We start from the raw sequence: 57,671 nt of genomic DNA, 5'->3' as shown, positions 1-57,671 counted from the left end.
GGCGGTACAGATACTCCCCCAGCATCAGCAGCCCTATCAAAAGGTAAATGCCAATGCCGTGAAACCAGGTCCAGACCTGCTCGGATGCCAGCCAGGTCAAGGCGAAAGACAGCAAGGCCAGTAAAACAAAGAAAACCGTCCAGATCTGGGTCAAGCGGCGGGTATACGCCAAAAGGTGGGGCGGAATGTCTTTAAATTGCAACCGCACCATGCGTTCAATCAAGGGAGGGAGGGAACGCAAGGTCCGGCCGAATACCCACGCCAGTAGTAAAAAAGTAACGCCGGGCACGGTCTTGGTAACGACCGGCCCCAGCCACAACACCCCAATCACCAGCGCCACGGACAATCCCGCCCACAACCATCTTTCCGCCCTGGAACGGACACGCAAAGCCCGCCACCCCAAAATTCCGGCAAGCAACCAGGGCAAAAAACCATGCCATCCCCGTTCGGCCAGGGATTGCATCAGAAAAGGGTAGGCCAACAGTAAAACCACGGCGAGGGAGGCGAAGATTGCCTGGCGCATGGTTATTTGCTGCGATTGCTGGCGACGAACTCGGCCAGGGATTTGAGGCAAGCAAAAATCTGGGGATTGCGTTCATCGTTGGAAACGATTTTGATCCCGTAATTGCGGTCCAGCATGACCCCGATTTCCAGGGCGTCGATGGAATCGAGCCCCAACCCTTCTCCAAACAAAGGCGCTTCGGGATCGATTTCCTCGGGTGAAATATCTTCCAGATGCAAGCCTTTGATCAAAAGCATTTTCAATTCTTCGATTAGCGCATCGACATTACTTTCCGTCATTTTCCGGCTCACAAACTATTAATTGATGACGGCGACGACCTTGCCGTTTTTGAAGCGCACGATGAAAGTGTCATATCGCGATGCCCAATACCGCCATTCATCCATATCCAAACTGGGCGTGCCTGTTATCGGCGGATAACCGATGGCCGCGATTACCGCCTCTTTGCGCATTCCCTTGGTAACTTTTCCAACCATAATGTTTTTCCTTTCCAAGCGGGTGAACTTCTTCATATTGACCGGCGTTTTGGCCAGAATTTTGTGAAACGCCTGTTCGGGCGTATCGCCGGTGTGTTTTTGGACATTCTCGATTTGAATTTCAGGCCCTGAAGGCAACACTTTAATGACAAATCCCTTGCGCCCAAAACTGACCAGCTGAACCTTGGCGTTGATGGGTAACAAAAAGCCCCGCCGGTAATTGGTGGTACGATGGCGGTTCTTTTCGAACATCAGGGAAAATTGGGTGTAGTAAGTATCGCCAACGGTAATCCCCGGCGGCAAGGCGGCTTCCTTACCTTGAAAAGCCTTGGGACAACCGGCCAATAAAACCACCATCGACAACATCAGCGTCAACAATAAGCTCCATTTGAAGAAATAAAGCCGCTTTAACATCGTAGCCCTCCCTTGAGTCTTTAATTAGATGACAGTTTGAGGGGCTAAGGTTAGCATAATCATTTCTCTACCTGAATCTTGTTAAATGCCTGCTCCAGGATATCTTGACTCAAGACCCGTTAACGGTCTATATTTAGTCATGTTATTAAGGGGCCTTGGATATGAAGCTATCGCGACAAATCAAACCAATCAGCTACCTTAAGGCACATGCCGCTGAAATTGTGCGTAACCAGGCTAGGCAAGAAGATCCTTTGATTATCACCCAAAATGGTGAAGCCAAGGTGGTAATACAAGGCATCGACAGTTATGAGCAAACACAAGAAATGTTGGCTTTGCTAAAAATGCTTGCGCTGGGCAGGCGGCAGATAGAAGAGGGAAAGGTGCAGCCTGTCTCTGAAGTTATAAATCGGCTTCGCGGCAAATAATAAATCCTTTAATGTCTTTTCCAGTGCTGCTAACAGATGATGCAGTTTATGACCTTCAGGATATTTACAATTACATCGGGCGGCAGGATAGTCCCAGCAAAGCTGACAAAGTGCTGGCGCTGTTCCAAGACGCCTTTGCAAGTCTTTCCGATAACCCACAGCGAGGCGCTTATCCAAGCGAGCTGCTATCCTTGGGTATCAAAGAATATCGGGAAATATTCTTTAAGCCTTACAGGATTATTTACCAAATTTCCCATAAAAACTTATACATTCTTGTGATTGCTGATGGCCGCCGGGATCTGCAAGCTTTGCTGCAGCGGCGTTTGTTGCAACCCTAGTTGCAGCGTCTGGCGAATACTGTTCTGACAGACTTTATAATCGGCGGGAAAAGCGTAAAACACCCTACTGGGCAGCAATCAAACCAAAATAGGTTAAGCGTTGCTTGCAAAGCAACGCGGATAGAGGGCAAGTCACTCAAGTAAAGGAAAAGGCTTAACTTCAGGAAAGCTAAGCCTTTAATCTGATTTGGCTCCCCCGGACGGACTCGAACCGCCGACCCGGTGGTTAACAGCCACCTGCTCTACCAGCTGAGCTACAGGGGAATGGAAACCTGCTTACTGGCGCGCCCGGAAGGATTCGAACCTCCGACCACCTGGTTCGTAGCCAGGTACTCTATCCAGCTGAGCTACGGGCGCTCAAGAGTAAGTTGCATTAATATACGCAACCGTTGTTTTTTCGTCAAGAAATTATCAACAAAGTTCTTCGTCTAATAGTTTGGCAAAAAAGCACCCCGGCGCTTACAATTGAAGGTTTTAATTGATGTACGAAAATAAATATGCCTGTTAAACCCTTAGCCAAAAGCCAACCTGCTGAATCCATCACCGATTTACCACCCTTGGGGTTGTCTCCCAAAGACATCAAAGTCGATTATAAACGCCACTTCAACTATTCCCTGGGCCGGGACAAAAACTGCAAGTCCGCCCATTACGCCTACACTTCCTTGGCGCTGACCGTCCGGGACCGCCTGATGGAACGCTGGAAAAATACCCGCTATGCCGTGGACGAAAGCCGCTGCAAGCAAGCTTACTACTTGTCCATGGAGTTTTTGCTGGGGCGGGCGCTGGGAAATGCCATGTTGAACTTGGGCATCACCGATTCGGTGACGGAAGGCTTGTACGATCTGGGCATCTACTTGGAAGAATTGATAGAAATCGAGCCTGATGCTGGTCTCGGCAACGGTGGCTTGGGTCGGCTTGCCGCCTGTTTTCTCGATAGCTGCGCCAGTCTGCAATTACCGGTGATGGGTTACGGCCTGCGCTACGAATACGGCATGTTCCGACAGCTTATTGAAAATGGCTTCCAGGTGGAGGAGCCGGACCACTGGCTGCGCAATGGCAATGCCTGGGAACTGGAACGCCCGGAATTGACGGTCCGGGTTCGCTTCGGCGGTCGCACCGAGAAGGTCGCTTCCGACGATGGCAGCACACGGATTCGCTGGGTGGATACGCACGATATCCTCGCGGTGCCTTTCGATATGCCGGTCCCTGGGTTTAAAAATGACACGGTCAATACCCTCCGCTTGTGGAAATCCACGGCTACCGATGAATTCGACCTGGACGAATTCAACGAAGGGGATTACCCGGAAGCGGTGGCCGCCAAAAATAAGGCGGAACAGATTTCCCTGGTACTCTATCCCAATGATGCCAGCGAAAACGGTAAGGAACTGCGCTTGCGGCAGCAGTATTTTCTGGCTTCGGCGAGTCTGCAGGATGTTCTGCGGCGCTGGGTCTGGACCCGCGGTCACGATTTTTCCAGATTTGCCGAGCAAAATTGTTTCCAACTCAACGACACCCACCCCAGCATCGCGGTTGCCGAATTGATGCGGCTGTTGATGGACGAACACGGCTTGACATGGGACGAAGCCTGGAACATCACCTCCCGCACCATGGCCTATACCAACCATACTTTGTTACCCGAGGCATTGGAAAAATGGCCGGTGCGGCTGTTCGAACAATTATTGCCGCGGATTCTGGAAATCATCTACGAAATCAACGCCCGCTTTCTTGCCGAAGTAGATCAACGCTGGCCTGGCGACATGGACCGGCTGGCGCGCATGTCCTTGATTGAAGAAGGCGGCGAAAAGCAAGTCAGAATGGCGTATCTGGCCATTGTCGGGAGCTTTTCCGTCAATGGCGTGGCAGAACTGCATTCCAGGCTCCTCAGGGAAGGGCTATTTCGTGATTTCTATGATCTGTGGCCTCACAAATTCAACAACAAAACCAACGGCATCACCCCCCGCCGTTGGCTCGCCTGGAGCAACCCGGGCTTGAGCGAATTGATTACCGCCACCATCGGCGAAGGCTGGGTCACTGATACGATGCAATTACAACAATTGGCGCCCCTGGCAAGCGACGGCCAATTCCAAGAGCGCTGGCAGAAAGTCCGGCAACATAATAAGCAGCGCTTGATTGACTTTGTCGCTGAGGAAACGGGGGTGATTTTGCCTGCCAATTTCATGCTCGATGTCCAGGTCAAAAGAATCCACGAATACAAGCGCCAGCTCCTCAACGCTCTCCATGTTGTCCATCTATACGACCGCATCAAGCGGGGCGATATTGAAAACTGGACCCCACGGGCGGTGATTATCGGCGGCAAGGCCGCCCCGGGTTACCAAATGGCGAAAAAAATCATCAAACTCATCAACAACATCGCCCAGGTAGTCAATAGTGATTCGGCCACCGAAGGCTTGTTACGCTTGGTGTTTCTGCCCAACTACCGGGTATCCGCCATGGAAGTGATCTGCGCCGGCACTGATCTGTCCGAACAGATTTCCACTGCCGGCAAGGAAGCTTCCGGCACCGGTAATATGAAATTCATGATGAACGGCGCCTTGACCATCGGCACCTTGGACGGCGCCAATATCGAAATCCTGGAGGAAGTAGGGGAAGACAATTTCTTCTTGTTCGGCCTGACCGCCGAACAGGTGGAACAAACCCGCCGAGATTATCACCCCGAAGCTTTTATTAATAATGACGAAGATTTCAAGCGGGTGATGGCACTATTAAAAAACGGCCACTTCAACCGTTTTGAACCAGGGATTTTCGACGATGTGATTGGCTCAATTGAAAGCCCCTTCGATCCGTGGATGACCGCGGCGGATTTCCGCAGCTATATCGAAGCCCAACGAAAAGCGGCGGCAATGTACCTCGACCAACCCCGGTGGCTGCAATCGAGCATTCTCAACACCGCCAAAAGCGGCCGCTTTTCTTCCGACCGCACCATTGCCGAATACAACCGGGATATCTGGAGGCTGACGCCCCAGGGTTGATTTTTCAACCTAAATTTTGCAAGTGATTCAAGCACCGAGGGTGTCAGGCAAGACGGCAAGCCCATTTTCGCGCAGGCGTAGCAGCGCTACTTCGAGCATAAAATTGGTGCAGACAACGTAGCATAAAGGCTTGACTTGACAACCGAATGCCGAAGCATTTGCAGAATTTAGGTTTGAATTAAGGGAACAGACAGCCTCTTTTGCTGAGATAAAAATGCCCGCCATCCGGCGGGCATTTTAACTACTAGCCAGTAACGGCTTACTTTGCCGCTTCTTCAGCACTTTCCATTCGGGCCTTGGCGCTTTCCGCCGCGCTTTCGACGCCTTGCTTCACTTTATCCATGGTGCTTTGCATGCCCTCTTTCATGGCTCCCATGGTGGATTCAGCGCCTTTTTTAACCCCTTCCACGGCTTCGGAAGTACTTTCTTTCACACCCTCGACAACGTCAGCGGCGCCTTCTTTAACCCCTTCCACGGCTTGTTGCGCACCTTCAGTGATGCTTTCCATCGGCTGCTGCGCGCCTTGCTTAGCTTCTTCCTCGCCCTGTTTCGAACAGCCAGCCAGCATTAATGCCGTGGCGGCCACGCCCAGAGTCATAGCCCGGAAAATCATTTTTCTGCCCATCTTGAAACCTCCTTAAGATGAATTCCATTGGTAATATTAAAAGCTCACCCTCTGGTGAACTACGTATCCAACGCTTGCTTGAGAAAACCCAACTCTTCCGTGTTCCAGTTCCCTGGAAGAGCAGGCGCCCCCAAGAGACTGTACGCGTTGGATTACATTTACCATTGTCGTTAATGTCATGCCATAAATCAATCGCCACAGCGTAGATGAAAGATTGCAATCATGACGACAAACAAAGCGCACTCTGTAAAAAAAACGATTTATAGCGGGGATTATGCTTGCTAACCCGGGCCGTCTAGCGCTCAAGCAGAGACAAAACGAAATAATAGACGGCCGCATGCCGCATTAACCCCTGCTGAAAAGGTTTGAACTTCACAAGGTTTGAAAGGAATCAACAAATAGTCGCTTAACCACTTCAACCCTTGATGGTTTGAGGCATAAATCGAACGGCAACAGGAAACCCCATGACTATTTGCTATTTGTTGAAGACTTTTCCCAAAGTTTCCGAAACTTTTGTCTTACAAGAAATTCTCGCCTTGGAGCGCGATGGATACAGCCTGGCAATCGCCTCGCTGCAAAAACCCACCGACCCAAGATGCCACGATGAAATCAAACAATTGACAGCGCCTGTTTATTATCTGGAGCAAGGACCTTGGCAAAGTTTCAAATTCCTGCTTAAAGCAGTGGTGGAGAATCCCCGGGGAATATTCAAGAGCATCCAACTATTGCGCGCCCATGACGGCAAGCTTTCCGAGCGCTGGCGGTTATTGCGTCAGGCACTCCAGTTGGCAAACTGGATAAAACACAAAAATATCATCCATATCCACGCCCATTTTGCCAATGATCCAGCATCGGTTGCGGAGCTGGTTCAGGCGCTGACAGGTATTGGCTTCAGTATTTCCGCCCACGCCAAGGATATTTATTTATCCTCGCCTTCGCAGTTGCAGAGGAAAGTCGCCGCCGCCCGCTTTGTGGTGACCTGCACTGAATACAATCGCAACTATCTGCGCCAAATTACCGTCTCACCCACGCCGATCATCCGGGTTTACCATGGTTTCGACAGCCAGCGGTTTCAACGGCTTTCGGAAAAAGTCTCTGAAGTCGATTTACCTTTAGAGCCTCTGATCCTGAGCGTGGGACGGCTCAGGGAAAAGAAAGGCTTCGATACCTTGATCGACAGTTGCGCGCTTCTCGGGCAAAGAGGCTTTCGTTTCCGCTGTGCCATCGTCGGCTACGGCCCCGAACAGCAATTGTTGGAAAGACGGATTGCCGCCCTTGGCTTAGGGGAAACTGTCAGGTTACGCGGTCAGATGATTCACCAGGAACTCATCCACCTGTACCGGCAAGCCAGTATCTTCGCCTTGCCTTGCAAAATAAGCGCCGACGGCGACCGGGACGGGATTCCCAACGTGTTGATGGAAGCCATGGCCATGGGCATCCCGGTGGTGACCACGCCGGTTTCCGGCATTCCGGAACTGGTGGAAGACGGCGTCAACGGCCTGCTGGTGGCGCCGGACCAGCCCCGCCAACTGGCCAATGCCTTGCAAAGCTTGTTGCTGGACGAAAAGTTACGACGAAAACTGGCCACCGCCGGCAAAGCGCGCATAAACACCGACTTCGCTCTGGCGCCCAATCTCGCCATTCTGAAAAATCTGTTCGATTTGGTTTTGGCAGGCAAGGCCGTCACGCCGCCATACCCGCAACCGCTGCAAGGAGCTTATCATGCAAGGTGAAATTGCCTATATTTTAAAAGGCTTCCCCCGGCTGTCGGAAACCTTCATCAGTAACGAAATACGCTTGTTGGAAGATATGGGCTTGCACTTGCGCCTGTTTTCCATCAAGCAAGGCGATACTGACAAAATCCATCAAACGGTTGAGGAAATCCGCGCCCCTTTGACCGTCCTGCCAGCCATGACTTCCCTGTCCAACACCGCGCTTCTACCGTGGCTGAAAGAAAATCTGCCCAATTATCACCGCGCCCATCTCAAACTGCTCCGGCGTCGGCCCTTGGCTTACACCGCCACCTTGGCGACAGCGCTTTGGTGGAGCCTCCGTTACCGCAAATCTCCCTGGGGCGGTCCGCGCAAGGTATTTATCAAGGAATTTCTCCAAGCCGGCGTTATCGCCTTGAAGGTGGTCGAGACTGATGCTATCCGCCTCTTGCATTCCCATTTTTGCCATGGCGCCACCACAGTTGCCTTGTTTGCCAGCCGTTTGAGCGGCAAGCCCTTCAGCTTTACCGCCCACGCCAAAGATATCTATCAAACCGAATTGAATCCAGGTAACTTGCTCCAAATCAAGATACGCCAGGCCCGCTTTGTGACGACTTGTACCGGGGCGAATTTGAAACATTTAAAGGCGTTGGCGGGCCATCAAAACGTTCACCTTGTCTACCACGGCCTGGATACGCGCCAATTCCATCCCCCCTTGTCGCCCAGCAAGAAAAAAGACATTGTCAAAATTCTTGCGGTGGGTCGGTTTGTGGAGAAAAAGGGGTTTCATTATTTGGTTAAGGCCTGCCAGCAATTGAAACGGCAAGGCTTTGAATTTCATTGCCGGATCCTGGGAGAGCGCAGCGAGAGTTACGAGAAAATTCAAGCGTTGATTGCTCAGTGGCAATTACACGATATCGTTACGCTAGAAGGCCCCATGCCTCACGAAGCGCTGGCCGGCATCTACCGTGAGGTGGATATCTTTGCCCTGCCCTGCCAAGTGCTCGGCAACGGCGACCGTGATGGCATCCCCAATGTATTGATGGAAGCGATGGCCAGCGGATTGGCCGTGGTTTCCAGTGAGATTTCCGGCATTCCAGAATTGATTGAGGACGGCCAAGACGGTTTGCTGGTGCCTGAAAAAGACATTGAAGCGCTGACAGAAGCACTCAAGACTTTGATTGCCGATACTGGCAAACGTTATCGCTTGGGCAGAAACGCCCGCAATAAAATATGCCGGCGGTTCGATGCCAGGCACACCAACCAGCACCTGAAAGCCTTGTTCTGTCAATGCCTGACGGAAGAAAAGACGGTGCCTTTTTCTCCTTCTCCATCAGCCTAGCCCTGTGTCAATCCGTACTATTGTTGACACGCTATTTCAAGATTGGAAGAAAGGGTCAGGGTGGCGACGACTTTGACCCCGCTGCCGAGATGGCAAGGGCGAATATACCCCACGGCCCCTGGCGTGGAGGTAACATATTGGCGCATGGCCTTTTCCGAAGCGACGACATAGGGGGGTAAAATGCCCTTAAAATATTGAATATTCCAGTAATTTTCCAATTCTTCCGGCGAGCGCTTGAAAATAGCCTGGGAAAAAGCCTGGCGCAGCGGGTGATTGACGGGGAGATTCAAGGGCGCCCAAGGGATGCCATGGGGACCGATGAGAACTTTACGGCTGTATATCCGGGCCAATTGGGGCAAGGATAAAGTGCCAACATCGGTATCGCTAGAGACAATCACCAACAGTTTTTCAGCCTGACTTAAAGCAGGAAAGACCAGCGCCAATATCAGAAAAGCCAATAAAAGCAAACGCATGATCAAAATAGCATGGCGACTGACATCAAAAATCCATCCGGCGCGAGCCGCCGATTCCCGCGTCCGAAGCGATATTCCACTTTGAACACTAACGGCGTGGCGGGCCGCCAAGCCAAACCGCCGATGCCGATATGGGCCGTGCCCTGTTGCCTGCCGCTTTCCAATAGGTGCGTGCCTTGCAAGTATTCATACCGGCCCACGGCAAAGATACGGTGACCCAAGGGAATGGCGCCTTGTAAATAGAGCCCGGTTTCGCCCCGGCGGCCGGATTCTGGGCGCCGGTAGGCAAATTCGGAGCTTATTTCAAACCGGTGCCAATTCCAAAACATATCCAGGCCGAACAAATCGGCCGCAGGCTGGAAACTTGGGCGCTCCATTTTGAAATGGAGAAAGGACGCGCCCATTTGTAACTGGGGAGAAAATTCATAGTTGAGGCGGAGGCCGAACGCGGTTTTAAAGGTAACCATCGTCTTTTTGGGATCCAGGGCATTGCTGGCATCGAAATAAAGATCGATATCCAGATCGCGTCCTTTAAGCGTGTAAGTCGTGGAAAGCATGGCGCCACTGGCATGGGGGGCAAAGAAATGTTCCGTCACGCTTGGCCTGGATGTGGTCCACACCAGGGGGGAAGCATGGATGACATTCCAGCGTCCAACCGGCGTCAGAAACTTTCCCAGCCGCAAGCGCCAGGAACCGGTGATAAAGTAGTCCAGGTATAAGCGCTCGACACTGAAAAAACGTTCATTGCTATGTAATGAACGGCTGTCAATGGTAAATAAATCTTCCAATTCCAGCTCGGAAAACAACCGCAAACGTGGATGGGGCGCCCAGGTGAAAAATAAGCTAAGATCATCCAGCTCTGCTTGCTTGCGCCGGCCTTGGAGGGCTTTGAAAGTAAAATTGAAATAGCCACCGAGCAAAATCTTTTGGGCTGGCAGATACAACCCCCGCCCCCAGCGATAGTGGGGCCTTTGAGAATGATTTTTGGCTGCGGCAAATACTGGATTTGCCAGCAAAATCAGCAAAAAAAACAAGCGAAGGGTAAAAATCATCCCTGACAAGGCTTCAAATTTAAAAACAAGATTATACCTGCCGTGACTATTCGCAGAAGTTTATTGTTTTCTTATTTGAGTATCAGTCTGTTGGTGGCTGTGGCGCTGACTTCCCTGGCATTTCTCTACATGCGGCAAGTCTTGCTCACTAATATCGAAAATCAGCTTCAACTCAGAGCCATCAGAATCATGGAACAGATCGACGCCACGCTTTTCGAAAGAATGGCCAATGTCGCCACCTGGAGCCGTCTTTCGGTGATGCAGGAACTGCGCGTCCGGGACATTGACAAGCGGTTGTCGCAATTCCTGCGGGATTTGCACCAAGGTTATCCCGGTGTTTATGGCGTGCTGTTTGCTACAAATGAACAAGGCGAGATTCTGGCAGCCAGCAATCCCACGTTGATCGGTGGTCACATGAAAGCAATACCAGCGTGGCACCGCGTGCAAATCGCAGGAAAAACCATTTCACTGTTGCCGCTGAAGCTGCCGGCCGCTCACTGTTATTTTTCGGTTCAGCTGGAAGATCCCGGGTCCGGCGACCGCTTGGGTAAACTCTATGCCGCTTTCGCCTGGAAAGAAATTTTACGGCTGTTGGATTTTCCTGACCACGAGTCTTTGATTCAGGGCACCGCCCTGCTTGTGGACGATGATAAACGCATCATCGCCGCCTCTGGTGAGCCATCATCGCAGCAGTGGATTGGCCAGCAACTGAATTCCCGGTGGTTATCCCATGCGTCGATGCTTACCTCCAAGAGCCAAACGGATATCATGAGTGGACCAGAGATGCTGACTGGTGTGGCGGCTTCCCAGGGATATCACGCCTTTCCCGGGTTTGGCTGGCAAGTCGTGCTATTGGCTTCGGCTGATCAGGCCATGGCGCCTCTGTGGCGGTTGTGGTGGAATCTTTTATTGTTTTTATTATTGGCGTTGATTGGCAGCTTGATTCTTTCCTACTGGCTGGCCAGCCGGATTGCCCAGCCTCTGAGTGCCCTTACCCTATTTGCCCGGCATTACATGCAAGGAAAACAATCCGAGCCACCGGCGGCCGAAGGCAGCGTTGAAACCCAAGAGCTTAGCCGTGCCTTTGAACAAATGATTCGTCATTTGGAGCAATCCCGCAAGGATTTAGTGCGGGCGTCCAAATTGGCCGTCATTGGCGAAATGGCCGCCAGCATGGCCCACGAGGTCAGGACACCTTTGGGAATCTTGCAATCCGCGGCTGAAATGCTGCAACGGGAACCTGGCTTGAGTCCCCCGGGACATGAAATGACCGAGTTTATTTTGAGCGAAACCGATCGTCTCAAATCCTTGGTATCAACCTTACTTGACTGCGCCCGCCCCCGCCCGCCACAATTTTGCCCAGCCAGCGCCAATCTGATATTGACGCGCGTCCTGGATTTGCTGCAAGGAAAATTAAGCTATATCCAAGCGGATGTGAAGCAAGAACTTCATGAAGACAGGACGATTGAATGCGATCCCGATCAACTGGTTCAAGTATTTTTTAATTTACTGATCAATGCGGTGCAACATATTCCCCAGAAAGGGCGGATTGTCATTCACACCGAGAGCCGAGGGGAATTTTGGCATGTCTGGATATGCGACAATGGACCAGGCATCCCCCGGGAATGGCGGGAGCAGCTCTTCGATCCCTTTTTTACACGCCGGGAGGGAGGAATCGGGTTGGGCTTGACCGTCGTCCAACAAATTATCCTTGCCCATCACGGGGGCATCGAAGCCACCGACTGCGACTTGGGAGGCGCCTGTTTTCACCTATGGCTGCCTTGGCGGCAAATCAATGTAATTCATGAGGAATCCAGTGGCTGAACAACGGGTATTGATTGTCGACGACGAAGCAAAAATGCGCCGGGTGCTGGAACTGATGCTGGCGCAAATGGACTGCCGTTGCTTCCAGGCAAGCAACGGCGTGGAAGCCTTGGCTTTGTTGGATAAGCAACCTGTGGAGCTGATCATTACCGATTTGAAAATGCCGCAATTGGACGGCATGGAGCTGCTGCGTTCCTTGCGCAAACTAGGCGATGAGACGCCGGTCATTGTCGTCACAGCCTTTGGAACAGTCGAAAGCGCGGTCGAGGCAATGCGGCAGGGGGCCTTGGATTATTTGCTGCGGCCGTTTGAATTGGGCCATCTCGAAACCGTGGTGCGGCGGGCTTTAAAAATAGGCAGAATTAGCCGGGAAAACCGTTTCTTGCGCCAGGAATTGGACAAGGGCTGGGGCGGTCTGGTTGGGCGCAGCCCCGCCATGCAGCAAGTTTATGAACAAATAGAACAAGTGGCGGACACTCCCGTCGGTGTGCTCCTTTTGGGAGAAACCGGGACTGGCAAGGAATTGGTGGCGCGCGCGATCCACCAGGCCTCCAAGAGAGCGGAAAACCTTTTTGTACCAGTCAATTGCGCGGCGATTCCCGCCGATATCCTGGAAAGCGAGCTTTTCGGACATGCCAAAGGCGCCTTCACTGGCGCCCACAGAGATCGGGTGGGTAAATTCGAGCTAGCCCAAGGGGGAACGTTATTCTTGGACGAGATAGCGGAAATGGATCTCGGCCTGCAAGCCAAGCTGCTTCGGGTATTGCAAGAGAAAACTTTGGAACGAGTGGGAAGCAACCGGGTCATCGATTTAGATATCCGGATCATCGCCGCCACTAATGTGGATCCCGCCCAGGCGGTCGAGGAAGGAAAATTGCGGCCGGATTTATATTACCGGCTCAACGTGTTCAGCATTCGGATGCCACCGCTGCGGCAAAGGCAAGGAGACATCCCATTGCTAGCGCGGCATTTTTTGGAGTTGCACGCCAGCGAACTGGGTTATCCTTGCCCGGAAATCCAGCCCCAGGCTTTAGCCTGGATGAATGAATATCCCTGGCCGGGGAATGTGCGGGAGCTGGAAAATATGATGGAAAGAGTCTTGGTATTGACGCGGGGGCGGGAGCCTGTTGGCACGGCCCATCTACCCGGCGCCCAGGTACCCACCACACCCTTTGGACAAGAGGCAAACCCAAAGCCTGAAACCTGGTCATTGGCGCAGCAGGTAGCGGATTTGGAAAAGCGTTTAATTCACCGCGCTCTGGAAAAAACCGCGGGCAATAAGGCGGAAGCCGCCCGCTTACTGGAAATCAGCGAGCGTTCCCTTTGGTATAAGCTCAAAAAGTACCAGCTCTAACTCCCCTCCTCCGGCAATGCGATAGCGGTGCCGGAGGAGGAAAAAAGTTCCACTTTAAATCCGCCCAGTATTTAGGTCAATTGGCCGATTTTAAAAACTCGACAATGGCTTTGGTGTCCTTTGCCGTCAGGTTGGCACGCAGGCGCATGTGTTGCACCGCCACATCCCACTGGGCGTCGCTGTAACCAGCCGGACTGCGCAGGTTATGACAAGCGCCACAGTTGTCAGCCCAAAGCCTGGCGCCGTTTTTTTCTTGTGCAGGAGAGGCTTTTTCGGTCTGGGCAGTAACGCTCATGGAAAACAGCAGTCCTGTAATCAATAGAAAGATTTGAGTTTGATTTGCCATGGTGAAACTCCTTTAGAAACCAGTCGCAACTTGGAATAACAAAGTATCGTTATCTTTGACGCCTTTACGGTCATCGAACTCATAAGCGAACTTGAAAACCGTAGTGGGGGCGAAGTAATAATTGAGACCGGCGGTATAACGGTTTTCATCATAAAATCTCGACCCCACCGGTTGATTCATGCGCTCATAGCGAAACACGGTTTCCAGATTTTTCACCCATTTGAGGTTCAATAAACTCGGGCGGTAGGCAATCTGGCCATAGCCGCCATTGACTTTGTTGTTGAAGTTGAGCCCAACGGCGCGGCTCCGGTCTATTTTACGCCAAGCCCACTGGGCGCGAAGGTCGATCCGCCCTCCGATCATTGAGCTGGTGCGCACATAGTTGGCATCGGCGATATGGGTAGTGATATCCAAACTATGGTTCAGGGGATCGCGGACACCTCCGACTTCGAATCCATAACCAATCTCAAATCCCGGCCAGGGAACGAGTCCGACCCGGCCCCCGACTAGTTTGTTATTATCTATATCGGAAAAATTTTTGTGATTCAGGCTGCCGTCGTCCTTGAGCTCGGAACCATTAGAGGCAAAAAAGGCATATCCCAACCGGCCGCTGTCGAGTCCAACCATCTCCAATGGAATGGCCCCGCGCACCTGGGCGCCGAGTTGGGTCTTGCCCTGGATGCGATTGGCGCCGCCGATACTCAATGGCTGGTCTGGCAGTTTATTGATCCATGCCGGCTCCAGCCTTTCGATAAAATAATTGGCGGGGTTCATGAATTTGCCCGCGCTCAATGTCACATAATCATTGAGTAAATAAGAGATTTGAGCAAACTCCAGAGCCACGTTGGTTTCTCCGTCTTCCAACTCGAATTCCGCCTCGGCTTCAAAAAAGATATCGTCATTGATGCGCCAGAGAAATATGGGAAAAAATCCAGCGTTGAATGAGGAATTGGATTGTTCGGAGTCGGAGTAACCCGCAAAAGCATAGCCCGTAAGCAAAAACTTCCTGAACCCGGGTATCACCGATTTGACTTTTTCCTTCGCTTGCTTGGCTTCCTGCTTGACTTGCTTGAGTTCCTCCTTGATTTCCGCCATTTCTTCCGAGCTAGCAGGACCTGGGGTGGGCGCCGCCGATTGCTTTAACAGGCGCTTTTCCATCAGTTTCATCATGGTCTTCATCCGCTCAAAATCCCGCTTGAGCTTTTCGTATTCTTCCTTGGAGACATATTTACCCGTATCTGCGGCCTCAACTCCGGGACTGCCTATAGAAGCCGCCAATAGTATGGCTCCCACACTGAAAATAGCAGGTTTCATCTTTTTCTCCCTTATAAAAATTCCACTGGGGTAACTGCTCGCCCCCATGGGGTTTTTTCCCCGTTTGGGCGGGTTGTTACCTTCTGGTTTAACCAAAGCGCGAAAAGGCTGTCTCTCCATACTGAGAATGTTATTAGCCTTTGTTTCGCAGGACCGACAGATCCGCTGCAAATACGCGCCATCCTTACGGTCATCGGTTCACTCAAGGCACTAAAGCAGCTTTTGTGCCACTTTCCCTTGGATGGGCATTACACGCGTGCGTGAACGTATTACCCCTATTGCATCAAGACTGTCTCAGGGGCCGCAATAAGCCGGATCATCAGGGCTTGAACACAACGGTACAGTCCACGCACACTCCAACACCTGCCCCTGAGCCAATGCTTAAACCATGATGGATGAATTTCGCGGGAGGGTGTTGTACGGCGGATGGCTGCAAATTTTGTATGAATGATCAATACATTCTTTGCAGAAGGACGCCGCTGTCTGCAAGATTTGTCGGATCAAACAGAGAGCGGCAGGCAATTTTTCGGAATTGAAAATCGGAGCGGTGATCATTATGCGTGACAGGCCATAAAACCTGGATCGGCAAGCAACAAACGAATGGCCTGGGATACCCGCACCAAGCCCTGCCATTCTTTCGTCCCTTGGAGGGGAGGTGGAAGCAGGGTCCGGTTTAATTGATTATCAATGGCTTCCATTAACTGAGATGGCGTCAATGTTTCCGGGTCGAGACAATGGACCCATCCCTGATGAGCAAAGCGCTGTGCCCGTATCCATTGTTCCTGTACCGGCGCCTTGCGGGGAACGATGACCGCCGGTTTGCCCAAGGAGACGATCTCGCACAAGGAGTTATAGCCCCCCATGGATACGATGACATCGGCCTGGCTCATTGTGCCCTGCATATCGGCCGTGAAAGATTGAACGGTAACGGCAGCATTGACCCGGGATGCCAGATGCGCTATCTCTTCCCTGGCCCAGCCATCCATTTCAGGGCCGGTGATGATGAGGGATTTCCAGCCCTTGTCCGGGTGAATTTCGAGCCCTTGCAAATATGCCCGGATCATGCGGAAACCATCCTGCCCACCGCCAGGGGTGACAAGCACGGTACGGGTACCGTTGGTGGCCAAGTTTTTTTGAGGAATAACCGTTGGGGATTTATGGATATACCCACAGTACTTCATGATCGACTTGATACGGGGTGGAAATCCATATTCTTCACCCAAATCGAAGATCTTTTGGGAACCTACCACCAATATCTGAGCGTAGTGGCGGTCGATGACATCAAAGTACCGATGTTTACGCCAGACCTGACGGGTTTTACCGGGCGCATCGAGAATATCCCGCAGCAAAAGCACCCATTGTGCCCGGGGGATGGCTTCCGACGAGGCTTCCAGTGCCGGCATCAACTCTTTCGCCACCCCGCAGGGTTTCTTGTCCACAATCACGATATCGGGATGAAACCCCATCAGCGTCGTCTTGATCATTTGCGCGCGCAGACGCATGGTCATGTCGAACGTTGTGCCCAACGACTTGACCTGGTATTTTTCCGCCTCGGTCCGGGATAAACAGGGAAGCTTGACATAGTCGAACCTTTCCGTTGGCAAAGGCAACCGGTGGATCACCGGCGAACCGGTAATCAGTAGAATAGAAAAGTGTGGATTGTTGTCCAGTAAATACTGGCAAATGGCCAGCATGCGCCGGATATTGCCAAGGCCGAAAGTATCGTGAGAATAAACGGCGATTCGGTAGTCGATTCGAGGAGGCGGCATCGTTTTCCTTAATTCAATGTTGGTTATTTTTTGCATCGGAATATCCTTTTAACCCTGTTTTCTTCGCTGACCGGAGAAGTAAGCTTCGAACAAATCAACGTTGCAGTTATGGAAGGCGGAGGAGAATTATCCTCTCCTCCGTTAAAGCGCATCCTCACTTATTCCGGCACGGGACAGATTGCGCCACAGCAACCACATTGCCGCTGTCGTCGCGGATTTCCGCATCTACCTGCCCTTGGATGAAACCGGTGGGGATGGCCGTGGCGCCACTGGCGATGTCATCCAAAGCGCTGTCGAAGTCAAATTCCACCTCATCGCCCACGGTCTGCTTCAAATCTGACGTAGCATTATTGGTGCCCGAAGAAATCACGGCGATATAAGCCCCGGAAGCAAGATTGTTGCCGTTGACGGAAACTTTCGAGCGGTTCTCTCGCCGTTCGCAAACCACCAGGATTTTTCCGCCGCCAGCCGGATTGGCTGGATTGCCACCTCCCTGGCTGCGCGAATCGTCGACAAAATCATCATCGTTAAATTTGGAGAAATCGGCGACCTGGCGGCAAGTAGCAGAATCTTCCGGTTGAGTCAGTTCGACCACGAACGTGAGCGAATCATCTTGGCGTTGCAATTCCGCGTCAAAAAATTTGCCGTTTAATTTATCGTTGAGATTTTTGACCTCGACGCAGGGAATTTTCAGCTTGTTGGTGGTAAAGTCCACTTCGGCAACGCCGCTGATTCTGTCTTCCGCCACCGCAAGTCCTGTTAACAATGCTACAGATAATAATAATGAGTTTGATTTGTACATTAATAATTACTCCATTTCAAAAGTTAATAGCAGTATATAGATTCCTATTTATCAGTTCCTGCCCTGGATAATTCAATTCGACCGGAAGATCTTCTGACGAAGATCCCGTTTTGTTCGTCCGTTTATTCCAATGTTGGCAATGAAGGTTCAATGATTCAAATGCAAAACCTTTAACCCGGATATTTCACCAGCATCCCGGATGATGGCGCAGTACAGGTGCGGCTGGGCGCCGGGCTGGACTGAAAGCCATAGCCTTTGGCTTACGGCTTGAAGGAAGCCCAAGCCCAGGCGTGCCTGGACAAGCCAGAGCCGGGATAGGATTCGGGCTGAATCCAAAATGGATTTCTTGGGAATCATGAAACTTAAGCATTTTGTGTATAAAAATCAGTTAATTATGGGGAAGCCCGAATCCGGCTGGTGAAATATCCGGGTTAAGCCAGTTTTTGGATAGGCTCGTTATTTTCCTAAAGGGTTACAAGGTCAGGGATGATAAATTATTGAATTGGGGATAAGATGAAACGCAGTTTACATCTTTATTTCCGACGGAATCCATGCCAGTTGCTTACTCCTATTGCATCAAAAAACGATTTTGGTTTCAGATGTGGAGTCTGATTGGCATGTTCCTCGCGGTTCCTGCAGCAGCGGAATTCAGCGCCACTCTCAATGGCACCACCAATTACGTGTATCGGGGCTATTCCAAAAGCGATGACCATCCGGTCGCCCAAATCAACCTCGACTACGAGCACGAAAAAAGCGGTTTATATCTCGGGGTCTGGACTTCCATGGTGGATTTCGGCGAAGACGAGGATGAATTCGATGACCCCACCAGAGTGGAAATCATCCCGTATATCGGTTGGAGTTATCCCTTGTTCGACGACTGGCGGTTCGAGACTTTTGCCACCCGTTATATTTATGCGGGCAAAATCTTCGGCCACAGCGCCGATTACAACGAATTTTTATGGCGGCTGCATTTCCAGGACCTGGTCACCGCGCAAATTGCCTGGGCGCCGAATTATTTCAGTCACGGCCAGTCAGTCTTGGATTATGAAGTGTCGATGCGCTATCCAATCACTCATGCCGTTGAAATCTCAGGGACTTTGGGCTTCAACCAAGCCCGGGATGTGTTGGAATACGATTACCTTTATTGGGACGCCGGCTTCAGTTGGTTTTTCAAGTATCTGGCCCTGGATTTCCGCTACGTGCAATCAGCCTATCCTACCCCAGAGGCAAAAAAAATCCCCTGGCCCTATGATCCGCACAAGCTCGATCCCACCTTCGTTTTTTCCATCTCGGTGGGGTTTTAGTTTCCAGCAAACAATTAGCTTCCAAAAACTCACTGAAGAGGTTGAACCTTTTCGGACTCAGGAGGAATTCATGGAATGAATCAACTAACGAGGCGTTTCATGAAACTGATTCGCAAACAGCGGATGAACCAAAATAAAGATTCTCCAGGCGGCGGTCAAAGCCCAGACCAAATCGAATCCCAGTGGCTAAAGGCCATCAGCAGGGGTGACCGGCAAGCGTTTGAGGCTTTCTATCAAGCCTATTTCCCCAGATTGCTGCGCTTCAGTCACCGCATTACCGGCCAATTGAACGGGCTGGAAGAAATCGTTAACGACGTGATGCTGGTGATTTGGCAAAAAGCCGACACCTATGATGACACTTGCCGACCCTCTACTTGGGTGTTTGGCATCGCTTATAACAAATGCAGGCATGCCCTGCGCCGGGAAAAAAGGCAGTCACTCAACGTGGCGCTGGAAGATACAGAGAGCGAATTGTTCGACCGCCAGAACATGATTGGCGACCACGAAACCAGCGAGTGGCTGAATGCCGCGTTTGCCATACTCTCGCCAGATCAACGCACGGTATTGGAGTTGACTTATTTTTACGGCATGTCTTATCAGGAAATTGCCCGAATCATGAAATGCCCGGAAAACACCGTCAAAACCCGCATGTTTCATGCCCGAAAAAAACTGCAAAAAATTCTGCCAGGGTTGGCCGGCCTACCTACAGGGGAACTCTCATGAACATTTATCCTCTTCCCAAAAAAATGACCCACGAACAGATCAACCTCCTCTTGCCCTGGTACGCCAACGGCACGCTGAAAGAAAGCGAAAAGCGCCAGGTCAAGGTCCATTTGCGACAGTGCGCCAGGTGCCGCAAGGCCTTGGAGCAGTTGAATCACTTATCCCAAGCCATCGAAGAAACGCCCGATCTGGCTGTTTCACCCAAAATGGCGATGGACCGGTTCTGGCGGCAAGTGGCGGCCGAAGAGAACCCACCCGCACAATCAACCGGAAAACCGCGCCAGCCGCAGTGGATGGACTCCTTCTTTGGCTCTCCCGCCGCAGCCGCCTTGGCATTTTCTATGATTCTTATGCCATTGATCCTGCTGATAATGGCGCAACTGCAGAGCAGAAAAATGGAGGACACGCCATTTCGGACCTTGTCTTCATCTTCGCCATTCCACTATCAGGCCAATGATATTCGCTTGATATTTTCAACCGAAATTGACAGGTCCCGCCTGAAATACCTGTTGCAACCGTTAGCGACCGATTTTCAAATTATCGAGGGGGGCGCCATGGCCGGCCACAGCGCCTTTGTGGTGCGTTTTAAAAACCCCGGCAACTCGGCCGAGCTACGGGACAGATTGCGTAACCTGCCCCAGGTCATCTTTGCCGAACCTGCTACCCCCACTATCCAAAGAAGCGCCTCTCCAGGAGGTTCGACATGAGCACGACATTCCGTTTGTTCCTGATGTGGCTATGCCTTTTCGCCTCTTGGGGCATTCACGCCAACGGCGATGTTTTCCTGGTCAATACGCACCAAACCCCAGGTCAAAGAGCTATTTTGGTAGGTTTTCCCGATCATCATATCAACCACATCCAAGTTGGCGGGCCAGGGAGAGGTTACCATCGCCGGGGCACCTATCAAAGTTCCCGCTGGGCGAAGAAAAAGATCCGCCATTTGGCGGATAAATATCATCTCAAAGTCGCCGTTCAATGGCCCATCACTGAGCTGGAAGAGCACTGCGCGGTATTGATCGTGCCGGAAAAAATCCCCGTGGACAAGGTGCTTGCCGAGCTTTCCAGGAAACACAAACTGACCATCGCCCAACCCATGTTGAGTTTCCAAACCCAGATGATGCCCCATCAGGACCCCTATTATCCCTTGCAGGATAATTTGCATCTGATGAATATCGATTCGGCGCATTTGGAAGCCACCGGTAAAAAAATCACCGTGGCTTTGATCGATACCGGCGTCGATTTAAACCACCCGGACCTCAAAGACAGAATCGGCCTGCATAAAAATTTCATCCAGTCACCGGAAACTGGCTTTTCGGATGAGATTCACGGTACCGCCATGGCCGGCATCATCGCCGCCCAATCAAACCATCAGGGCATCGTCGGCGTCGCGCCCGATGTGACCCTCTGGCCCATGCGCGCCTGTTGGCCGGTCAAACCAGGCGGTTCCGAAGCTTACTGCAATACGCTCAGTCTGGCTCTGGCGTTGAATGAAGCGATCGTATTAGAGCCAAACATCATCAATCTGAGCTTGACCGGCCCTGAAGATCCCCTGCTGCGCCGATTAATCAAAAAAGCCGTGGACAAAGGCATCATCGTGGTTGCCGCTAAACCACCGAGTTTTGGTCCTGATGTAGGCTTTCCCGCCGACATGGAAGAAGTCATCACCGTGCGCCAACCCGAGTACCTTCCACCACCGCCGGAAACTGAAGGCAAACCCATCAAAAAATGCGTCGCGGCCCCCGGGAAAAAGATCCTGACCACCTTTCCCAATGACACTTATAATTTCATCTCCGGCAGCTCAGCCTCCACCGCCCACATTTCCGGGGTGGTGGCGCTACTTTTGGAAAAAAAGCCCGATCTTTCCCCCCAGCAAGTTCAAAAGATCTTGTGGCGGGCTTATAGCCGACAGCCGCTGCCGGTGGTTGACGCCAGCATGGCAATGAAAATGATCAATTAGCGACTTCTCCCGGCTTACTTTATTGCTAACCCTGCAATATTGCTGCGATCCAAAAACGGGGTTAGTATCCCTGGTGCGCAGAGCGCACCCTATAGACTCCTGCCTTTTGCCGTCCTTCAAAACCAGTCCAGGCGCGCTCCATGCCTCATCCATGACGAGCAAAGCGGCACCCTACTTGTTCTTGTCAGGCAAAGCTGGCTTGGTTAGAGCAACATTCGAATGCATTTACTTACCAAATATGCCACAGCTTTTCGTCGCTCTTTTTTATATCCATAACCAACTCTGGTGAACCATCGGGCGCTTTGATTGGATTAACCAAGTAACAAAACAATCGATATCACTTGGCAATCCAATGGCGTTCAACGGAAACCAGGCAATGGAAGTATCCGGCTCAGAAAAGGTAAAACTTGTTGAAAAAGCAAAATTCCGGGCGATTTTCACTAAGCCTTTCTGCAATTTATCTCCAAGACAGTTACTGCAACATTTCCACCACCGCCCCCGGATCCGCTTCGCCCCCCAAGTGGAAGCCGAGCACCTGCAAAAAAAGCGGATTGACGAAATTCTCGCCAACACGTTTACCTTCAACAACGAGCGTCACTGCTTGCCAGACCCCATCGACTGGCTGGACAATCCCAGCCGGGATATCGAGTGGCTGATTCTGCTCCACAAGTGCTATTACTTCGTGGGTCTGGGTTTGTACTACCGGCAAACCGGCGACGTTCGCTACCGGGATCTGTGGGTGCGCTTGACCGAATCCTGGATCAAGCAAGTCCCGCCGGGTTTCATTGCCAGCGATGTCACCGGAAGGCGAGTGCAGAACTGGATCTTCGCCTTCTACTATTTCGTTCATACCAATCCGGCCCCCTGTTTTTCCGGAGAATTTTTGCTCCGCTTCTTGCAATCTATCCATGAACAAGTGGACTATCTCATCCACCATTTGCCCCCCGCCCGCAACCACCGGACGTTGGAGCTTTATTCCATTTTCCTGGCCGCGGTGGTGTTTCCGGAATTCCGCGACGCCCGGAAGTGGCTGGAATTTTCCATTACCGCCCTGACGGATAACGCCCAGTCCGATATTTTGCCCGACGGCGTCCACTGCGAGCTGTCCACTTTCTATCACCACACGGTACTGAAAAATTTCCTGGCGGTGAAGCAGCTGGCGGTGGACAACCGCATCGATTTCCCCCCGGCGTTCGACCAGCAACTTCAAAAAGCCTTGGAATTTTCCCTTTGGGTCCACAAACCCGATGGCACCATTCCTTCTCTAAGTGACGGCGATACCGGCAGTTTCCATGAATTATTGAAGCTGGGCTATCAATTGTATGGCGATCCCCGTTTGCAATTCGCTGCTACCTTTGGACAATCGGGCCAAGCACCAAAGGTGCGTTCCCGCTGGTTTCCTGATGGCGGCTACGCCATTTTGCGCAGCGCCTGGGAAAGTGGAGGCAATCGCCGCAAGGGTCATTATTTGATTTTCGACTGCGGGCCATTAGGCGCGGGCAATCATGGCCACCTAGACGTACTCAATATCGAATTGGCCGCCTTCGGCCACTCCTTGATTGTCGATCCGGGCCGTTATACCTATGATGAGAGCGGCGATATCAATTGGCGGGCCCGGTTCCGTGGTACCGCCGCCCACAATACCGTCGAAGTGGACGGCAAGAATCAAGGCCGTTATGAATACAGCCCCCGTCATGGTAAATACCGGATTTTGGGGCCTCACCCGGAACCGCAACTAAAGGCGTTCGTGACTACCCGTGATTTCGACTATGTGCATGGCCTCGTCCGCAGTCACGAATACCCGGCGGCGCACCATCGCAAAATCCTCTTTGCCGCCCGGGAATACTGGCTGATCTGCGATTTTCTTAAAAGTGATTTGATACATGATTATCATTTACGCTTTCATCTTTCTCCCAATGCCTGGGGAAAAATGGCAACCAGCACCACCCCCCACGGCTATTTCTGCGATAGTCCCAACCTGCTGGTTGTGCATGTGGAAGCCCATGCCAAGTTCCAGGTGGAAAAAGGTTATTTTTCCCCCGCCTATGGCGTCAAATTCCCGGTCCCGGTGCTCCGCTATGACCTTCATGGCCGCCAAGCAGTGTTTCAAACTTTGCTGTTCCCCTATGAAAAACAGCCACCCGAGGTGTCTATCCAACCTGTGCCTTCGAGTGAAGATTGCAGCGCATTCCGTTGCCGGTTAAAACGGGCAGGCCAGATCACGGAGGATTATTACTTTCTCGGCCATGGGGAAGAAGAGGGGCATTGGCGAGTGGAAAATATCGAATTCCAAGGCCGCTTTGGGTTTTTACGTCTGGACCAAAAGGGAAAACCACAACTGGCCTTTTCTCTACCCGGCGGGAAGCTGTCGTATCGAGGAATACCCCTGGCAACGGAAGGAGAGTAGTCATGACACCGGTGAAAATCCCAAATCCCGATCCAGTCATCCGCCATTTATCCCTGGCGCTGGACGGTGACAAGATGCGCGCCGTCTTTCAAGAAACACTGTTTCCCCAAGGGAATTACCAAATCGACCGTTGCACCATTGAGCGGGTCAAATACAAACCGGGCAAGAATTGCCTGGTGTGCTATAAATTGCAATTGACGGCGGCTCCCGGAAGCGGCACCAATGAATTACTGCTCAGCGCTCGTTATTACACGCCTGGCGGCTCTCCAAGCCGCTTTAGCAAGGCTTCCAGGGGCGAACTGCCGCAAACCGGGCTGGTCCCGCCTTTAATCCACCTGCCAGAATTCGATTGCGTGATTTGGGTATTCCCCTGTGACCGCAAATTAAAGGCGCTCCCCATCCTCCAGAATAAAAACGCCCTGGACCGGGAAATCTTCCCCCATCTGGTGGCTTATCACTGGGGAGAACAGTGGCGTTATTCCCTGGCGCAATCGGAAATCATTCATTACCTGCCGGAACATACCTGTTGCGTGCGGGCAAGATTACTTCTCAGCCACGGGATTACCGGCGAAATCCGCCATCCCGTACTTTACGGGAAGACCTATTACAACGATCAGGGCCGCCGTACCCTGGATTCAATGACCCAGCTATGGCGCAGCCCAGCCCGTCAGCGAGGCCGGTTGTCCGTCCCGCAACCAATCGCTTACTTGCATCACTGGCACATGCTCTGGCAACACGGGGTGGCTGGAACTCCGTTATTGGATTGCTTGCAACAAAATCGCGGGAATAGCGCCGTGATTGCCAATGCCGCGACCCAGGTAGCGTGGCTCCATCAAACGGCCATTTCCAATCTGGAAAACGACGATGAAATCAATGATCCCATTATCAAATTACAACGGCTGCTTACCCTGGTAGTGTTAACTCAACCCGGCCTTGCCCGGCCGCTGGAACGACTAATCCGCTTTATCATCCAAGCACAACCGGAACAAAACACCAGGCCCGCCGCCACCCTGCACGGCGATCTGCATTTTAAAAACATACTCGCGGGCGAACACGGGCAGGTATTTCTGATTGATCTGGATAACCTTTACCGGGGCGACCCCTTGGCGGATATCGGCAGCTTGGTAGCCGCTTTGCTCAACCTGTCATTGCTTGGCCAGCTGGATGACCCCCTGGCCCAGAAAACCATCGCCCAATTCTTGTGCCATTATCAACAGCACGTCCGCTGGCGGATCAACCAAGAAGACCTTCGTTGGCACGTGGCCGTGGCCCTGCTCAACGAAAGAATGACCCGTGGCATTACCCGTTTGAAACACGGGCGGATGGCACTGCTGCAACCACTGATGGCGCTGGCTGGAAACTTGGTCATGAGTAAGGACGCTCTAAATTGGCTGCAACCTCTGACAGGTGTGCGCAAGTGGCCGTGAAAAAAACCTCAAAGACCATTTGGCGGGAAGTTTGGCAATTGGCGGGACCGGATTTATGGGCCTGCTGCGGGACCCTGGTGCGTGGCTATTTGTTTGGCCTTGCTTCGGTTGGGGCGCTGGTATTGCTGCCCTGGCCCTTGAAATTAATCATCGACCACGTCATGGCGGACCATCCGCTGCCGCCAGGGTTAGCGCAAATGATTGACTGGTTAAGCCGCCAAACCGGCATTCTGTTTCACCAGGAATACTTGATCCTATTGTTTGCCGCCGGCTACGCCTTGATCGCTCTGTTTGCCACCTTTTGCGGCGCAGCGGAAAAGATGGCAGGCGCGCGGGTTCGTGAACGGATGGTTCTGAGCCTGCGGGACAAAGTGCTCCAGCATTTTCAAACCCTATCGAGTACACAACGCGCCCAGCGGCGCAGCGGCGATTTGGGTCTGCATATTTTGGTGGATGTCCACCATTTGGTACGGCTGTTGAGCAAGACTATCCCTTTGGTCTTTCGCCACGCCGCAGTGACGGTTTTCACCTTGACCGTAATGTACTGGATTGAACCGCTGCTGGCGGCGGCAGGTTTGGCCATGGTGGTTATCCTGGGGGCTTTGGTGCGTATCAAGGGAAGCCGGTTGCGCCGCTGTTCCCATTTGAAAAGAGCCAGGGAAGGGGAGGTGGCCGGATTCACCCAGGAATTTGTCAAAGGTATGGATACGGTGCAAGTTTTGGGCGCCGAGAGTTACATCTGCCGCCGCTTCCGTGACTTCAACCGCGCCAGTCTCAAGGCCGGCATCGGCGAAACCGCGGCGGCTGTGGCCATGGAGCGGGCCATGCAAATCATTAATGGCCTGGCGGTGGCGCTGATTCTCGGAAGCAGCGGCATTTTGGTGACGCGGGGGCAATTGACCGTGGGCGACATGACGGTTTTCGTGGCTTATATGATCCAATTGCTCAAGCCGGTAGAGAAAATCAACGAAATGGCCTCGGCGGTCAGCAGGGGCTTGAGCCGCGCCGAACACTTGGGTGAATTGCTGGCCCAGCGGCCAATCATCCACGATACGCCGGGCGCCAGATCCATACAGGATTGCCGTGGCGTGATCGAGCTGAAAGATGTCTGCTTCCGCTATCCCGGCGGTGATGTGCAACCTATGGTGCTTTATTCGGTCAACATGCGCCTGACGCCGGGCAGGATGACTTTGCTGACCGGCCCTAGCGGCAGTGGCAAAAGCACCCTGCTGAATCTGATTCTGCGCCAGCAGATCCCCACCGCCGGAGAAATTTATATCGACGGTATCCCTTATGCTCAAGTGACGCTGGCTTCGCTGCGGTCCCAATTCGCCGTCATGCTGCAACACGCCCACCTGTTTGCCGGCAGTATCCGCGATGCCTTGTGGCTGAGCGATGACACTCCAGATGACTTGAGTATTTGGGAGACCCTGGAAAAGGTGGCCATGAAAACCTTCGTGAAAAGCCTTCCCAGGGGGCTGGACAGTGCTTTGGAGGAAGGTGGGGCCAATCTCTCCGGTGGTCAGCGGGCGCGGCTTTCTTTGGCGCGGGCGTTGCTGTTGGATCGACCTGTTTTGCTGCTGGACGAACCTTTGGCCAATATCGACTCAACCTCCCAAGGGGTAATTCTCGAAGCGCTGGAGGAAATCCGCCAACACAAAACTATCTTTATTATCACCCATCAACCGGTATTGATGGCCAGGGCCGATGAAGTCTTGCACCTGGAACAGGGGCGGCTGATCCGCTCTTTTTCCGGGGCTTCGTCTTTATCGTTTGGGGCGCTATGAACCTGCATACCAACGGCAGGATGGTGGAAAAGGCTTGGAACAGGTGAATTTTGAATACATAGGCCAGGGAGGCCGCACTAACGGAGTCCTTACTATGAACGATCATCCACGATTATTGTTTTACTGCCAACATTCCCTGGGCATGGGTCATTTGATACGGTCCCTGGCTTTGGCCAAGGCATTTTCATGCGATTTTCAGGTCATTTTTCTGAATGGCGGCCGGGTGCCCGAGGGGATTCCATTTCCCGAAAACATTGAACGCATCGATCTGCCGCCCTTGGGAATGGATGATCAGGCGAGCCTTGTCAGCCTGTCTCATTTACCCTTGGAAGCGGCCAGGTGGAGGCGCCGTGCTCAGATTTTAAAGATCTTCGCCGATTACCGGCCCGATGTCCTATTTATCGAGTTATTCCCTTTCGGGCGCAAAAAATTTGCCTTCGAATTGCTTCCCCTGCTCAAGCGGGCCCGGAACGTCAATCCTGCGCCTATCGTTGTCTGCGGCCTGCGGGACATTCTTGTTACCCACCGCCGCGACCAACAACGTCATGACGACCGGGCCCGCTGGCTGGTGGATCGCTACTTCGATGCGGTGCTGGTCCATTCCGATCCGGCCTTCATTGGCCTCAAAGACTCTTTCCGCCCCCGCAAACCGATGAACAAGCCGGTTTTCTATACGGGATTCGTGGTTCCCCAAAAACCGCCCATCCGTTCACCGGAATCCAACGCCTATGCCGGCCATTTAGTGGTTTCGGCCGGGGGCGGCATGGTCGGGGCAAACCTTCTTCAATGCGCCATTGAAGCTTATTCGATCATCCGGACCCAAAAAAACCTACCCATGACTTTGATCACCGGCCCTTTTCTGCCGGAAAACACCCGGCAGTTGCTGGAACGCTTCAGCAAGGCCTTGCCGGATATCCAACTTTTACCCAGCGTCCCGGATTTGACCGCCGTGCTTCATTCCGCCGCCGCATCCATCAGCCAATGCGGCTACAACACCGCCATGGATGTGCTACGGACTGGCACCCCGGCCTTGTTCGTCCCCTTCGACCAAGGCCGGGAGAATGAGCAGTCGCGCCGGGCCAGGTTGCTTAGCCGGCGCGGACTTGCCATGTGCTTGCCCGAATCGCAATTGACGCCGCGATCTTTGGCCGCTGCCGCGTTGAGATTACCGAATTTCCGACCTCAGCCCCACCACCTGGCGCTGAACGGCGCTGAGACGGCCGCTGACATCATCCGGCATTTATTGGAAAACGCCAGAATCGGAGCCCGCCATGCAACTATGGCTTAGCCCTATCCTTAAAGCGTTGAACAGGGTCGGTGGGAAGATCTCTGTCTATTTCCGTGACGACGATGCCGGCTGGGCGGATGACCGTTTGCTGTCCTTGCTGGATGTGTTCGAATCCCATTGCGTTCCCGTTGACTTGGCGGTGATACCCACGGCGCTGACCGCGCAATTGGCTTGCCAATTGCGGCAACGGATCGAGACCCATAGGCAGATACTGGGGCTCCATCAACACGGCTATGCTCATGTCAATCATCAAACCACCGGGCGCAAGAGTGAATTTGGAGACCAGCGCTCGTTACTGGAGCAATATGCCGATATCGCCGCCGGCCAGCAGATATTGCGGAACGCGTTCGGCTCCCTCATACAGCCCATTTTTACACCCCCCTGGAACCGGTGCACACAAGACACCGTGGAGGTATTGAAAGAATTGGGTTTCAAGTCTCTATCCCGCGACATTACCGCCGAACCGCTGGAAACCGGAAAACTTACCGAAACTCCGGTGCACATAGACTGGTCGGGCAAATTCCGGGGAGAGGAAATGGTTCCTTTTCCCCTGGGCGAACGCATCGCCGAAGTCATTCAACAGACCGCCAAAATAGGCATCATGCTCCATCATCAGTGTATGGATGGGATCGAACGCCAGCGGCTGGCCACCTTATTAAACGTATTCAGTGGTTACCCGAAAGTCCATTTGACGCCGATGAGCGAAATGTTGCCATGAATCTTGGATTACCCTTGTCTCTGCTCTGGCCGGTGTTTTTGATGTTCTTGTTGCATCCAACGCAAGCCGCAAGCCTCAAGGGTCAAAGGCTGAAAGTCACCGGGCGCTGGAATGGCAGCTCATTGTTAATCTACAAGGTCAAATTCCGTGATCCGCGCAAGAATCCCAAGCACGGCCAAATTAGTGGAATCATCGGGAAAATAGATTTCCAGAAAAAACAACTTTCTATCGGCCCCATAGCGGTCTATTGGCACGACAAAACCCGCTTCCAGCAACTGGAAGCGCAAGATCTGAAACCAGGCAAAGCGGTGAAAGTCAAGGTCAAGATAAACCAGAAAGGGGAGCTTATCGCCAAGACCATCCAAGCGGAATCCGACAACTTCCCGGTGGACGAAATTGTGTTGTTGGGAGCAGTCGAAAACACCCTGAGACTTTCCGGCGACCGCAACCGGATAATCATCCTCGGTATCACCGGCGTCGTTCCCGAAAGACTGACCAATCCCACGCTTCAATTAACCCGGCGCCAAGACGATGCCCGGCCGGAAGATCAGTTCCGGATCAATCTATTTGGCCGGCCTTTGATCATTGGTGGAGAATTCGGCCTGACCCCCCGCTACGAGGAGGATTTGAAACTCGACCCGGACAAGGACGATGACAGGTTGCGCCTCAGTTCACAACTGCAATTGGAAATATTTTATGCGCCGACCACGATGACGGCCATATTTCTTGAAGGCCGGGTGGACGGGGAAATAGAACTTTATCGTGAAGGCGGACGGGATAAGACCGTCAAGCGCCGGGTGCGGCGCGGGGAGACTTGGTTTTTCTGGGGGGATATTTTAGAAAGCGGCGTCAGTTTTCAGATCGGCCGGCAGAATTTCCAGGACCGTCGGGAATGGTGGTGGGACGCGAATCTGGATGCAGCTCGCATCTACTATACCCGGCCATTTTTCCATTTTGAACTGGGCATCGGGCAGGAAGCATTGGTGTTGTCCACTGATGACGATGGCATCGATGCCAAACAGGATGATGTCTTGCGCATTTTATCCCGGACGCGCTGGCAGTGGGATTCCAGCCATGCCTTATCATTCTTCTTTCTCCATCAACTTGATCACTCAAGTACTGGTAACATCGGCGACCAGGTACGCGAAAAACAAGCAGACAACAGCGACGCCACCTTGACTTGGGGCGGGATGCGCGCCACGGGCAGCTTGGATCTGGGCGACCACCTGGAAATGGAATACTGGCTGGACAACGCCTGGATGGGAGGGCGTGAGCGCCGGATTCATTTCGGCGGCACCGATAAGGACAGCGTGAAACGCATCGATGCCATTGACGGGCGGGATGTCTTCGGCTGGGCCGTGGACAGTGGCGTGATTCTGGAAACCGATTTGCCCTTCCACCCTACTTTCACTTTGGCGTATGCGGTCGGTTCCCGGGAGTTCCGCCAGACCGGGCTGCAGGACAACAACGTCCGCTTCCGGGGGGTGGACCGTTTCCGCCTGTATGGTGAATTGCTGCGGCCGGAATTATCAAACCTGCATATCTGGACGGTGGCGTTGGGATTCCCCCTATTACAAAGCAGTTCCGTGGAAATTCTCTACCACAAATACAACCAAGTACGCACCGAGCCGTTTCTGCGCAAGGCCCGCTTGCGGGCCAAACCCAACGGCGACAGCCGCGATATCGGCCATGAATTGAACATTGTGCTTGGTCTGGAGGAGTGGAAGCGGCTGGAACTGGAACTCACCCTAGGGATGTTCTGGGCGGGAGAGGCATTTGACAAACTAGAGGGGAAGACCGCCTGGAATGCGATTTTTAAAATGAATTACAATTTTTGATTACCGATGCAAAATTGGTTTGGGTGGGCAAAAACTCTGCAATCCTGGACCAGGGATCCTTTCGATCGGCTCATCGTGGCCCAGGCAGCTTTACTGCAAGCCCCCTTGATTACCAAGGATTCCGTAATTCATCAACATTACCCCCATGCCTATTGGGAATAGGCAATCATTTCACTTCCATCATGGACCGCCCCTACTGCATCGCTCTGTTTCCCGGCGCTTTCCGCCCACCGCACCGGGCCCATTTCGAAGCGGTGAAATCTCTGGCGCAACGGCCTGATGTGGATGAAGTGGTGATCATTATCACCAACCGTAACCGTCAGGTCCCCGGAACGAATTTCGCCCTGGCGCCGGAAGTTGCCTTGAAAATCTGGTCCCTCTATCTGCAAGGCATGCCCAAGGCGCGGGTGGAATTGGCGCCGCAAAGTGCGGTCAAGCAGGCGCTGTCCTATTTTGAAAGAGTTAATGCCAACACCCAATTAATCTTCTGCGCCGGCGAAAATGAACTGGGCGAGGATGGGGGCCGCTTCAAAAAAGTCCGCGCGTTATCCAACCGGTTTGGCATCCCGGCGGAAATTATCCCTTCTCAATCGCCGCCACTGGCGGGAGGCGCGACCGGGGTCCGGGCCCATCTACCCCTTGGCGAACCGGGCCGGCTAGCTTTCATGGCGGCGCTTCCCAAGCATTTATCCGACCATCAACGCCGCCAAGTCTGGCAAATCTGCCGCAATGCCATGCAGCCCATGGGAGAACTGGCCCGGCAAAGGATTGTGACGATTTTCAAAAAAAACGCCCTGGGGGAAATCGTCTCCATAGACAGTGCCAAACCCGGCAAAACCGATGAAGTCATGCGCGTGCGATTAAAAAACGGCCGGCAATGCTATATCAAAACCGCCCACGATACCCCCAAAGCCGCCCGTTGGGATGACCCCAAGGGCCTGAAACCGAGAAAGCGCGTCTACGCGGAAAAAAAAGCCCTAAAATGGTTGGCAAGACAACCGTGGGTGAATATCGAACGGCCCAAAGTCATCCATTTTCATAATCCCACTCGAACCCTGGTTTTAAGCGATGTTTGCCCGCTGGGGAATACGTTACAATACCAGCTCGAACAAGGCTGCTTCAGCAAAAAAGCGATAGCACAGGCAGCGGCTTTTCTTGGCCGTTGTCATACTGCAGACTCTGTCCCCGCATTTTGGGGGAGTGATGAAGCTGACTGTTTCCATTGGCGGCTCCAACTGAAGCTGTGGGCTGAATCATTACGCTCACTTCCGTTCCCGGAACGGATTAAATCAAGGCTGGAAATACTGCATCAAGAAAGCCTGGCCTCAGCCAGCAATGGCTTTTTCCATCTCGACCTGTGCCCAAAAAATATTCGGGTAAATTCCGAAACAGTGGGAATAATAGATTTTGAACGCTGCGGCGGTATTGGCGATCCTGCCTTTGAATTGGGAAAGTTGCTGGGGCAAGTTTGGTTTTTCGCGGCGATGAATGCCCGAGACCCCACGGTTACTTCAATCACCCAAACAGCGCTGGTAGTTTATAAAAATGAAACAAAGCGGATATGGGACAGGATTAATCCACGAATTTATCCCTTCATGGGCTTGGAAATACTGAGGCTGACTGCAATTCCACCACCCAGGGCATTCACCGGGGAATTAAAGCACCGGCTGACATCAATAGCCCAAAAGCTACTCAAGAATCACCCGCAGAACACGGTATAATCCTGTTTTTCAAACAGGTTTATTCTCATGCCGGATGATTTCATGGGGCCTTTCATGTTGGACTTGGAAGGCCCCGAATTATTAGCGGAAGAACGGGAATGGCTATCCCATCCCGGGGTTGGCGGGATCATTTTGTTTTCCCGCAATTACGAGTCTCCCCATCAGGTGCAGGCATTGATAGCCCAAGTCCGAAAAGCCGCCAAAAAACCTTTGTTAATTGCCGTCGATCAGGAAGGCGGACGGGTGCAGCGCTTCCGGGAAGGGTTCACCCCCCTGCCGTCAGCGGCGCGCTTTGGCGAGCTGTATTCAAACGACCCAAAATCAGGGCTCGACGCAGCCAAAGCCGCCGGTTTTTTAATGGCGGCGGAATTGCGCCAGGTGGATGTGGATTTAAGCTTTGCGCCGATACTGGATGTGGACAGCGGCATCAGCGAAGTGATTGGCGACCGGGCGTTTGCCGATGACCCGGAAACGGTGGCGGAACTGGCAAAAGCTTTCGCCGATGGCATGCGCCAAGCGGGAATGGCAGCGGTAGGCAAGCATTTTCCAGGCCACGGGGGGGTGGCGGCTGATTCCCACACAGCTTTGCCCGTAGATGATCGTCCCTTACAACACCTCGAAAATTGGGACTTGCTTCCCTTCCGCCGGTTGATTCAATCCGGGTTGGAAGCGATCATGTGCGCCCATGTGGTTTATCCCGCCGTGGATTCGTTGCCTGCCGGATTTTCACCTCGCTGGCTGCAAGACATTTTACGTTGCCAGATGGCTTTTGAGGGCGCCATTTTCAGTGACGATTTGGCCATGGCAGGCGCGGCTTGCGTGGGGGATCTTCTGGCCAGGGCGGAGGCGGCATTGGCCGCTGGATGTGATATGCTGCTGGCCTGTAATTGTCCTGGTGAGAGCGTTGCCTTGCTCGACATTGTCAAGTGGCGGCAAACGCCCGAGCAACGACACCGTTTGAGCCGGCTTCGAGCCAAACAGGCAATTTCTTCTGAAAGTGACCGGGCTGCTGCCCGAAATCATATAAAATCCCTGTTAAGGAAAATCTGATTCGGCATTTCCTTAAAATAATAAGTTTTTGGAGAAAACAATACATGTCCACGATAAAAAAAGTCCTATGGTCCATTTTAGGCGCCCATCTAGTATTAATAGTGTTTTTCGGCGCGTTTAAGTTTGAAAAAATCACCATCGCCCTTTATTTCGGCACCTGGGTAGGGATCGGCCTGTCTTGGTTCCTCTGTCACAAAGCCCCCCTTCTTCAAAGAGCCAAGGTGATCGGTGGTATTTTCATCGTTCAAATCCTGGTGTTTGCGGGACTGGATTTGGCCCATATGAACGATCTGTTTCTCGAGGAAGCGGGCTTTCTTTCCATTGGCGTGTGGACAGGTATTCTGATTGGCGCCTTGTTAACCTTGATCGAAAGCCTTGAAAACCGCATCGAAGCCTTGGAACTGGAATTGGCGAAAAAAGACAGGACAGCAGATGGTTGATCTGCGGGAAATAGCAAAGGTCCGCGTCAATGCTGACCGCTTGTATACCCCGGACGAAGTCGAGCAAGCCATCACCCGCCTTGCAGACACAATCACCAGGGATCTGGCCGAAGCCAACCCGGTATTATTGTGTGTTTTGAACGGCGGCATTATCGTCACTGGCAAACTTTTACCCCAACTTCCCTTTTTATTGGAATTGGATACGGTACACGCCAGCCGCTACCGGGGTAAAACCCACGGCAGCCAATTGCGGTGGCTGCAAAAACCCAGCATTCCTTTAAAAGGCCGTCACGTGTTGCTGCTGGACGATGTGTTGGACGAAGGCATCACCCTGGCGGCCATTCAAACGTTCTGCCGGGAGGAAGGCGCTCTGTCCGTGAAGATTGCCGTGCTGGTGGACAAACAACTGCCCCAACCCAAACCCTGTCGCGCTGATTTCGTCGGCCTGACCGCGCCCAACCGTTACATCTTCGGCTACGGCATGGATTACAAAGGTTACCTGCGTAACGCCCCGGGTATATTCGCATGCAAGGATACGTCATGAAACTGGCCATTATCGGCGGCTCTGGCCTTTACCGGCTGGAAGGCCTGACCCATGTACGGGAAGTAAAGATCTCCACCCCTTTTGGCGAACCTTCCGCTCCCTTGCTTTTCGGCCGTCTTGAATCGGTGGATTTGATCTTCCTTGCCCGCCACGGGCTCTCCCATACCCTCCCCCCGCATCGGATCAATTACCGCGCCAATATCGCCGCTTTAAAACAACAGGGCGTCACTCACGTTATTGCGGTGGCCGCCGTTGGTGGAATCACGCCCAAAATGGCGCCCCAACGCTTGGTGGTGCCTGATCAAATTATCGATTACACCTACAACCGCCCCCATACTTTTTTCGAGAGCGACGACAGTCCCGTAACTCATATCGATTTTACCCATCCCTACAGCGAGCCTCTTAGACAACAGATTTTGGCGGCAGGGGAAAAGCATCCTATCGAATTGATTGCCGGAGGTTGTTACGGCTGCACCCAGGGGCCGCGCCTGGAAACCGCCGCGGAAATCCTGCGCATGGAACGGGACGGCTGCGATATCGTTGGCATGACGGGTATGCCAGAAGCCGCCTTGGCCCGGGAAATGGAACTGGAATACGCCTGCCTGGCAGTGGTTGTGAACTGGGCGGCAGGCAAGTCAGAGGGGGTGGTCTCTATGGATGAAATCGAGCTGTATTTGCAGGCGGGCATGGCGCAAGTCAAAAAGTTGCTGAAAGCTTTTTGTAAGGCCGCTTAGTTTTGCGCTGATTCGACAGGAGACACCCGAATCAATACCCCAAACGCAGGATGATCGAAATAATGGGTTTCATTAAGGAGAACGCGGCGTTTTTCCCGCAAGCGATGGATACCATCGGGAGCACGGTATTCCATATCGGCAATGACATAAAGATATTGCCCCCGCTGCAGACGAATCACGCCTTCCACATCATGGTGATTCGTCACCAAATAAGGGGCATTGATGCGGTTGGCGAGGGCCGGCTGAATCCAGGCTTGGTGCAGCAATGGCCGAAACCGGCGGGATTGTTTCAAGCGGTGGTACGATTCAATAAGATCGGATTCTTCCGCTGGCAAAAGGTCGGGCTTTTTTAAATTGGCCGGACGGGAGAAATCAGGCTGCTGGGTCAAATCCTCATCGGTGTTGATAGGTTGGGAGAATACCAGCACCGATACTTTATACCAGCGAACAGGTTCGGGCGCGGCAACAGCAGCTCCCAGCAGGAGAAAAAACAAGATTCCCAGAACCGCCGGCCTTTTCGTATCGAACAGGTGAATCATTGAGCTGTCAAATTATGTGTAAGGGTATTGCCGCTTGAATGGTCAATCAAAATCAAGGCAGTTTGATGCCACCGCCCGGCATGCCGCCACCGGGAATATCTCCCCCTGGCACGCCGCCTTTAGGAATCACCAAGGAACTGGCTTGCTCTTGCTGCATGCGCCGCAGCTCTTCCATAGTTTCCTTGACACTTTTTTCAGCTTCTTCAGCATATTTTTCCACCGCCTCGCGCAGGGAGTCGGCGGGAATCTCGAAACTCAATGGCAGGGTGCCTACTGGCGTCATCAGGGTGGCCTGGCCAATAAATAACTCCTTGCGTCCGGGATCAGGGGCCCCTTCAATGGTGATAGGGATTAAATGTTTGATGGCGCCAACCTGGCGGTCGGTAATGGTTTCTTCCCGGTAAAGGTTATCCGGGTTCATGGTGGAAGCTTGTTCGCTCATGAGGCTATTACCTTATATTCAATAAAAATAGCTTTATAGCTTATCAGTTTCCTTTGGTCAGGGACATACCAAGGCAATCGCGTGCACCTTGAAGCGGGTTTGCAGCGCCCTCATGCATGCTGGACTCCCGCTTTCGCGGGAATGACGCAAACCAGCCGCTCCGGAGACACAAAGGGGCAACCGAAGCATCCAGCGCAACCGCATGATCCAACCCTGACGTGGATTTACAGCGCCCTTGCTGCTGGATTCCCGGTTTCACGGGAATGACGCAAACGGTCATTCCAGAGTCAAAAAGTGGCGCCCGGCATCCAGCCAACCCCGTGGAAACTCACAACCTGCCGGATGTGGTACCCAACTCATGCGATCGGCTGGACATCAAAATGGCGTCAGGGCTTCCAACAAGCGGTTGACAAATTCCAGCCGCTGCTCGGGTTTCTCCAACGGTGTTTTGAAACTGAGTTTTTCCGGCCCGGCCAGTTGATAAATATCAGGTTGGCTTTGCACTAACTGAATTAGCTTTTCCACCTGGATTTTAGGATCCGGTTCGAAGAGTATTCTGCCCCCTTGTTCCCCAGCATCAATTTTCTGGATTCCCAGGCGCTCGGCCTTGATTCTGATTTCCGCCAGCTCGAACAGATTTTTGGTGGGCTGGGGAAGCAGGCCGAAGCGGTCAATCATTTCCACGTGCAAATCTTCTAACGCCTGGTGGTTTTCGGCGTTGGCGATGCGTTTGTACAACACCAACCGGGTATGGACATCGGGCAGATAATCATCGGGAATCAAAGCCGGCAGTTTCAGATCGATTTCCGTGCCGGAATCCGGGGCCTCGAAATTCAGTTCCTTGCCTTCCTTGAGGGCGGCCACCGCCCTTTCCAACAATTCCGCATAGAGGTTGAAACCGATTTCCTGGATTTGACCACTCTGTTCATCACCCAGCAATTCGCCGGCGCCTCGGATTTCCAGATCGTGGGAAGAAATCATGAAACCCGCCCCCAGCTCACCGGAAGCTTCGATGGCTTCCAACCGTTTAACTGCGTCTTTGGTCATGAGTTTTTTTGGCGGTGTAATTAAATAAGCATAAGCGCGATGATGGGAACGGCCCACCCGCCCGCGCAATTGGTGCAGTTGAGCCAACCCGAACAAATCGGCGCGGTTGATAAGAATCGTGTTGGCGCTGGGCACGTCGATGCCGCTTTCGATGATGGTGGTGCAAAGCAAGACGTTGAAACGCTGGTGGTAAAAATCCAGCATGATTTGTTCCAGTTCCCGCTCCGGCATCTGCCCGTGAGCGGTGCGCACCCGGGTTTCCGGCACCAGGCGCTGGATTTCTTCCGCCATGCGCGCCATGGTTTCGATCTTGTTGTGGACGAAGTACACTTGGCCGCCCCGTTTGATCTCCCGCAGCATGGCTTCTTGAACCAGGGAATCCACCCATTCGGTAATGAATGTCTGGATGGGGTGGCGCCCTTCCGGAGGACTGGCAATGATGGAAATATCCCGCAGCCCGGATAATGACATATTCAGAGTACGGGGAATGGGGGTGGCGGTCAGGGTTAAAAGATCCACCTCGCTGCGCAGTTTTTTGAAGTGCTCTTTCTGGCGGACGCCAAACCGGTGCTCCTCGTCAATAATCACCAGGCCAAGGTTTATGTATTGAACGCTTTTTTGAATCAGTTTATGAGTACCGATGAGAATATCCACCTTGCCCTCGGCCACATCGGCCAATACATGTTTTTGCTTTTTCGGCGAGACGAAGCGCGACAGCACTTCCACCCGAACCGGCCAATCGGCAAAGCGGTCGAGAAAGTTTTGATAGTGCTGCTGGGCCAATAAGGTAGTGGGGACCAGCACCGCCACTTGTTTGCTGTTATGCACAGCGACAAAGGCCGCGCGCATGGCCACTTCGGTTTTGCCGAAGCCCACATCGCCACACACCACCCGGTCCATGGGCTGGGGAGCTTGCATATCCTGGATGACCGCTTCGATTGCCGTGGCTTGGTCCGGGGTTTCCTCAAACGGAAAGGCAGCGGCAAAAGCTTCGTAAGTTTCACTGTCCAAGGTAAATTGCTGCCCCTTTTTGGCGGCGCGCTTGGCGTGGATTTCCAACAATTCCGCCGCCACATCCCGCACCCGTTCCTGGGCTTTGCGCTTGGCTTTCTTCCACTGCTCCCCCCCCAGTTTGTGCAAAGGGGCGGTTTCCGGCTCCGCGCCGCTGTAGCGGCTAATCAGATGAAGCGATGAAACCGGGACGTACAGTTTGTCCTGATTGGCGTATTCCAGGGTGAGGAATTCCGTTTCCACCCCGCCCACTTCCAGACGCTGCATCCCCAAATAACGGCCGACGCCATGATCGCGATGGACAACCGGCGCGCCGATGGTCATTTCGCTCAAGTCCGCCAGCAGGCTTTCCATATCCCGCACCGATTCGCGGCGCCTACGTTTTTGCCGGACTTTTTCACCAAAAATACGGCTTTCGGGAATCACCGCCAGCGCTGGCTCCTGGATCCATAACCCCTCTTCCAGAGGCGCCATGGTAAGCCCCAGGGCTGGCTGGTCTTGCATAAATTCCGACCAGCTCTCTACTATTTTTGGTTTGATATCGTGTTTTCCCAGCGTCTCCATGAGAACTTCACGGCGCCCGGGGCCTTCGGCGGTGAACAAAACGGGACCGGGATTTTGGTCAACAAAATCCAAAAGTGCCTGGGCTGGCGATTTCTTATGGGGTTTAAGGCTGATATCGGGTAACGTCTGGGTGGCAAAGTCGAAGGCCTGTGCCTTCTCCCCAGGAATATTCAATAGAATCCGGGGATAAAGCCGTTGCTTTTCTGTAAATTCCCGAGGCGACAGATACAAAGTTTGCGGTGGCAAGGGCGGGCGCTCCAGATCCCCTTTGCGCAAACTATAGCGGTCCTCAACTTCATCGTAAAACGCCTGGATAACGCTTTCATCGTGATTGACAATGAGGGTGGCCTGATCGGGGAGGTAGTCGAAGAGGGTATCGGTTTTTTCCAGAAACAGCGGTAGATAAGACTCGATCCCCCCCGGCAGGAATCCGCGGCTGACATCTTGATACAAAGCATTTTGCGAAGGCAGATCCGGGAAAGCATTGCGAAAAGCCCGGCGGAAGCGCTTGATGCTTTGGTCATCCATGGGGAATTCCCGCGCGGGATAGAGCTCAATGGCATCAATTTTGTCAATGGACCGCTGGGTTTCCGGGTCAAAGGTACGAATGGACTCGATTTCGTCATCGAATAATTCAATCCGCAAGGGAATGTCACTGGCCATGGGAAACAGGTCCAAAATCGCGCCCCGCACCGCGAATTCCCCATGTTGCTGGACTTGCGGCACGCACTGATAACCCACTTGTTCCAATTGCTGGCGAATGGACTCAAGATTTAACTGATCGCCCACCTTGAGGCTCAGGGTTTGGGACAATATATGGTCCACCGGCGCCAGTCTCTGCATCAAGGTGGCGACGGTAGTAATCAGCACACCCTGATGGGTCCGCGGCAAACGGGCCAGGGTTTTGAGGCGCTGGGAAATGATTTCCGGCAACGGAGAAAAAACGTCATAGGGCAAGGTTTCCCAGTCGGGAAAATGGAGCACGGGAATGGTTTTATCCAGGAAAAAACGGATTTCCTGCTCCAATTGTTGGGCGCTATGGCTATCGGCTGTGACCACCATAAACAACCGGGAATCTTGCTCAATCGCCCGGGCGATTGCCAAGGCACTAGCGGCGCCGTGCAAGCCGCTCCAACCGAAAACGGCTTGCGGTTTGCCGGGGGACGGCGGTGACAGAATAGAAAGCGAAGGAAAATTCTGTTTATGAATGGCTGAATCCATAGCGTTATTTCGTTAGTTGACTCGTAATGTTATTAATAGATTGAAAGTAAAGAATCAGACTGTCAAAGCGTTGGGGGTAACCTGATATTGGTGTCTTTAAAGGCAAATCCAAAATAAACTTGCTATTCCGATGGGACCAATCAAATACAGAGACATTCAAGGCGATTATATGCTTATTCCTATCCAATAACTTTACCCATTGAGACTGTTGAGACTGTTATATTTAGCTTTGGTTTAACGCTTCTTAGTTGTTTATTTGTAGATCACTTGTCACCCAAAAGTGATTCAAACAAGTCGCCCTTATCACGGCTTGGATGTTGTCAATCCCAAACTTTTCCAGGCTTGCATCCCCCCTCGATACCATTGTATTTTATCCGCAGGATAATTGACGGCTAATAATTTTCGAATGACATAAGCTGAACGCGGGCTCCAGATACCATTACAAAAAAAAACCAGATGCTTGGCGTTGGAAAAATTCCACCCCGACTTTGTTTTTTTAGCGCCGAAATGCTCAAGCAAAATATGGCCCAATTTTTTTTCGAACTCTGTCCACGGAACATTAATAGCGAGCGGCAGGGTTTCTTTTTGATACCACTCCGGTATGCGCGCATCAATGAGCATTTTTTCAGGGTCAGAAGGGATGGCCTGCATAAAAGTGATTAACTCCAATTCCCCCAGAGTTTTAACTTCATTAGAGATGCTAATAGGTTGAATACAAAAAGGTGGACAAGGCCGGGAAGTTTTATCAAAGGGGGGATCAATGGTATGGGTAGTATCCTGGTCGCGCTGAATCACGACTAGCGAACTTGATGTTTTTATTTGTACTTTGGCCACGTTTTTGGTGATATTGACCTGCTCTTTTTCTTCACCAGCCATGGTGAATTCGACTGACAACAGAATTAAAACATTGAATATCATTATCAGTGCTGAAGCGAGTCGTTTGATCATTGGCATAATGAATGAACTTATTAATAAAAATGTCGTATAATAATTAACAAGAAGTCATAAATATCTATGGCTTCCTTTATATTGGATCAATTGTCTATAGAAGAGGTATTGATGGATATGCAAATTGCTGAACTTCAGGATTTGTCTGAAGAAGAATTGCAAAAAGTTATTGAAGAAGCCCGCAAAACCCTGGAAACAAAAACCAAAGAAAAACGGGAACAGGTTATTGCGCAAATAAGGGAATTGGCAGAGTCGGTTGGTTTGGAAGTGGAGATTCGGGACAAGAAAGCCGGAGTTTCCACACGAAGATCCCGGAAAGGTATTAAAGTGCCAATTAAATATCGTCATCCTACCGATCCTTCTTTAACCTGGACAGGACGAGGCCAAATGCCCCGCTGGATGCGGGAGCTGGTTGAACAAGGTCATGACCGGGAAGAATTCAGAATACACGATTGATCTAGCCTGAACATTATACCAGCATCCCGGATCCTGCTGGTGTAACCTTAGGATTAATCCAGGACTACGTTATTTAAACACGTAAAGGATTGATTGTCGGGGCACTGCGAATTAATCCAGATACCGCCGAGTCAAGCCTTGGTAAGCGTCTATTCGACGATCCCGAAAAAAGGGCCAGATTCGGCGGACCTCCTCGTAGCGCCTGCGGGAAATTTGGGCTATGAGAACACTCTCTTCCTCTGAACCTGCTTGAGCCAATAGCTCGCCCTGGGGGCCAGCAATAAAACTATTACCCCAAAAATGAATCCCCGGGGTTTGATGGCTAGGGTCAGGTTCCAGTTGTATCCGGTTGCAAGACGCAACAGGGAGCCCATTGGCGACAGCATGGGCTCTTTGACTCAATTGCCAAGCCTCCAGTTGCCGCCTTTTTTCTCCGTCATCATCGCGGGGATCCCAGCCAATAGCCGTGGGATAAAGCAGGATTTCCGCGCCAGCCAGCGCCATCAAACGCGCAGCCTCTGGAAACCACTGATCCCAACAGACCAATACACCCAACTTGGCGACACTGGTGGAAATAGGCTGAAAACCGAGATCGCCGGGGGTGAAATAAAATTTTTCATAAAAACCCGGATCATCGGGAATATGCATTTTGCGATAAATACCGGCGATACTTCCGTCTTTTTCCAAGACCACTGAGGTATTATGGTGGAGTCCTGGAGAACGGCGCTCAAATACCGAAGCGACAATAACAATGTTTAATTCCCTGGCCAAGTCACCCAGCTTTTCCGTTGTTTTCCCGGGAATGGTTTCCGCCAGATCAAAATTGGCGGTAGATTCGATTTGGCAGAAATAAGGCAATCCATGAAGTTCTGGCAATAATACCAATTCCGCGCCTTCGCTGGCCGCCTGGCGGATATGACGGCAAACAGTTTCCATATTTTCCTGCCAACTGCCATGACAAGCTTGCTGTATGACTGCGACCTTAAAACTTTCCGTCATTGCTTCACCTCACATTTGACCGCCGCAGGATATTGCATGGACATACAATGCAAACTGCCATATTGATGAATTAAAGGTTTGGCAGGAATAGGTATAATTTTGCGGCCTGGAAAACACACTTTTAATTGCGCCAAAGCAATCCTGTCAGCCGGATCATTATATACAGGCACTAACACGGCGCCGTTAATAATCAAAAAATTAGCATAATTGGCTGGCAGCCGTCGCCCTTCATCATCGTATATTGGTTTGGGTATGGGCAAGGGAGAAAGCCGATAAGGATTGCCAGTTGGGGTTTTGAATGCCGCCAATTGCGTGGCCATGGCCTTAAGATCAGAATAATGGGAATCGTCAGGATTGTCGCAAGCAGTATAAGCTATGGTATCCGGCTGGCAAAAACGCGCCAGGGTATCAATATGGGCGTCGGTATCATCGCCTTCCAAATGACCGTGATCCAACCACAAAAATCGCTTGAAGCCTAAATGATTTCTCAACACCGCTTCTGCGTTTTCCGGGTCGTCATTTCGGTTGGGATTGAAAATTGAACGTCTTGTCGCCAGCAATGTTCCCTCGCCATCGGTTTCGATACTCCCATCTTCCAGCACCCAATCCACTTTCTGATAATGAATATCGCCAAAAACTCCGGATTGATACAAAGTCTCCCCCAGTTTTTGGTCCTTCTGGCAAGGATACTTTTCCCCCCAGCCGTTGAAGAGAAAATTCACCAAGACCGGACGATAATTTTTCATCACCGCCAGGGGCGCGGTATCACGAACCCATACATCATCGTAGGCGGCTTGCAGAAACCGCACATTGGAATCGACCGCCTTTTGTTGCTGCAATCTTTGCCTGATGGCATTTAGGCGGGCGGATTCACGAAATAAAATCAACACTGGCTGATGCTGGCTGATGACTGCGGCGATCAAACCGTAGCACCGCTCCACTTCTTCCAGCCAGGGACTAAAATCCCCTTCAGGATCAGGCCAGGCAATCAACACAAAAGACTGCGGCGCCCATTCCGAGGGCATTCGCAAGTTGGTCATTCCTTGGCCCACCGCAGCATTTCCTGGGCGTGGGCAAGGGTTTGCTCAGTGATTTTGACGCCCCCCAGCATCCGCGCAATCTCTTGCTCTCTGGCGGAAGGTTCCAGAGGTTCCACCTGGGTCTCGGAGCTTGCCTCGGCGCTGGTTTTGCTGACTTTTAGATGATGATGGGCCTGGGCGGCGACTTGAGGCAGATGGGTCACGCACAAGACTTGCCGATCCCGGCCCAGCTCCCGCAGCCGTTGACCGACAATTTCCGCCACCCCACCACCGATGCCGGTGTCAACTTCATCGAAAATCAGAGTAGGCACCGGTTTTTTCTCTCCGCAAGCCACTTGGATGGCCAGACTCAAGCGCGACAATTCTCCGCCTGAGGCAACTTTTGCTAATGGCCTGGGCGGTTGGCCGGGATTGGTGGTTACCAAAAATTCGATACGATCCCACCCCTCCAGCCGGGGTTCCCCATCGGTCTGGCTTTGCAAATCGATGACGAACTGTCCGTGAGGCATGCCCAATTCATGCATCAATTCGCTAATACGCTGGGAAAGTAGGGGCGCGTGCTCCCGTCGCCGCTGGCTGAGTTCGTCCGCAAAAGCTTGATAGCGGTCAAAAAGTTGCCGGCAGCGCTGTTCCAATTCGCCAATCATTTCCTCCTGATGGGTAATGTTGTGCAGTTCCTCTTGCATCTTGACTATGGCCTGGGGAAGCTCCTCGGGCTGAACACGGTGCTTGCGGGCAAGATCATGTAACGTACTTAATTGGGCTTCCAAGCGCTCCAACTCGGCTGGGTCGTTTTCCAGACCATCCAGCAAGCGGCGCAGGGAGTGACCTGCTTCTTCCAGTTGCACCTGAGCCTGACGAAGCAAGTCACTGACTTCGCTGAATTCGGGCGCCAGTTCAGAAAGGGATTCCATCTCCCGGGCGGCGCTATCCACTTGGGAGGCTACTGATGTTTCCGCATCATGAAGCTGATGGAGTTGTGCCTGGGCACTGGTCAAAATCTTGTCTAAATTGGCCAAGCGGGTATGATCTTCCACCAGGGATTCGTAATCGAGAGTTTCTATGCCAGCTTCTTCCATTTCCTGGATCTGGAAACGCAAAAAATCCTCCCGCAAGGCCTGATCGGTTGATGATTGGCGCACTTGCGCCAATTGTTTGCTGGCTTCCCGCCATTGCTGATAGGCCCGGGCGAGTTGCGCGGCCAAGGCTTCAGCCTGTGCATGGTTATCCAGCAAGCGGCGCTGCGCCTCGGATTGCAGAAGCCGCAAATGGGCGTGTTGGCCGTGAATTTCCACCAACTGACGGGCCAGATTCTGAAGTGTTTGCAGGCTCACCGGACGGTCATTGAGAAAGGCCCGCGAGCGCCCTTGCACGGCAACCGTGCGGCGGATCAGGCAAGTGTCTCCACCGTCCAAATCGTTATCCCGCAGCCATTGACGAACCTCACCCGCCCTGGAAAGATCAAACTCAAGAATGATTTCCGCCTTCTCAGCGCCATCGCGGACAATATCAGCAGCCGCCCGCTCACCCAGGGCCAACCCCAAGGCGGTAAGAAGAATAGATTTACCCGCGCCGGTTTCCCCCGTCAGGGCCGTAAAACCGTGGTAGAATTCCAAATCCAGCGATTTAACAACCGCCAAATCGCGAATGGTAAGTGCCGTTAACATAAATACTGCAGGCTCAAAAGGATTCGTATAATTTGCGAATTATATCGGGCGTTAGTGCAGAAACACGAACACGCGGCAGCTTAACCGCTGCTCCAATTCAATTTGACCCGCAAAATTTCAAAAAAGTCATAATCCACTGGATGCAATAGCTTAAATGGTTTATCCGCTTTTTTGATGACAATATGATCGTCAATCAACACCTCTGGAATTGAAACCGTATCGCAAGTCACTTCCGCCCGGATTTGCTTGGTACTGCCAAAAGCAATCGCCACTTCGCTATCGCCATCAATCACAATAGGACGATTAGTCAGGGTATGGGGATTGATAGGCACCAAACCAATGGCATTTAAAGTGGGATATAAAATCGGCCCGCCCCCTGATAAGGCATAAGCCGTGGATCCTGTGGGCGTGGAAACGATCAAACCATCAGCCCGTTGGGAATTGAGAAAGCGGCCGTTGATATGGGTGATCAACTCGATCATGCTCGGGGTAATCCAGCGGTGGACCACCACCTCGTTGACGGCAACCTCTTCGTGAATCACTTTGCCGTCGCGATGGATTTGGGCGCGCAGCATCAAACGCTCCTCCGTGATATAGCGTCCCGCCAGGATCTCATCCAATTTGGGCAGGGCTTGATCGGGGGAGATGTCCACCAAAAAACCGATGCGCCCCAAATTGACGCCAATCACAGGGGTTTCGAATGCGGCTACCGCGCGCACGGCATTCAGAAGCGTACCATCTCCACCCACGGCGATTATCACGTCACATTCCCGCCCCAATTCCATCGCCGCACAGGCTTGCTCAGCGGGGGCAGACAATATCCGCCAGCTGGATTCATCCAAAAGCACTTTGAAACCTTTGGCCATGAGATGGCTGTAAAGACTTTTCAAAGTGGGGCCAACCCGCTCTGCATTGGGCTTGGCGATGATGCCGATGGTGTTAAAACGAGGGTTCACTGGACGCGTCACATAGGTTTGCTTGAATTCTTTAAAGAATTAGTATTTGCCTATCCAAACCCTTCCGCAACTGGATTCCCGCTTTCGCGGAAATGACAGCGATGCCAGGGTCTGTCGAAAAATCTCACCCTTGACGTCATAACGGGTGAAGGCCCGCGAAAGCGGGAGCAAGACCCGGAATCTAAAAATTTGCTTTGAAAATTATGCCCTGCCAAAACAAGCCCTTCCGGATTGTTCTTTTCTATTTATTTTTAGCACCGTGAATTTACAAATGAATTATTGGGCGCGTCCCTTATGATAGGGCTTTCTTGACAGCTTATCCATACATTGCTACTTTTAGCACTCAGAGAAATAGAGTGCTAACATTGCGATTGCTTGCAAAATGACGAAACCATTGGAATTAACCGAACGCGCCCAACACCTGCTGAAGATTCTGATCGATCGCTATATAGAAGACGGTCAACCGGTGGGTTCGCGCGCGCTTTCCAAAGAACCGGGGCTGAACCTGAGCCCTGCGACAATCCGCAATGTCATGGCCGATCTCGAAGAAATGGGCCTGGTGGCATCTCCCCACACCTCCGCTGGACGGGTTCCGACTGTCAAGGGTTACCGGCTGTTTATTGATTCGTTGCTGACGGTCAAGCCCCTGGAGCGGGAAATCATCCAGCAACTGTGGGATGACTTCGAAGACCACGAAGATCCTCACCATATTTTGGAAAGTGCCTCGCAATTATTGGCGCGAATGACCCGCATGGCCGGCCTGGTTACCCTGCCCAAGCGCCAGCAAATCGCTTTTCGCCACATTGAATTTCTGCCTTTGTCTCAAGGGGAAGTGCTGGTGATTTTGGTAACCGGCGATCACGAAGTCCATAACCGGATTATCCGTCCCGCCAAAGCTTTTACCCCGGCTCAATTGCAACAGGCGGCCAATTACCTCAATGCCCATTTTGAGGGCAAGCGCTTGACTGAAATGCGCGCCGCCCTGGTGAACGATATGAAAAACACTGGCGAGCAAATGAACAATGAAATGCGGGCCGTGGTGGCAATGGCCCAATCCGTATTAAATGCCGACTCCCTTGAGGAAGATTTTGTTCTTTCAGGCCAGACTCAATTGATGGATTTCGCCGAATTGTCCGATCGTGACCGGCTGCGTAACCTTTTTGAAGCCTTCAACGAAAAACGGGATTTGATTCACCTGCTCGATCAATGCATTGAAGCCCAAGGCGTGCAGATATTCATCGGCGAAGAATCCGGTTACCAGCCGCTGGATCAGTGTAGCTTGGTAACCCGTGCCTATTCGGTGGAAGACCGAGTATTAGGCGTGCTTGGCGTCATCGGTCCGACGCGCATGCATTACGATAGTGTTATTCCATTAGTCGATGTCACCGCCAAATTACTCAGCACCGCCTTGAATCAAAAATTATCGTCCCCATCTTAAATTTCAGAATTTCAAATTATTACAGTGGAGTGAACCATGACAGCCAGCGAGGAGATGAAAGATCCCCAGCAGGAAACTGCTGTCGAAAATCCGGAAACGGAAGCGCTTTCCGACGAAGTCGGGATTTTACGGCAACAGCTCACCGAGGCGGAAAAGAAAGCCGAGGAAAATTGGGAAAAGTTTCTACGCGCGCAAGCCGAAATGGAAAACCTGCGGCGGAGAATGGAGCGGGAACTGGAGAACGCGCAGAAATACGCCCTCGAAAAGTTTGCCAAAGAACTGCTTTCCGTGGTGGACAGCTTGGAACTGGGGCTACAAGCTGCGGTAGAAACCGATGAAGTGGAAAAAATCCGCGAAGGCGTCGAGTTAACCCTAAAGCAAATGCTGACGGTACTAGAACGCTTTAATATCACCCCCATTGATCCCACCGGAGAAAAGTTCGACCCGGAATTCCACCAAGCCATGGCAACCGAGCCGGTCAAGGGGGTGGAACCCGATACCGTCGTCAAGGTTTTCCAAAAAGGCTATCTCCTCAACGACCGCCTCATCCGCCCCGCATTGGTCGTAGTGGCCAAACCGCCTGATGGTGAGCAGCATATCGACGAACAAGCTTGAAAACATCATAATCGGCCCCATTTACTCATCAGTAGCGGGGCAATGGATAACAGAAACGGAGAAACACAATGGCAAAGATTTTAGGTATCGATTTAGGAACCACTAATTCCTGTATGGCAATCCTCGAGGGTGGCAAGCCCCGAGTGATTGAAAACGCCGAAGGGCAACGCACCACCCCTTCGGTCGTCGCATTCACCAAAGAAGGGGAAGTATTGGTAGGCCAACCGGCCAAACGCCAGGCCATTACCAACCCGGAAAACACCCTGTTTGCAATCAAGCGTCTGATTGGACGGAAATTTGATGATCCGGTGGTTAAAAAAGACATGGACATGGTGCCTTACAAAATCGTGGCCGCACCCAACGGCGATGCCTGGGTGGAAGTGCCCGCCACCGGCAAAAAGATGGCACCGCCGGAAATTTCCGCCCGGGTTTTGAAAAAACTCAAGGAAGACGCGGAAGCTTTTCTTGGAGAAAAAATCACCGAGGCGGTGATTACCGTACCCGCCTACTTCAATGATTCCCAGCGTCAGGCCACCAAGGACGCTGGACGTATCGCCGGCCTGGAAGTCAAGCGGATCATCAATGAACCCACCGCCGCGGCGCTGGCCTTCGGCATGGACAAACAACAAGGCGACCGCAAAATCGCGGTCTATGACCTCGGCGGCGGCACCTTTGACATCTCCATCATCGAAATGGCCGATGTGGAAGGTGAGCGTCAATTCGAAGTGCTGGCTACCAACGGCGATACTTTCCTGGGTGGCGAAGACTTCGACAAGCGGGTCATTGATTATTTGGTGGATGAATTCAAAAAAGACAGCGGTATCGATTTGCGCAACGATCCACTGGCATTACAACGCCTGAAGGAAGCAGCGGAAAAAGCCAAGATCGAATTGTCTTCCACCCAGCAAACCGACATCAATCTGCCCTATATCACCGCCGATGCCACGGGCCCCAAACACCTGAATGTGAAACTGACCCGGGCCAAATTGGAATCGCTGGTGGAAGACTTGATTGATAAAACCCGCGGTCCTTGCGAAATGGCGTTGAAGGATGCTGGTCTGTCGGCTTCCGACATCGACGATGTCATCTTGGTGGGCGGCCAGACCCGGATGCCGAAGGTACAGGAATTCGTCAAGGAGATCTTCGGCAAAGAACCGCGCAAAGACGTCAACCCGGATGAGGCTGTGGCTCTGGGCGCGGCAATCCAGGCAGGCGTTTTGGGCGGCGAGGTTAAGGACGTTCTGCTTTTGGATGTCACGCCGTTGTCCCTGGGAATTGAAACCCTGGGCGGGGTAATGACCAAACTAATCGAGAAAAACACCACCATCCCCACCAAGGCGAGCCAGATTTTCTCTACCGCCGAGGACAACCAAAGCGCGGTGACGGTTCACGTCCTCCAGGGCGAGCGGGAAATGGCCAAGGATAACAAATCCCTGGGTAAATTCGAATTGGCCGGGATTCCGCCAGCGCCCCGGGGTGTGCCGCAAATTGAGGTTACCTTTGACATCGACGCTAATGGTATCCTACACGTGTCGGCCAAAGACAAGGCCACGGGCAAGGAACAGTCAATTGTTATCAAGGCATCCAGCGGCTTGACCGAGGAAGAAATCGAGAAAATGATCCGTGACGCGGAACTTCACGCCGAGGAAGACCGTCGCTTCAAGGAACTGGTCACCGCGCGGAACGAAGCAGACTCTTTGATTCACGCGACCCGCAAAAGCCTGGAAGAGTTGGGTGACAAGGTTCCGGCAGACGAGAAGGAAAAAATTGAAGCCGCCATCAAGGATCTGGAAGAGACTATGAAGGGCGACGACAAAGACGCTATCACCGCCAAAACCCAGGCACTGGCTGAACTTTCTGGTAAGCTGGCGCAACAAATGTATCAGCAGGCCGGCGGCGAAAGCGCTGGCACGGCGGGCGAACCCGGCGCTGGAGGCGCTGCTGGTGAGAGCGGTCAGGCAGGAGGTGACGAGGAAGTCGTCGACGCGGAATTTGAAGAAGTGAAGGATGACGATAAAAAATAACGCTATGCTTAAAGCAGGGTTTGAGCCATTCAAGTCCTGCTGAATTTGGGTTGAACTAACGAGGAAAGCCGCCGGTGAAAACCGGCGGCGATGTTGTATCTATGGCAGAAGATTATTATGTAATTCTCGGGATTTCCAGAAATGCCAGCGAAGCGGAGATCAAGCGCGCTTTCCGTAAAATGGCGATGAAATATCATCCCGACCGCAACGCGGACAACCCCGAGGCCGAAGAAAAATTCAAACAGGTCAAAGAAGCCTACGATGTTCTGAGCGATCCGCAAAAACGCGCCGCTTACGACCAATTCGGCCACGCGGGCGTGCAAGGCGGCGCCGCCGGAGGCCCCGGCTTCAGCGCCGAAAGCTTCAGCGATATCTTTGGCGAAGTCTTCGAAGACCTGTTTGGCATGGGCAGCCGGGGGCGGGGACGCCGTGGCCACCAGGCCCGGCGGGGTGCGGATTTGCGCTATAACCTGGAAATCACCCTGGAACAAGCCGTGGCCGGCACCGAAGTGCAAATCCAGGTGCCTACCCTGGTCACTTGCGATGAGTGCGGCGGCAGCGGCGCCCGTAATGGCAGCAAACCCAGCACTTGCTCCCTCTGCCATGGCCAGGGCGTGGTCAGGATGCAACAAGGATTCTTCTCGGTTCAACAAACCTGCCCCCAATGTCAGGGAGCGGGTACCGAAATCCGCAACCCCTGCCGCAAATGCCATGGCCAGGGGCGGGTTCAAAAAACCAAGACCCTATCAGTCAAAATCCCGTCCGGCGTCGATACCGGCGACCGAATCCGCCTGGCCGGGGAAGGGGAAGCCGGCGACAAAGGCGGTCCTGCCGGGGATTTGTACGTTCAAATTCAGGTCAAGGAACATCCTATCTTCACCCGCGATGGCAGTAATTTATATTGCGAGGTTCCCATTAGCTTTACCACCGCCGCCCTGGGAGGCGAGCTGGAAGTGCCCACCCTGGACGGCAAGGTGGCGCTGAAAATTCCGCCAGAAACCCAAACCGGCGCCCTTTTCCGGCTCCGGGGCAAAGGCGTCAAACCTGTACGCGGCGGCCCCCAAGGGGATCTCATCTGCCGGGTAAAAGTGGAAACCCCGGTGCGTCTCACCAAAGAACAAATTGAACTGCTCAAGCAACTGGACGCCGCCTTGCAAGGCGGCGGCAGCCATCACAGCCCCCAGGAACATAACTGGCTCGACGGAGTCAAGCAATTTTTTGAAAAACTCAAACCGGGAAAGACCAACTCAGCATGATAAAAGTCGCGATACCCGGCGCCACCGGACGCATGGGAAAAGCCCTGATTCAAGCAGTTTCCTCGACGGACGATATGCAGTTGGCCGCCGCCTTGGCGCGCCCGGATTCGCCCGCCTTGGGGAAAGACGCCGGCGAAGTGGCCGGCATTGAACCGCTTGGAGTCCCGGTGACAGACGCCTTGGAAAACAGCGCGGATTTTGACCTGCTAATCGACTTTACCCTGCCCGAAGCTTCCCGCCAGTGGCTGGCTTTTTGCCGACACCACCATAAACCCATCGTCATCGGTACTACCGGTCTGGGCATCGCCGATATCTCGGATATCCAGGCCGCGGCCACCGCCATTCCCATCGTTTTCGCGCCCAACATGAGCATCGGTGTAAACCTGGCATTAAAACTATTGGAAACCGCCGCCGCAGTGCTGGGCGACGACGTGGACATCGAAATCATAGAAGCCCACCACCGCCACAAAGTGGATGCCCCCTCCGGCACCGCGCTGCGGATGGGAGAAGTCATCGCCCGGGAATTGGGCCGCGATCTCAAGCAATGCGCCGTCTATGGCCGCGAAGGCCATACCGGCCAGCGCGACCGCAAAACCATCGGTTTCGCCACCATCCGCGCCGGAGACATCGTCGGCGAACATACCGTTCTTTTCGCCGGCGAAGGCGAGCGCCTGGAAATCACCCACAAAGCCTCCAGCCGCATGACATTCGCCAAAGGCGCCGTCCGCGCCGCCCGCTGGCTCATGGGACAACCCGCCGGGCTATATGATATGCAAGATGTGTTGGGATTGAGATGAGCGAAAGCACAGGATAACCTTCCTCAAACCTCTCCAATATTTTTTCTATTCTTGCAGGCCTGCGTAGCAATTATTATTCACATTAGGCAATCTCTCTTTTATATCGAATCGTTCAAACTATAGCCCTAGCCAGCCCCACAACTATTTCCCTAGTGTTCTGAAATACTTTTCCCTGAAACACCTTTAAGTCCTTGCAGGTGGATTAATTCGCCCCAGATAAAACAAAAAATAAGACCTATAAATTCACAAAATCCCTTACTTTGCTTGTCAGCGGGGGGCGAAATCCATATGATTGGCTTATCGATGTCAGCTAAATTGTCAAAAAAATTTACAATTTTTGCAGCGACAGTGCAGCTTCGGGGAAATCCCCTCAAGCCCGCATGTACAGCTAAGCCCAGGATTACACTATGCAAGATATACCGACGCACCCCTTTATTCATTATAAATTAACGTTTCTTGTTTTAGCATAAAATGCAAAATGACCAATAACAATACACTCAAATTACACAATAACCAATATTTCTATCAGTCACACAAAGTTTTGTGTCAAACTTTTTTACATTTCCCTATTAGTTGCAAATGCATCTCAATCAACAAATATACAAGATATTGAATTGATTGGATTTTATAGCATATGGCATCGAATATGCAGTATTATTACCGAGACCAGTCTCTGTGATTACAAGTTTAATTGTATTTCGGTTGGCTTTAACAGAGATTGAAACTCGCAATCGAAATTAACAAATCTTGACTTTTTTGGAGGTCTTATCATGAAAATGAAAAAAATTGCATCTGCAATCATGGGTTTGGCGTTTGCTGCTGGGGTAGGAACTGTTCAGGCGCAGACTTTCACTCCACCCAACACCACTCCAGGTGAAGAGGCGATGACGGTTATCGCTGAGTCCTATCTTAGCATTATGGCGGCTTTGATCACCGCTGACCAAAGTGCACTGGGGGGCTGCGCAGCATACACTGGCTCTTACCCTGTACAAATCAGTACCACTGGCGCTGGATCTGGAAACGGTAGCTTGAACTTTTCAATCAATCTAAATGCGAGCAACACCACTAATCCAGCAACTTCCACACTGGGAACTTCTTACAATGTTACCCAAGCGGGTACAGGTCAAGTCCGTGCCGGCGTTGTTGGTTCCTACAATGGCAACTTCGCTTTTGGTGTTAACGGCTTTATCTTGGTAGGCAACTCTACTTTCACTATTAATGAGTTTGGTGTTCCTGTTTTGTGGGATGAGCATATCATTAAGGATTTCTGGCAAGATCCGAGCAATGCCTTCGGTAAGCTTTTGCTAGACGATGGCCTCGAAGCCATCACCAAGCTGAATCTGCCGCAATCCAAATGGCGCCAAAGATCCCAGCATACTCGTCCTGATGGCGGCAATGGCTCCTTGGCAATCACCAAAACCCTTATCCGTCCTGACAACGTGCCTGCGTGTACTATCACTTTAAATGGTGTAGTTGGTAATAATTTTGGCGGAAAATCTTTCCAAGGGATGCTGTCAGTTCAATAAGAGCTGTGTAATCGTTTAATATTACTCATCTTTGAGTACACTGATAAAAGCCCCCCGAGCCAACCCCATGAGCAAGGGGGGCTTTTTCTCAAGGAATTTCCATTAAGAAGTTGCCAGAGGAATGTAGAGTGATGATGTCTAAGATCAAAAGATTTGTTTTAGCAGCAAGCGTGGGTGCCGGCTTGCTAATTTTTGGATTGGCAAGCTGTGATCGCAATCAAAGTAGCGACGAAAATACTGCTCAACAAGCTGAAGAAGCCACTTCAATTGTTATAGCACTGCACCCTGGCAACAAATTAACGGCTAAATTGACCAACGCGCCTCTATCAACTGTGGCAAAGGAAGTCTCCAGAACTTTAGGGGTAGGGATCGTTATCAATGAACAACAAAAAGATAAACGCGTCACTCTTGCCTTTGAAGACTTGCCTCTTAAAGAAGGTCTCGTACGCATTTTTGGCCCTGATGCCAACATAACCTATCCCCCAAAACTCGCAGAAACGTCTTCATCGAAAAAACAAAAAGACAATCTGGCAAACAATACAATCTCTAGATTGCCAAATTCAAATTCGCTATCATCCCAGAAGAACCCTCTAGATCAACTGATCGATCAAGCACTTAATAGCCCTGCACCGAATGACAGGATTCAAGCGCTAAAGAATTTAGTACAACAGATACCCAATGCACCAGACAAGCTGCTTCCAGTATTCGAATCAGCACTGCAAGATAGCGATGCTCAAGTTAGAAAAACGGCTATAGATCTAGTGTTATACAAGCGAATACCCATTAAAGATGAAACCATACACGATATTGCCGTGAATGACGATGATGATGAGATGCGCGGCAAGGCGTGGGTAATATTGACCAATCGCGCCAGCCCGGAAACACTCAAACAGTATTTGCCGGATGCTTTGTCTGACCCAAATCCAGCAATTAAAAATGACGCAAGGAAATTACTTGAAAAATTAGAATCCCAGGGAAGTAATGGCTAAAGTGGGTGAGAAATTTGATTAATGTCCTTTCTCTATATGAAAATAGAGAATTAATTGTAACCAAAAGAGGTGATACAAATGAGTCTATTTACATCAAAACAACATTTAAGCATCAAAGTAGGGATATTGCTGGGGGGCTTAGCCGCCTTGCCAATAGGGAGCACAACCGCCGCAACAATAGACACTGCCCAATCTGTTTTGAATGGTAATCTATTGACTAGCGATACAGGAAATGATGGCAATACAAACTTTCAGATAGAAGTGAAAAATACTGATGAAATGGTCTTGCACATGAATGCAAGCCCCACTGCCACAGGCGAAAGTTTTAATATATTTTTTAAAAATCAGATTGCCCCAAAAACAAATATTGACTTCATACGGCTTGGATTTGAAAAAATCAATGGCACACTCCCAACCCCACCAGCAGCTGTATGGTGGTCGTTTTCTGTCACTAACCTATCAGGCGCCCGATCCACTAGTGTCGATTCTAGTTCTTCGCTTTTCTCTGTACCGACGACTGGTGGACAGAGGGTGGATGTGGACTTACCTTTAACAGGCAATAATACGGGAGATCCTGGTAGTTCAATTGGGGATATAATAAGATTTTCGCTTCAACCCATTATGCCAGGAGGTGCCTGGCAAGGATTTAACGATCCAAAATCCGATTGGCGGTTATATATTGACCTAAACGAAGATAGCCCAACCCCAAGTCTCCCTAATGCAGTTCCAGTACCGCCCGCATTATTACTGTTTGGAAGCGCTATCGTTGGGATTTTTGGTTGGAATCGAAAAAAACAAGAAAATTCCTTCGTTTGACAATATACCCGGCAGTCTAAAGGGCTCAGCAGATATAGTTTTTGAAACGATAATTCTGAGCCCTTAATATTTGTCACATTTGACCGTAGATGGGAGAAGGAAGTGATAGAAAAAATAGTCTCAAAAATTAAAATCGGAACTGCCTTATTAGTGCCAATAATGGCAATAGGTGTTAAGGCCCAGGAAATTCCAGAACCAAAAGTTGATTTGCTGCCTCAGGAAGAGTACCTTCTGTCTTTAAGTGAAACCATGGTTGGCATTGCTGCAGCAGCCGCCATGGATGCAGGGTGTCAGCAAATATCCGGGGTATACCCTTTTAACATTTCTGTTATACAAGGAGATAATAAAGCAAGAGGACATATAAATTACCAAGTTAACCTTGAGGCCACCCAAACTGAAAGAATTGTGAGTGAAGAATTTGGGACTAAACAAAACAAGTATAAAATCAACTCAAGCAACAACGGAATGCTTTATTCGCAGATATTCTCAGAATTTAATAGCGAATTTCTATTTGCATATCGAGACAAATGGGGGGGTTATTATTCAGAAGCCAAATTCAAACAGCATGCTTTTTCAGAGGCACCATTAACATGGCACTTACAAATAATCGATACATTATTTGTTGATCCAGAAAGTCACGGTAGGATTATAAAAGGAGCAGGCCAGCAGAACTTAGAAAAGACTGTTGAAGGATCAAACATTAAATCCAAATGGCTAGAAGAAATTCAATTAACCCGCCCGGCTTTCGAGGATGGATCATTGTCAATTACTGCGGGCATGATAGACAACAAGGGAGAAACGGTATGTCAGGTTTCTTTAAAGGGAAAATATAATCCAGTGTTTGGCAATTATATCGTAAGAGGACTCGTATCAATTTACGAATAAACACCAAGCATGCGAAGATAACATATAACGCAAATATATTCATGTATCTACTACATAGATTCAATCTAAAGAGAATTTGCTTGACTGAGATCTAGCACGAGTTAAATTATCCTCATATAATTTACAACTGACATTTTAACCAAATAAGGCCCTATTAATGGGCCTTATTTATTAGCCCTTTAAGCTTATTAGAGAAAATGAATGATAGCATTAACACCAAAAAAATACACAAAACAAATAAGTTTCGAAGTCATTACAACGCCCTTCCCTACAAGAAGCTTATTATATTCATCTTTCTAATATATAGTTTGTGGGCTTTGAATAGTTGCAAAAATGAAATGCGAGGTAGTGTTCACTTTAAGGATGGCACGGTTGTTTTTCTGGAGGTGGCAGCTAATAAGTCCGCTCAAGACAAAGGTTTGATGAACAGAAGATCGTTGCCTGCTGATAGGGGAATGGTATTTGTATTTCGTCCTGCAAGAAAGGTAATTTTCTGGATGAAAGATACACTGATACCCTTAGATATTATTTTTATTAACAATGGAAAGATAATAAAAATCGTGGAGAACGCAACCCCAAATGAGACAAGAATTTTGTATCCATCAGAAACCCCTGTTACAGAAGCAATAGAAGTCAATGCTGGATTTGCACAACAGCATAATCTAAAAACTGGGAATAAGGTTAAATTTTATAACATTCCAGCCATAGATTATTCAGAAAA

52 protein-coding genes, 2 tRNA genes and 1 pseudogene (1 of these 55 running past the window's edge) are annotated in these 57,671 nt (G+C 51.6%); 33 read left to right on the top strand and 22 right to left on the bottom strand.

Going from position 1 to position 57,671, the window contains the following annotated elements; genetic code table 11:
• The 3 genes in view from AXA67_05975 to AXA67_05965 are tightly spaced (at most 18 nt apart) and all read right to left on the bottom strand, a layout consistent with a single transcriptional unit that may run on beyond the window.
• On the bottom strand, positions 1–523 hold the 5' portion of the coding sequence (locus tag AXA67_05975) for a hypothetical protein (protein KXJ41402.1). Its footprint begins 95 nt before the window's first position; 523 of the gene's 618 nt are visible here — the first part of the coding sequence; its start codon is at positions 521–523; its stop codon lies off the left edge, out of view.
• 2 nt (positions 524–525) lie between these two features.
• Entirely contained in the window at positions 526–801 is a 276-nt protein-coding gene (locus AXA67_05970; protein KXJ41401.1) for an acyl carrier protein, read from the bottom strand.
• An 18-nt stretch (positions 802–819) separates the two neighbouring features.
• On the bottom strand, positions 820–1,410 hold the full coding sequence (locus AXA67_05965) for a hypothetical protein (GenBank protein ID KXJ41400.1): 591 nt from the start codon (positions 1,408–1,410) through the stop codon (positions 820–822).
• Positions 1,411–1,571: 161 nt separating this feature from the next.
• Between AXA67_05965 and AXA67_05960 the strand changes: the two genes are divergently transcribed.
• Positions 1,572–1,835, top strand: a complete 264-nt coding sequence (locus tag AXA67_05960) for an antitoxin, Phd family protein (GenBank protein KXJ41399.1) — start codon at positions 1,572–1,574, stop codon at positions 1,833–1,835.
• 11 nt (positions 1,836–1,846) lie between these two features.
• Positions 1,847–2,173: a plasmid stabilization protein gene (locus AXA67_05955; GenBank protein ID KXJ41398.1), complete on the top strand. Its 327-nt coding sequence runs from the start codon at positions 1,847–1,849 to the stop codon at positions 2,171–2,173.
• A 188-nt stretch (positions 2,174–2,361) separates the two neighbouring features.
• Here AXA67_05955 and AXA67_05950 read toward each other — a convergent pair.
• A tRNA-Asn gene (locus AXA67_05950) sits at positions 2,362–2,437 on the bottom strand.
• A 16-nt stretch (positions 2,438–2,453) separates the two neighbouring features.
• Positions 2,454–2,530 (bottom strand) — tRNA-Arg (locus AXA67_05945).
• Between the two features lie 140 nt (positions 2,531–2,670).
• Between AXA67_05945 and AXA67_05940 the strand changes: the two genes are divergently transcribed.
• Complete coding sequence (locus AXA67_05940) at positions 2,671–5,163, top strand: glycogen phosphorylase (GenBank protein ID KXJ41397.1); 2,493 nt, start codon at positions 2,671–2,673, stop codon at positions 5,161–5,163.
• Positions 5,164–5,422: 259 nt separating this feature from the next.
• On the opposite strand, the gene AXA67_05935 is transcribed toward AXA67_05940, so the two are convergent.
• A complete protein-coding gene (locus AXA67_05935) occupies positions 5,423–5,788 on the bottom strand; it encodes a hypothetical protein (GenBank protein KXJ41396.1) in 366 nt (121 codons plus the stop codon).
• A 464-nt stretch (positions 5,789–6,252) separates the two neighbouring features.
• Here AXA67_05935 and AXA67_05930 point away from each other — a divergent pair, with 464 nt between their 5' ends.
• Entirely contained in the window at positions 6,253–7,521 is a 1,269-nt protein-coding gene (locus tag AXA67_05930; protein KXJ41395.1) for a hypothetical protein, read from the top strand.
• Entirely contained in the window at positions 7,511–8,842 is a 1,332-nt protein-coding gene (locus AXA67_05925; GenBank protein ID KXJ41394.1) for a hypothetical protein, read from the top strand. The genes AXA67_05930 and AXA67_05925 overlap by 11 nt, the downstream gene beginning before the upstream one ends.
• A gap of 17 nt (positions 8,843–8,859) precedes the next feature.
• Here the strand turns inward: AXA67_05925 and AXA67_05920 are convergent, their stop codons facing one another.
• Positions 8,860–9,315 (bottom strand): hypothetical protein, encoded by a 456-nt coding sequence (locus AXA67_05920; protein ID KXJ41393.1) that lies wholly within the window; start codon positions 9,313–9,315, stop codon positions 8,860–8,862.
• 2 nt (positions 9,316–9,317) lie between these two features.
• Positions 9,318–10,367: a hypothetical protein gene (locus AXA67_05915; GenBank protein KXJ41392.1), complete on the bottom strand. Its 1,050-nt coding sequence runs from the start codon at positions 10,365–10,367 to the stop codon at positions 9,318–9,320.
• A 63-nt stretch (positions 10,368–10,430) separates the two neighbouring features.
• Here AXA67_05915 and AXA67_05910 point away from each other — a divergent pair, with 63 nt between their 5' ends.
• The gene (locus AXA67_05910; GenBank protein ID KXJ41391.1) at positions 10,431–12,191 is read left to right on the top strand and encodes a hypothetical protein; all 1,761 of its coding nucleotides are present in this window, start codon (positions 10,431–10,433) and stop codon (positions 12,189–12,191) included.
• Entirely contained in the window at positions 12,172–13,545 is a 1,374-nt protein-coding gene (locus AXA67_05905; GenBank protein ID KXJ41390.1) for a Fis family transcriptional regulator, read from the top strand. Before AXA67_05910 ends, AXA67_05905 begins: the two co-directional genes overlap by 20 nt.
• Positions 13,546–13,621: 76 nt before the next feature.
• Here the strand turns inward: AXA67_05905 and AXA67_05900 are convergent, their stop codons facing one another.
• The 5 genes from AXA67_05900 to AXA67_05880 form a co-directional block, all read right to left on the bottom strand.
• Entirely contained in the window at positions 13,622–13,864 is a 243-nt protein-coding gene (locus tag AXA67_05900; GenBank protein ID KXJ41440.1) for a hypothetical protein, read from the bottom strand.
• A 39-nt stretch (positions 13,865–13,903) separates the two neighbouring features.
• Positions 13,904–15,205 (bottom strand): hypothetical protein, encoded by a 1,302-nt coding sequence (locus AXA67_05895; GenBank protein KXJ41389.1) that lies wholly within the window; start codon positions 15,203–15,205, stop codon positions 13,904–13,906.
• A 554-nt stretch (positions 15,206–15,759) separates the two neighbouring features.
• Positions 15,760–17,010, bottom strand: a complete 1,251-nt coding sequence (locus AXA67_05890; protein ID KXJ41388.1) for a hypothetical protein — start codon at positions 17,008–17,010, stop codon at positions 15,760–15,762.
• 118 nt (positions 17,011–17,128) lie between these two features.
• The gene (locus tag AXA67_05885) at positions 17,129–17,776 is read right to left on the bottom strand and encodes a hypothetical protein (protein KXJ41387.1); all 648 of its coding nucleotides are present in this window, start codon (positions 17,774–17,776) and stop codon (positions 17,129–17,131) included.
• Between the two features lie 147 nt (positions 17,777–17,923).
• Positions 17,924–18,133, bottom strand: a complete 210-nt coding sequence (locus AXA67_05880; GenBank protein ID KXJ41386.1) for a hypothetical protein — start codon at positions 18,131–18,133, stop codon at positions 17,924–17,926.
• Positions 18,134–18,327: 194 nt separating this feature from the next.
• Here AXA67_05880 and AXA67_05875 point away from each other — a divergent pair, with 194 nt between their 5' ends.
• The 15 genes from AXA67_05875 to AXA67_05805 all read left to right on the top strand — a co-directional run bounded on the left by AXA67_05875 (position 18,328) and on the right by AXA67_05805 (position 35,714).
• Positions 18,328–19,080, top strand: coding sequence for a hypothetical protein (locus tag AXA67_05875; GenBank protein KXJ41385.1), 753 nt, complete (start codon positions 18,328–18,330; stop codon positions 19,078–19,080).
• A 99-nt stretch (positions 19,081–19,179) separates the two neighbouring features.
• Positions 19,180–19,803: a hypothetical protein gene (locus tag AXA67_05870; GenBank protein KXJ41384.1), complete on the top strand. Its 624-nt coding sequence runs from the start codon at positions 19,180–19,182 to the stop codon at positions 19,801–19,803.
• Complete coding sequence (locus tag AXA67_05865; GenBank protein KXJ41383.1) at positions 19,800–20,510, top strand: hypothetical protein; 711 nt, start codon at positions 19,800–19,802, stop codon at positions 20,508–20,510. Before AXA67_05870 ends, AXA67_05865 begins: the two co-directional genes overlap by 4 nt.
• The gene (locus AXA67_05860) at positions 20,507–21,760 is read left to right on the top strand and encodes a hypothetical protein (protein KXJ41382.1); all 1,254 of its coding nucleotides are present in this window, start codon (positions 20,507–20,509) and stop codon (positions 21,758–21,760) included. The genes AXA67_05865 and AXA67_05860 overlap by 4 nt, the downstream gene beginning before the upstream one ends.
• Positions 21,761–22,112: 352 nt before the next feature.
• Positions 22,113–24,167, top strand: coding sequence for a hypothetical protein (locus AXA67_05855; GenBank protein KXJ41381.1), 2,055 nt, complete (start codon positions 22,113–22,115; stop codon positions 24,165–24,167).
• A 2-nt stretch (positions 24,168–24,169) separates the two neighbouring features.
• Positions 24,170–25,594: a hypothetical protein gene (locus AXA67_05850; protein KXJ41380.1), complete on the top strand. Its 1,425-nt coding sequence runs from the start codon at positions 24,170–24,172 to the stop codon at positions 25,592–25,594.
• Positions 25,585–27,381 carry a hypothetical protein gene (locus AXA67_05845; GenBank protein KXJ41379.1) on the top strand — a complete coding sequence of 599 codons (1,797 nt, stop codon included), beginning with the start codon at positions 25,585–25,587 and terminating at the stop codon, positions 27,379–27,381. The genes AXA67_05850 and AXA67_05845 overlap by 10 nt, the downstream gene beginning before the upstream one ends.
• A gap of 94 nt (positions 27,382–27,475) precedes the next feature.
• A complete protein-coding gene (locus tag AXA67_05840) occupies positions 27,476–28,669 on the top strand; it encodes a hypothetical protein (GenBank protein ID KXJ41378.1) in 1,194 nt (397 codons plus the stop codon).
• The gene (locus AXA67_05835) at positions 28,653–29,387 is read left to right on the top strand and encodes a hypothetical protein (protein KXJ41377.1); all 735 of its coding nucleotides are present in this window, start codon (positions 28,653–28,655) and stop codon (positions 29,385–29,387) included. The genes AXA67_05840 and AXA67_05835 overlap by 17 nt, the downstream gene beginning before the upstream one ends.
• Positions 29,384–31,225: a hypothetical protein gene (locus AXA67_05830; protein KXJ41376.1), complete on the top strand. Its 1,842-nt coding sequence runs from the start codon at positions 29,384–29,386 to the stop codon at positions 31,223–31,225. Before AXA67_05835 ends, AXA67_05830 begins: the two co-directional genes overlap by 4 nt.
• A gap of 182 nt (positions 31,226–31,407) precedes the next feature.
• Positions 31,408–32,946 (top strand): hypothetical protein, encoded by a 1,539-nt coding sequence (locus tag AXA67_05825; GenBank protein KXJ41375.1) that lies wholly within the window; start codon positions 31,408–31,410, stop codon positions 32,944–32,946.
• Positions 32,947–32,988: 42 nt separating this feature from the next.
• Complete coding sequence (locus AXA67_05820) at positions 32,989–33,996, top strand: beta-hexosaminidase (protein ID KXJ41439.1); 1,008 nt, start codon at positions 32,989–32,991, stop codon at positions 33,994–33,996.
• 44 nt (positions 33,997–34,040) lie between these two features.
• The gene (locus tag AXA67_05815) at positions 34,041–34,436 is read left to right on the top strand and encodes a hypothetical protein (GenBank protein KXJ41374.1); all 396 of its coding nucleotides are present in this window, start codon (positions 34,041–34,043) and stop codon (positions 34,434–34,436) included.
• The gene (locus tag AXA67_05810) at positions 34,429–34,980 is read left to right on the top strand and encodes a hypoxanthine-guanine phosphoribosyltransferase (GenBank protein KXJ41373.1); all 552 of its coding nucleotides are present in this window, start codon (positions 34,429–34,431) and stop codon (positions 34,978–34,980) included. Before AXA67_05815 ends, AXA67_05810 begins: the two co-directional genes overlap by 8 nt.
• On the top strand, positions 34,977–35,714 hold the full coding sequence (locus tag AXA67_05805) for a 5'-methylthioadenosine phosphorylase (protein ID KXJ41372.1): 738 nt from the start codon (positions 34,977–34,979) through the stop codon (positions 35,712–35,714). Before AXA67_05810 ends, AXA67_05805 begins: the two co-directional genes overlap by 4 nt.
• On the opposite strand, the gene AXA67_05800 is transcribed toward AXA67_05805, so the two are convergent.
• The 4 genes from AXA67_05800 to AXA67_05785 all read right to left on the bottom strand — a co-directional run bounded on the left by AXA67_05800 (position 35,711) and on the right by AXA67_05785 (position 41,456).
• Positions 35,711–36,253, bottom strand: a complete 543-nt coding sequence (locus AXA67_05800; GenBank protein ID KXJ41371.1) for a hypothetical protein — start codon at positions 36,251–36,253, stop codon at positions 35,711–35,713. The two genes, AXA67_05805 and AXA67_05800, sit on opposite strands and share 4 nt — an antisense overlap.
• Before the next feature lie 52 nt (positions 36,254–36,305).
• Positions 36,306–36,674 (bottom strand): hypothetical protein, encoded by a 369-nt coding sequence (locus tag AXA67_05795; protein ID KXJ41438.1) that lies wholly within the window; start codon positions 36,672–36,674, stop codon positions 36,306–36,308.
• A 396-nt stretch (positions 36,675–37,070) separates the two neighbouring features.
• On the bottom strand, positions 37,071–40,538 hold the full coding sequence (locus tag AXA67_05790) for a transcription-repair coupling factor (protein KXJ41370.1): 3,468 nt from the start codon (positions 40,536–40,538) through the stop codon (positions 37,071–37,073).
• Between the two features lie 303 nt (positions 40,539–40,841).
• Positions 40,842–41,456 carry a hypothetical protein gene (locus AXA67_05785; protein KXJ41369.1) on the bottom strand — a complete coding sequence of 205 codons (615 nt, stop codon included), beginning with the start codon at positions 41,454–41,456 and terminating at the stop codon, positions 40,842–40,844.
• Between the two features lie 153 nt (positions 41,457–41,609).
• On the opposite strand from AXA67_05785, the gene AXA67_05780 reads away from it, so the two are divergent.
• Positions 41,610–41,942, top strand: a complete 333-nt coding sequence (locus AXA67_05780) for a histone (protein ID KXJ41437.1) — start codon at positions 41,610–41,612, stop codon at positions 41,940–41,942.
• Positions 41,943–42,053: 111 nt separating this feature from the next.
• Here the strand turns inward: AXA67_05780 and AXA67_05775 are convergent, their stop codons facing one another.
• From AXA67_05775 to AXA67_05760, 4 genes are all read right to left on the bottom strand, one after another.
• On the bottom strand, positions 42,054–42,941 hold the full coding sequence (locus AXA67_05775; GenBank protein KXJ41368.1) for an acyltransferase: 888 nt from the start codon (positions 42,939–42,941) through the stop codon (positions 42,054–42,056).
• The gene (locus tag AXA67_05770; GenBank protein KXJ41367.1) at positions 42,938–43,981 is read right to left on the bottom strand and encodes an agmatine deiminase; all 1,044 of its coding nucleotides are present in this window, start codon (positions 43,979–43,981) and stop codon (positions 42,938–42,940) included. Before AXA67_05770 ends, AXA67_05775 begins: the two co-directional genes overlap by 4 nt.
• Complete coding sequence (locus tag AXA67_05765; GenBank protein ID KXJ41366.1) at positions 43,978–45,648, bottom strand: DNA repair protein RecN; 1,671 nt, start codon at positions 45,646–45,648, stop codon at positions 43,978–43,980. Before AXA67_05765 ends, AXA67_05770 begins: the two co-directional genes overlap by 4 nt.
• 80 nt (positions 45,649–45,728) lie before the next feature.
• Positions 45,729–46,604 carry an NAD(+) kinase gene (locus tag AXA67_05760; GenBank protein KXJ41365.1) on the bottom strand — a complete coding sequence of 292 codons (876 nt, stop codon included), beginning with the start codon at positions 46,602–46,604 and terminating at the stop codon, positions 45,729–45,731.
• A gap of 382 nt (positions 46,605–46,986) precedes the next feature.
• Between AXA67_05760 and AXA67_05755 the strand changes: the two genes are divergently transcribed.
• The 5 genes from AXA67_05755 (at position 46,987) to AXA67_05735 (ending at position 52,734) form a co-directional block, all read left to right on the top strand.
• Positions 46,987–48,042 (top strand): heat-inducible transcriptional repressor HrcA, encoded by a 1,056-nt coding sequence (locus AXA67_05755; protein KXJ41364.1) that lies wholly within the window; start codon positions 46,987–46,989, stop codon positions 48,040–48,042.
• Positions 48,043–48,078: 36 nt separating this feature from the next.
• Positions 48,079–48,657: a molecular chaperone GrpE gene (locus tag AXA67_05750; GenBank protein KXJ41363.1), complete on the top strand. Its 579-nt coding sequence runs from the start codon at positions 48,079–48,081 to the stop codon at positions 48,655–48,657.
• A 68-nt stretch (positions 48,658–48,725) separates the two neighbouring features.
• Entirely contained in the window at positions 48,726–50,681 is a 1,956-nt protein-coding gene (dnaK, locus tag AXA67_05745) for a molecular chaperone DnaK (GenBank protein ID KXJ41362.1), read from the top strand.
• Positions 50,682–50,782: 101 nt separating this feature from the next.
• A complete protein-coding gene (locus tag AXA67_05740; GenBank protein ID KXJ41436.1) occupies positions 50,783–51,937 on the top strand; it encodes a molecular chaperone DnaJ in 1,155 nt (384 codons plus the stop codon).
• The gene (locus AXA67_05735) at positions 51,934–52,734 is read left to right on the top strand and encodes a 4-hydroxy-tetrahydrodipicolinate reductase (GenBank protein ID KXJ41361.1); all 801 of its coding nucleotides are present in this window, start codon (positions 51,934–51,936) and stop codon (positions 52,732–52,734) included. Before AXA67_05740 ends, AXA67_05735 begins: the two co-directional genes overlap by 4 nt.
• 149 nt (positions 52,735–52,883) lie before the next feature.
• Here the strand turns inward: AXA67_05735 and AXA67_05730 are convergent, their stop codons facing one another.
• Complete coding sequence (locus AXA67_05730; protein ID KXJ41360.1) at positions 52,884–53,174, bottom strand: hypothetical protein; 291 nt, start codon at positions 53,172–53,174, stop codon at positions 52,884–52,886.
• 330 nt (positions 53,175–53,504) lie between these two features.
• Here AXA67_05730 and AXA67_05725 point away from each other — a divergent pair, with 330 nt between their 5' ends.
• From AXA67_05725 to AXA67_05705, 5 genes and pseudogenes are all read left to right on the top strand, one after another.
• Positions 53,505–54,260 (top strand): hypothetical protein, encoded by a 756-nt coding sequence (locus AXA67_05725; GenBank protein KXJ41359.1) that lies wholly within the window; start codon positions 53,505–53,507, stop codon positions 54,258–54,260.
• Positions 54,261–54,391: 131 nt separating this feature from the next.
• Positions 54,392–55,249 (top strand): hypothetical protein, encoded by an 858-nt coding sequence (locus AXA67_05720; protein ID KXJ41358.1) that lies wholly within the window; start codon positions 54,392–54,394, stop codon positions 55,247–55,249.
• A gap of 78 nt (positions 55,250–55,327) precedes the next feature.
• Entirely contained in the window at positions 55,328–56,065 is a 738-nt protein-coding gene (locus tag AXA67_05715) for a hypothetical protein (GenBank protein ID KXJ41357.1), read from the top strand.
• Between the two features lie 102 nt (positions 56,066–56,167).
• The gene (locus AXA67_05710; protein KXJ41356.1) at positions 56,168–56,950 is read left to right on the top strand and encodes a hypothetical protein; all 783 of its coding nucleotides are present in this window, start codon (positions 56,168–56,170) and stop codon (positions 56,948–56,950) included.
• A 197-nt stretch (positions 56,951–57,147) separates the two neighbouring features.
• Positions 57,148–57,671 (top strand): annotated as a pseudogene (locus AXA67_05705) (hypothetical protein).

The sequence above is a fragment of the Methylothermaceae bacteria B42 genome (assembly GCA_001566965.1).
Classification (GTDB): domain Bacteria; phylum Pseudomonadota; class Gammaproteobacteria; order Methylococcales; family Methylothermaceae; genus Methylohalobius.
This window is presented reverse-complemented; position numbering and strand designations above follow the sequence as displayed.

Coding starts and splice junctions, on each gene's coding strand:
- AXA67_05970 (KXJ41401.1), bottom strand. CDS start 801: ATGACGGAAAGTAATGTCGATGCGCTAATCGAAGAATTGAAAATGCTT.
- AXA67_05965 (KXJ41400.1), bottom strand. CDS start 1,410: ATGTTAAAGCGGCTTTATTTCTTCAAATGGAGCTTATTGTTGACGCTG.
- AXA67_05960 (KXJ41399.1), top strand. CDS start 1,572: ATGAAGCTATCGCGACAAATCAAACCAATCAGCTACCTTAAGGCACAT.
- AXA67_05955 (KXJ41398.1), top strand. CDS start 1,847: ATGTCTTTTCCAGTGCTGCTAACAGATGATGCAGTTTATGACCTTCAG.
- AXA67_05940 (KXJ41397.1), top strand. CDS start 2,671: ATGCCTGTTAAACCCTTAGCCAAAAGCCAACCTGCTGAATCCATCACC.
- AXA67_05935 (KXJ41396.1), bottom strand. CDS start 5,788: ATGGGCAGAAAAATGATTTTCCGGGCTATGACTCTGGGCGTGGCCGCC.
- AXA67_05930 (KXJ41395.1), top strand. CDS start 6,253: ATGACTATTTGCTATTTGTTGAAGACTTTTCCCAAAGTTTCCGAAACT.
- AXA67_05925 (KXJ41394.1), top strand. CDS start 7,511: ATGCAAGGTGAAATTGCCTATATTTTAAAAGGCTTCCCCCGGCTGTCG.
- AXA67_05920 (KXJ41393.1), bottom strand. CDS start 9,315: ATGCGTTTGCTTTTATTGGCTTTTCTGATATTGGCGCTGGTCTTTCCT.
- AXA67_05915 (KXJ41392.1), bottom strand. CDS start 10,367: ATGATTTTTACCCTTCGCTTGTTTTTTTTGCTGATTTTGCTGGCAAAT.
- AXA67_05905 (KXJ41390.1), top strand. CDS start 12,172: ATGAGGAATCCAGTGGCTGAACAACGGGTATTGATTGTCGACGACGAA.
- AXA67_05895 (KXJ41389.1), bottom strand. CDS start 15,205: ATGAAACCTGCTATTTTCAGTGTGGGAGCCATACTATTGGCGGCTTCT.
- AXA67_05890 (KXJ41388.1), bottom strand. CDS start 17,010: ATGCAAAAAATAACCAACATTGAATTAAGGAAAACGATGCCGCCTCCT.
- AXA67_05885 (KXJ41387.1), bottom strand. CDS start 17,776: ATGTACAAATCAAACTCATTATTATTATCTGTAGCATTGTTAACAGGA.
- AXA67_05880 (KXJ41386.1), bottom strand. CDS start 18,133: ATGATTCCCAAGAAATCCATTTTGGATTCAGCCCGAATCCTATCCCGG.
- AXA67_05875 (KXJ41385.1), top strand. CDS start 18,328: ATGCCAGTTGCTTACTCCTATTGCATCAAAAAACGATTTTGGTTTCAG.
- AXA67_05870 (KXJ41384.1), top strand. CDS start 19,180: ATGAAACTGATTCGCAAACAGCGGATGAACCAAAATAAAGATTCTCCA.
- AXA67_05865 (KXJ41383.1), top strand. CDS start 19,800: ATGAACATTTATCCTCTTCCCAAAAAAATGACCCACGAACAGATCAAC.
- AXA67_05860 (KXJ41382.1), top strand. CDS start 20,507: ATGAGCACGACATTCCGTTTGTTCCTGATGTGGCTATGCCTTTTCGCC.
- AXA67_05855 (KXJ41381.1), top strand. CDS start 22,113: ATGGCGTTCAACGGAAACCAGGCAATGGAAGTATCCGGCTCAGAAAAG.
- AXA67_05850 (KXJ41380.1), top strand. CDS start 24,170: ATGACACCGGTGAAAATCCCAAATCCCGATCCAGTCATCCGCCATTTA.
- AXA67_05840 (KXJ41378.1), top strand. CDS start 27,476: ATGAACGATCATCCACGATTATTGTTTTACTGCCAACATTCCCTGGGC.
- AXA67_05835 (KXJ41377.1), top strand. CDS start 28,653: ATGCAACTATGGCTTAGCCCTATCCTTAAAGCGTTGAACAGGGTCGGT.
- AXA67_05830 (KXJ41376.1), top strand. CDS start 29,384: ATGAATCTTGGATTACCCTTGTCTCTGCTCTGGCCGGTGTTTTTGATG.
- AXA67_05825 (KXJ41375.1), top strand. CDS start 31,408: ATGGACCGCCCCTACTGCATCGCTCTGTTTCCCGGCGCTTTCCGCCCA.
- AXA67_05820 (KXJ41439.1), top strand. CDS start 32,989: ATGGGGCCTTTCATGTTGGACTTGGAAGGCCCCGAATTATTAGCGGAA.
- AXA67_05815 (KXJ41374.1), top strand. CDS start 34,041: ATGTCCACGATAAAAAAAGTCCTATGGTCCATTTTAGGCGCCCATCTA.
- AXA67_05810 (KXJ41373.1), top strand. CDS start 34,429: ATGGTTGATCTGCGGGAAATAGCAAAGGTCCGCGTCAATGCTGACCGC.
- AXA67_05805 (KXJ41372.1), top strand. CDS start 34,977: ATGAAACTGGCCATTATCGGCGGCTCTGGCCTTTACCGGCTGGAAGGC.
- AXA67_05800 (KXJ41371.1), bottom strand. CDS start 36,253: ATGATTCACCTGTTCGATACGAAAAGGCCGGCGGTTCTGGGAATCTTG.
- AXA67_05795 (KXJ41438.1), bottom strand. CDS start 36,674: ATGAACCCGGATAACCTTTACCGGGAAGAAACCATTACCGACCGCCAG.
- AXA67_05790 (KXJ41370.1), bottom strand. CDS start 40,538: ATGGATTCAGCCATTCATAAACAGAATTTTCCTTCGCTTTCTATTCTG.
- AXA67_05785 (KXJ41369.1), bottom strand. CDS start 41,456: ATGATATTCAATGTTTTAATTCTGTTGTCAGTCGAATTCACCATGGCT.
- AXA67_05775 (KXJ41368.1), bottom strand. CDS start 42,941: ATGACGGAAAGTTTTAAGGTCGCAGTCATACAGCAAGCTTGTCATGGC.
- AXA67_05770 (KXJ41367.1), bottom strand. CDS start 43,981: ATGACCAACTTGCGAATGCCCTCGGAATGGGCGCCGCAGTCTTTTGTG.
- AXA67_05765 (KXJ41366.1), bottom strand. CDS start 45,648: ATGTTAACGGCACTTACCATTCGCGATTTGGCGGTTGTTAAATCGCTG.
- AXA67_05755 (KXJ41364.1), top strand. CDS start 46,987: ATGACGAAACCATTGGAATTAACCGAACGCGCCCAACACCTGCTGAAG.
- AXA67_05750 (KXJ41363.1), top strand. CDS start 48,079: ATGACAGCCAGCGAGGAGATGAAAGATCCCCAGCAGGAAACTGCTGTC.
- dnaK (KXJ41362.1), top strand. CDS start 48,726: ATGGCAAAGATTTTAGGTATCGATTTAGGAACCACTAATTCCTGTATG.
- AXA67_05740 (KXJ41436.1), top strand. CDS start 50,783: ATGGCAGAAGATTATTATGTAATTCTCGGGATTTCCAGAAATGCCAGC.
- AXA67_05735 (KXJ41361.1), top strand. CDS start 51,934: ATGATAAAAGTCGCGATACCCGGCGCCACCGGACGCATGGGAAAAGCC.
- AXA67_05730 (KXJ41360.1), bottom strand. CDS start 53,174: ATGAATAAAGGGGTGCGTCGGTATATCTTGCATAGTGTAATCCTGGGC.
- AXA67_05725 (KXJ41359.1), top strand. CDS start 53,505: ATGAAAATGAAAAAAATTGCATCTGCAATCATGGGTTTGGCGTTTGCT.
- AXA67_05720 (KXJ41358.1), top strand. CDS start 54,392: ATGATGTCTAAGATCAAAAGATTTGTTTTAGCAGCAAGCGTGGGTGCC.
- AXA67_05715 (KXJ41357.1), top strand. CDS start 55,328: ATGAGTCTATTTACATCAAAACAACATTTAAGCATCAAAGTAGGGATA.